This window comes from Pseudomonas thermotolerans DSM 14292, from assembly GCF_000364625.1.
GTDB classification, from domain to species: Bacteria; Pseudomonadota; Gammaproteobacteria; order Pseudomonadales; family Pseudomonadaceae; genus Aquipseudomonas; species Aquipseudomonas thermotolerans.
In genome coordinates this window covers 1-55036 of the sequence record NZ_KB822612.1, presented here as the reverse complement: position 1 = coordinate 55036, position 55036 = coordinate 1, and the positions used below count along the sequence as shown (strand labels likewise).

The 55036-nt window shown below is 67.2% G+C and carries 56 protein-coding genes and 2 riboswitches (1 of these 58 cut by a window edge); of the genes, 32 read left to right on the top strand and 24 right to left on the bottom strand.

Annotation, left to right across the window (positions count from 1 at the left end):
* The 3 genes in view from H165_RS0111745 to H165_RS0111735 are tightly spaced (at most 36 nt apart) and all read right to left on the bottom strand, a layout consistent with a single transcriptional unit that may run on beyond the window.
* A protein-coding gene (locus tag H165_RS0111745; RefSeq protein WP_017939133.1) for an ABC transporter permease crosses the window boundary here: on the bottom strand, positions 1–1193 show its 5' portion. The gene continues 73 nt to the left of window position 1, outside the view; 1193 of the gene's 1266 nt are visible here — the first part of the coding sequence; it begins with the start codon at positions 1191–1193; the stop codon falls past the left edge of the window.
* A gap of 2 nt (positions 1194–1195) precedes the next feature.
* Positions 1196–1903 carry an ABC transporter ATP-binding protein gene (locus H165_RS0111740; RefSeq protein WP_017939132.1) on the bottom strand — a complete coding sequence of 236 codons (708 nt, stop codon included), beginning with the start codon at positions 1901–1903 and terminating at the stop codon, positions 1196–1198.
* 36 nt (positions 1904–1939) lie between these two features.
* Entirely contained in the window at positions 1940–2467 is a 528-nt protein-coding gene (locus tag H165_RS0111735) for a DUF2796 domain-containing protein (RefSeq protein WP_017939131.1), read from the bottom strand.
* Between the two features lie 120 nt (positions 2468–2587).
* On the opposite strand from H165_RS0111735, the gene H165_RS0111730 reads away from it, so the two are divergent.
* On the top strand, positions 2588–2932 hold the full coding sequence (locus H165_RS0111730) for a hypothetical protein (protein ID WP_017939130.1): 345 nt from the start codon (positions 2588–2590) through the stop codon (positions 2930–2932).
* Between the two features lie 4 nt (positions 2933–2936).
* Here the strand turns inward: H165_RS0111730 and trxA are convergent, their stop codons facing one another.
* From trxA to H165_RS0111715, 3 genes are all read right to left on the bottom strand, one after another.
* Positions 2937–3809 carry a thioredoxin gene (trxA, locus tag H165_RS0111725; protein ID WP_017939129.1) on the bottom strand — a complete coding sequence of 291 codons (873 nt, stop codon included), beginning with the start codon at positions 3807–3809 and terminating at the stop codon, positions 2937–2939.
* A gap of 90 nt (positions 3810–3899) precedes the next feature.
* Entirely contained in the window at positions 3900–4556 is a 657-nt protein-coding gene (locus H165_RS0111720) for a class I SAM-dependent methyltransferase (protein ID WP_017939128.1), read from the bottom strand.
* A complete protein-coding gene (locus H165_RS0111715) occupies positions 4553–4987 on the bottom strand; it encodes a YbaY family lipoprotein (protein WP_017939127.1) in 435 nt (144 codons plus the stop codon). Before H165_RS0111715 ends, H165_RS0111720 begins: the two co-directional genes overlap by 4 nt.
* Positions 4988–5157: 170 nt before the next feature.
* Positions 5158–5309: riboswitch (FMN riboswitch) on the top strand.
* Positions 5310–5426: 117 nt separating this feature from the next.
* Between H165_RS0111715 and H165_RS0111710 the strand changes: the two genes are divergently transcribed.
* The 11 genes from H165_RS0111710 (at position 5427) to H165_RS0111660 (ending at position 13322) form a co-directional block, all read left to right on the top strand.
* The gene (locus H165_RS0111710) at positions 5427–6089 is read left to right on the top strand and encodes a riboflavin synthase (RefSeq protein ID WP_017939126.1); all 663 of its coding nucleotides are present in this window, start codon (positions 5427–5429) and stop codon (positions 6087–6089) included.
* A gap of 12 nt (positions 6090–6101) precedes the next feature.
* Positions 6102–7181, top strand: a complete 1080-nt coding sequence (gene ribBA / locus H165_RS0111705) for a bifunctional 3,4-dihydroxy-2-butanone-4-phosphate synthase/GTP cyclohydrolase II (protein ID WP_017939125.1) — start codon at positions 6102–6104, stop codon at positions 7179–7181.
* A gap of 157 nt (positions 7182–7338) precedes the next feature.
* The gene (gene ribH / locus H165_RS0111700; protein WP_017939124.1) at positions 7339–7815 is read left to right on the top strand and encodes a 6,7-dimethyl-8-ribityllumazine synthase; all 477 of its coding nucleotides are present in this window, start codon (positions 7339–7341) and stop codon (positions 7813–7815) included.
* A complete protein-coding gene (nusB, locus tag H165_RS0111695) occupies positions 7812–8306 on the top strand; it encodes a transcription antitermination factor NusB (protein WP_017939123.1) in 495 nt (164 codons plus the stop codon). The genes ribH and nusB overlap by 4 nt, the downstream gene beginning before the upstream one ends.
* Before the next feature lie 126 nt (positions 8307–8432).
* Positions 8433–9386 carry a thiamine-phosphate kinase gene (gene thiL / locus H165_RS0111690; RefSeq protein WP_017939122.1) on the top strand — a complete coding sequence of 318 codons (954 nt, stop codon included), beginning with the start codon at positions 8433–8435 and terminating at the stop codon, positions 9384–9386.
* Positions 9387–9395: 9 nt separating this feature from the next.
* Positions 9396–9914: a phosphatidylglycerophosphatase A family protein gene (locus H165_RS0111685; RefSeq protein WP_017939121.1), complete on the top strand. Its 519-nt coding sequence runs from the start codon at positions 9396–9398 to the stop codon at positions 9912–9914.
* A 28-nt stretch (positions 9915–9942) separates the two neighbouring features.
* Entirely contained in the window at positions 9943–10698 is a 756-nt protein-coding gene (locus H165_RS0111680; protein WP_017939120.1) for a substrate-binding periplasmic protein, read from the top strand.
* Positions 10682–11332, top strand: coding sequence for a retropepsin-like aspartic protease family protein (locus H165_RS0111675; RefSeq protein ID WP_017939119.1), 651 nt, complete (start codon positions 10682–10684; stop codon positions 11330–11332). Before H165_RS0111680 ends, H165_RS0111675 begins: the two co-directional genes overlap by 17 nt.
* Positions 11333–11494: 162 nt before the next feature.
* Positions 11495–12115, top strand: coding sequence for a GTP cyclohydrolase II (gene ribA, locus H165_RS0111670; RefSeq protein WP_017939118.1), 621 nt, complete (start codon positions 11495–11497; stop codon positions 12113–12115).
* The gene (locus H165_RS0111665) at positions 12112–12525 is read left to right on the top strand and encodes a hypothetical protein (protein WP_017939117.1); all 414 of its coding nucleotides are present in this window, start codon (positions 12112–12114) and stop codon (positions 12523–12525) included. The genes ribA and H165_RS0111665 overlap by 4 nt, the downstream gene beginning before the upstream one ends.
* Positions 12525–13322 carry a helical backbone metal receptor gene (locus tag H165_RS0111660; protein ID WP_017939116.1) on the top strand — a complete coding sequence of 266 codons (798 nt, stop codon included), beginning with the start codon at positions 12525–12527 and terminating at the stop codon, positions 13320–13322. Before H165_RS0111665 ends, H165_RS0111660 begins: the two co-directional genes overlap by 1 nt.
* Positions 13323–13373: 51 nt before the next feature.
* Here the strand turns inward: H165_RS0111660 and H165_RS0111655 are convergent, their stop codons facing one another.
* The 5 genes from H165_RS0111655 to H165_RS0111625 form a co-directional block, all read right to left on the bottom strand.
* Complete coding sequence (locus tag H165_RS0111655) at positions 13374–15239, bottom strand: TonB-dependent receptor domain-containing protein (RefSeq protein ID WP_017939115.1); 1866 nt, start codon at positions 15237–15239, stop codon at positions 13374–13376.
* A gap of 94 nt (positions 15240–15333) precedes the next feature.
* Positions 15334–15539, bottom strand: a riboswitch (cobalamin riboswitch).
* A 405-nt stretch (positions 15540–15944) separates the two neighbouring features.
* Positions 15945–17828: a 1-deoxy-D-xylulose-5-phosphate synthase gene (dxs, locus tag H165_RS0111645; protein ID WP_017939113.1), complete on the bottom strand. Its 1884-nt coding sequence runs from the start codon at positions 17826–17828 to the stop codon at positions 15945–15947.
* Positions 17829–18221: 393 nt separating this feature from the next.
* Positions 18222–19109 (bottom strand): (2E,6E)-farnesyl diphosphate synthase, encoded by an 888-nt coding sequence (gene ispA, locus H165_RS0111635; RefSeq protein WP_017939111.1) that lies wholly within the window; start codon positions 19107–19109, stop codon positions 18222–18224.
* Positions 19106–19348 carry an exodeoxyribonuclease VII small subunit gene (locus H165_RS0111630; protein WP_017939110.1) on the bottom strand — a complete coding sequence of 81 codons (243 nt, stop codon included), beginning with the start codon at positions 19346–19348 and terminating at the stop codon, positions 19106–19108. The genes ispA and H165_RS0111630 overlap by 4 nt, the downstream gene beginning before the upstream one ends.
* An 89-nt stretch (positions 19349–19437) precedes the next feature.
* Positions 19438–21294, bottom strand: a complete 1857-nt coding sequence (locus H165_RS0111625; RefSeq protein WP_017939109.1) for an Lnb N-terminal periplasmic domain-containing protein — start codon at positions 21292–21294, stop codon at positions 19438–19440.
* A gap of 154 nt (positions 21295–21448) precedes the next feature.
* Here H165_RS0111625 and H165_RS0111620 point away from each other — a divergent pair, with 154 nt between their 5' ends.
* The 5 genes from H165_RS0111620 to H165_RS0111600 all read left to right on the top strand — a co-directional run bounded on the left by H165_RS0111620 (position 21449) and on the right by H165_RS0111600 (position 26285).
* Positions 21449–21772, top strand: coding sequence for a TraR/DksA family transcriptional regulator (locus H165_RS0111620; RefSeq protein ID WP_017939108.1), 324 nt, complete (start codon positions 21449–21451; stop codon positions 21770–21772).
* 121 nt (positions 21773–21893) lie between these two features.
* Positions 21894–24344 carry a Lon protease family protein gene (locus tag H165_RS0111615; RefSeq protein ID WP_017939107.1) on the top strand — a complete coding sequence of 817 codons (2451 nt, stop codon included), beginning with the start codon at positions 21894–21896 and terminating at the stop codon, positions 24342–24344.
* A 197-nt stretch (positions 24345–24541) separates the two neighbouring features.
* On the top strand, positions 24542–24880 hold the full coding sequence (locus H165_RS0111610; protein WP_017939106.1) for a PA4575 family protein: 339 nt from the start codon (positions 24542–24544) through the stop codon (positions 24878–24880).
* Positions 24881–25060: 180 nt separating this feature from the next.
* Complete coding sequence (locus H165_RS0111605) at positions 25061–25549, top strand: TIGR00645 family protein (RefSeq protein ID WP_017939105.1); 489 nt, start codon at positions 25061–25063, stop codon at positions 25547–25549.
* Between the two features lie 118 nt (positions 25550–25667).
* Positions 25668–26285, top strand: a complete 618-nt coding sequence (locus H165_RS0111600; protein WP_017939104.1) for a BamJ family beta-barrel-assembly machinery protein — start codon at positions 25668–25670, stop codon at positions 26283–26285.
* A gap of 158 nt (positions 26286–26443) precedes the next feature.
* On the opposite strand, the gene H165_RS0111595 is transcribed toward H165_RS0111600, so the two are convergent.
* Both H165_RS0111595 and H165_RS0111590 read right to left on the bottom strand, forming a co-directional pair.
* The gene (locus tag H165_RS0111595) at positions 26444–26704 is read right to left on the bottom strand and encodes a PA4570 family protein (RefSeq protein WP_017939103.1); all 261 of its coding nucleotides are present in this window, start codon (positions 26702–26704) and stop codon (positions 26444–26446) included.
* A 188-nt stretch (positions 26705–26892) separates the two neighbouring features.
* On the bottom strand, positions 26893–27861 hold the full coding sequence (locus tag H165_RS0111590) for a polyprenyl synthetase family protein (protein WP_017939102.1): 969 nt from the start codon (positions 27859–27861) through the stop codon (positions 26893–26895).
* Positions 27862–28106: 245 nt separating this feature from the next.
* On the opposite strand from H165_RS0111590, the gene rplU reads away from it, so the two are divergent.
* The 5 genes from rplU (at position 28107) to H165_RS0111565 (ending at position 31738) form a co-directional block, all read left to right on the top strand.
* Positions 28107–28418, top strand: coding sequence for a 50S ribosomal protein L21 (rplU, locus tag H165_RS0111585; protein WP_017939101.1), 312 nt, complete (start codon positions 28107–28109; stop codon positions 28416–28418).
* 38 nt (positions 28419–28456) lie between these two features.
* A complete protein-coding gene (rpmA, locus tag H165_RS0111580; RefSeq protein WP_017939100.1) occupies positions 28457–28714 on the top strand; it encodes a 50S ribosomal protein L27 in 258 nt (85 codons plus the stop codon).
* Between the two features lie 150 nt (positions 28715–28864).
* Positions 28865–30079, top strand: coding sequence for an Obg family GTPase CgtA (cgtA, locus tag H165_RS0111575; protein WP_017939099.1), 1215 nt, complete (start codon positions 28865–28867; stop codon positions 30077–30079).
* Between the two features lie 61 nt (positions 30080–30140).
* Positions 30141–31259, top strand: coding sequence for a glutamate 5-kinase (gene proB / locus H165_RS0111570; RefSeq protein ID WP_017939098.1), 1119 nt, complete (start codon positions 30141–30143; stop codon positions 31257–31259).
* A 2-nt stretch (positions 31260–31261) separates the two neighbouring features.
* Positions 31262–31738: a CreA family protein gene (locus H165_RS0111565; RefSeq protein WP_026146575.1), complete on the top strand. Its 477-nt coding sequence runs from the start codon at positions 31262–31264 to the stop codon at positions 31736–31738.
* 92 nt (positions 31739–31830) lie between these two features.
* Here H165_RS0111565 and rpsT read toward each other — a convergent pair whose 3' ends face one another.
* On the bottom strand, positions 31831–32109 hold the full coding sequence (gene rpsT / locus H165_RS0111560; protein WP_026146574.1) for a 30S ribosomal protein S20: 279 nt from the start codon (positions 32107–32109) through the stop codon (positions 31831–31833).
* A 254-nt stretch (positions 32110–32363) separates the two neighbouring features.
* Here rpsT and murJ point away from each other — a divergent pair, with 254 nt between their 5' ends.
* From murJ to ispH, 6 genes are all read left to right on the top strand, one after another.
* Positions 32364–33902 (top strand): murein biosynthesis integral membrane protein MurJ, encoded by a 1539-nt coding sequence (gene murJ / locus H165_RS0111555; protein WP_017939095.1) that lies wholly within the window; start codon positions 32364–32366, stop codon positions 33900–33902.
* A 62-nt stretch (positions 33903–33964) separates the two neighbouring features.
* Positions 33965–34903, top strand: coding sequence for a bifunctional riboflavin kinase/FAD synthetase (gene ribF, locus H165_RS0111550; protein WP_017939094.1), 939 nt, complete (start codon positions 33965–33967; stop codon positions 34901–34903).
* Positions 34904–34913: 10 nt separating this feature from the next.
* Positions 34914–37745, top strand: coding sequence for an isoleucine--tRNA ligase (gene ileS, locus H165_RS0111545; protein WP_017939093.1), 2832 nt, complete (start codon positions 34914–34916; stop codon positions 37743–37745).
* 63 nt (positions 37746–37808) lie between these two features.
* Entirely contained in the window at positions 37809–38312 is a 504-nt protein-coding gene (lspA, locus tag H165_RS0111540) for a signal peptidase II (RefSeq protein ID WP_017939092.1), read from the top strand.
* Positions 38305–38745, top strand: coding sequence for an FKBP-type peptidyl-prolyl cis-trans isomerase (locus H165_RS0111535; RefSeq protein ID WP_017939091.1), 441 nt, complete (start codon positions 38305–38307; stop codon positions 38743–38745). The genes lspA and H165_RS0111535 overlap by 8 nt, the downstream gene beginning before the upstream one ends.
* Before the next feature lie 97 nt (positions 38746–38842).
* Complete coding sequence (gene ispH, locus H165_RS0111530; RefSeq protein ID WP_017939090.1) at positions 38843–39787, top strand: 4-hydroxy-3-methylbut-2-enyl diphosphate reductase; 945 nt, start codon at positions 38843–38845, stop codon at positions 39785–39787.
* Positions 39788–39830: 43 nt separating this feature from the next.
* On the opposite strand, the gene H165_RS0111525 is transcribed toward ispH, so the two are convergent.
* The 7 genes from H165_RS0111525 to H165_RS0111485 all read right to left on the bottom strand — a co-directional run bounded on the left by H165_RS0111525 (position 39831) and on the right by H165_RS0111485 (position 47386).
* A complete protein-coding gene (locus H165_RS0111525) occupies positions 39831–40292 on the bottom strand; it encodes a type IV pilin protein (RefSeq protein ID WP_017939089.1) in 462 nt (153 codons plus the stop codon).
* Positions 40289–44179 (bottom strand): pilus assembly protein, encoded by a 3891-nt coding sequence (locus H165_RS0111520; RefSeq protein WP_248681211.1) that lies wholly within the window; start codon positions 44177–44179, stop codon positions 40289–40291. The genes H165_RS0111525 and H165_RS0111520 overlap by 4 nt, the downstream gene beginning before the upstream one ends.
* A gap of 11 nt (positions 44180–44190) precedes the next feature.
* Positions 44191–44838 (bottom strand): PilX N-terminal domain-containing pilus assembly protein, encoded by a 648-nt coding sequence (locus H165_RS0111505; RefSeq protein WP_017939086.1) that lies wholly within the window; start codon positions 44836–44838, stop codon positions 44191–44193.
* Positions 44835–45680: a PilW family protein gene (locus tag H165_RS0111500; RefSeq protein ID WP_017939085.1), complete on the bottom strand. Its 846-nt coding sequence runs from the start codon at positions 45678–45680 to the stop codon at positions 44835–44837. Before H165_RS0111500 ends, H165_RS0111505 begins: the two co-directional genes overlap by 4 nt.
* Complete coding sequence (gene pilV, locus H165_RS0111495; RefSeq protein ID WP_017939084.1) at positions 45677–46234, bottom strand: type IV pilus modification protein PilV; 558 nt, start codon at positions 46232–46234, stop codon at positions 45677–45679. The genes H165_RS0111500 and pilV overlap by 4 nt, the downstream gene beginning before the upstream one ends.
* Before the next feature lie 8 nt (positions 46235–46242).
* Positions 46243–46713 (bottom strand): GspH/FimT family pseudopilin, encoded by a 471-nt coding sequence (locus tag H165_RS0111490; RefSeq protein ID WP_040640632.1) that lies wholly within the window; start codon positions 46711–46713, stop codon positions 46243–46245.
* A gap of 166 nt (positions 46714–46879) precedes the next feature.
* Positions 46880–47386, bottom strand: coding sequence for a GspH/FimT family pseudopilin (locus H165_RS0111485; RefSeq protein WP_017939082.1), 507 nt, complete (start codon positions 47384–47386; stop codon positions 46880–46882).
* A gap of 88 nt (positions 47387–47474) precedes the next feature.
* Between H165_RS0111485 and thiO the strand changes: the two genes are divergently transcribed.
* Positions 47475–48569, top strand: a complete 1095-nt coding sequence (gene thiO, locus H165_RS0111480; protein WP_420493623.1) for a glycine oxidase ThiO — start codon at positions 47475–47477, stop codon at positions 48567–48569.
* 49 nt (positions 48570–48618) lie between these two features.
* Here the strand turns inward: thiO and H165_RS0111475 are convergent, their stop codons facing one another.
* The 3 genes from H165_RS0111475 to H165_RS0111465 are packed head-to-tail and all read right to left on the bottom strand — an operon-like array spanning position 48619 to position 51782.
* Complete coding sequence (locus H165_RS0111475; protein WP_017939080.1) at positions 48619–49959, bottom strand: sigma-54-dependent transcriptional regulator; 1341 nt, start codon at positions 49957–49959, stop codon at positions 48619–48621.
* A gap of 4 nt (positions 49960–49963) precedes the next feature.
* Positions 49964–51556: a sensor histidine kinase gene (locus H165_RS0111470; protein ID WP_017939079.1), complete on the bottom strand. Its 1593-nt coding sequence runs from the start codon at positions 51554–51556 to the stop codon at positions 49964–49966.
* Complete coding sequence (locus H165_RS0111465; protein WP_017939078.1) at positions 51546–51782, bottom strand: PP0621 family protein; 237 nt, start codon at positions 51780–51782, stop codon at positions 51546–51548. The genes H165_RS0111470 and H165_RS0111465 overlap by 11 nt, the downstream gene beginning before the upstream one ends.
* 223 nt (positions 51783–52005) lie before the next feature.
* Between H165_RS0111465 and H165_RS0111460 the strand changes: the two genes are divergently transcribed.
* The 3 genes from H165_RS0111460 to H165_RS0111450 form a co-directional block, all read left to right on the top strand.
* A complete protein-coding gene (locus H165_RS0111460; protein ID WP_017939077.1) occupies positions 52006–53637 on the top strand; it encodes an NAD+ synthase in 1632 nt (543 codons plus the stop codon).
* Between the two features lie 99 nt (positions 53638–53736).
* Positions 53737–54597 carry a hypothetical protein gene (locus H165_RS18560; protein WP_017939076.1) on the top strand — a complete coding sequence of 287 codons (861 nt, stop codon included), beginning with the start codon at positions 53737–53739 and terminating at the stop codon, positions 54595–54597.
* Positions 54598–54835: 238 nt separating this feature from the next.
* The coding region (locus tag H165_RS0111450) for an IS5/IS1182 family transposase (protein ID WP_017937404.1) at positions 54836–55036 on the top strand (201 nt) is incomplete at its 3' end.

The following is a 55036-nucleotide window of genomic DNA, read 5'->3' as shown; positions in this document are numbered from 1 at the left end:
AGGGCGGCGCAGAGGATGGTGCCGAGCAGGGCCCACTCGTGGGCGCCGGGCAGGGCCAGCGGCAGGTATAGACCGTAGCGGCTCTGCACGTAGCCCTGGCTGGCAGCGATGGCCAGATAGAGCAGGGCGAGTCCCAGCAGCACCCCGGCCAGGGTCAGGGCGAAGGCTTCCAGGACCAGCAGGCTGGCGACGTGCCAGGGGCGCGCGCCCACCGAGCGAAGGATGGCCATCTCGCGGCGGCGTTCGTTGAGGCTGGTGAGGATCGCGGTGAGCATGCCGATCAGGCCGGTCAGCACTACGCACAGGGAGACCACGAACAGCGCCTGCTCGGCGGTGCCCATCAGGCTCCACAGTTCCTGCAGGGCGACACCGGGAAGGATCGCCAGCAGCGGCTCGCCGCGGTACTCGTTGATCTCCCGCTGCAGCGCGAAGGTGGCGGCCTTGCTGTGCAGGCCGAGCAGGAAGGCGGTGATCGCCTTCGGCTGCAGCTTCATCTGGCGGGCCTGCTCGGCGCTGATCCGCCCGGCGCCGCGGGCCGGCACGCCGTTATGCCAGTCGACGTGCAGCGCTTCCATGCCGGCCAGGCTGATGTGCAGGGTGCGGTCTACCGGGGTGCCGGTACGCGCCAGGATGCCCACCACGCTGAACGGCTTGTCGTCGTGCTGCACTAGGCTGACGCTGGCCACTCCGTGGGCCAGTACGATGCGCTCGCCGAGCTGGTAGCCCAGGGCCTCGGCCACCTCGGCGCCGAGCACCACCTCGAAGGGATCGGTGGCGAAGGCTCGCCCGGCACTGAAGCGCAGCGGCTGGCCACGGCCGTAGTGGTAGTGCGCGAAGTAGGCTGGGCTGGTGCCCATCACCCGGTAGCCGCGGTGCGAGTCGCCCAGGGAGATGGGGATTGCCCACTTGACCCGCGGGTGCTCGGCGAAATGCTGGAAGCTCTCCCATCGGATGTTGTTGGTGGCGTTGCCGATGCGGAACACCGAATAGAGCAGCAGGTTCAAGCTGCCCGATCGGGCGCCGACGATCAGGTCGGTGCCGCTGATGGTGCTGGCGAAGCTGGCCCGTGCCTCGCTGCGCACCCGTTCGACGGCCAGCAGCAGGCACACCGACAGGGCGATGGCGAGCACCGTGAGCAGGGCAGTGAAGCGGCGATTGGCGAGGCTCCCCAGGGCCAGGCGGAACAGGTACATGCTCAGATCTCGACGGGCTTGGTGGCGCGGTTGAGTTCGGTCAGGGACAGGCTGCGGTCGAACAGCCCGGCCAGGCTCTGGTCGTGGCTGACGAACAGCAGGCTGGCCCCGGCGGCGCGGCATTCGGCGAACAGTAGGTGCAGGAACGCCTCGCGGGCATCGGTGTCAAGGGCCGAGGTGGGCTCGTCGGCGATCACCAGCTCCGGTTGGCCGATCAGCGCGCGGGCGGCTGCCACCCGCTGCTGCTGCCCGATGGAAAGGGCGTCGGCGCGCCTGCCGAGCAACCCGGCCGGCAGGCCCAGGTGTTCGAGCAGCATAGTGGCGGCCTGGCCGACGCTGCCGTGACGCTGCCGGGCCCGATCGGCGCGCAGCCGCGAAAAGCGGCAGGGCAACTCGACGTTCTCGCGCACCGAGAGGAAGGGCAGCAGGTTGAACTGCTGGAAGATGTAGCCGATGTGGTCGACACGGAAGTGGTCGCGGCGCCCGGCGGACATCCGCTCGAGCTGCTCGCCGAGCAGGCGGATGCTGCCGCGTCCGGGCGTTTGCACGCCGCCGAGCAGGCCCAGCAGGGTGGTCTTGCCGCTACCCGAGGGGCCCTTGAGGAACAGGGTCTCGCCCCGCTCCAGGCGGAAGCGGGGAATGTCCAGCAGCTCCGCCTGGCCGGGCCAGGCGAAGCCGAGATCGGCAAGTTCGAGCAGTGGTTGGCTCATGGCGAGGTTCGGGAAGTCCAGAAGGGCGCCGTTCGGTCAGAACAGCAGGCGCGGGTTGTCCGGGGTCAGTTCCGCGCCGCGCTGGCCAGCGGGGCCGATCAACTGCGCGGCGAGCCTGTGGGTGGCCGGGAAGCGGGCGAAGAAGGCCGCCAGGTCCAGGGCCTCGAGTCGCTCGGGATGCGCGCAGGTCAGCCGGTAGCTGGCGCGGATATCGCTGTGCCCATGATCATGCTCGTGCTCGGCGAACAGCCGACCCTCCAGCTCCTGTGCGGCGAGGGTGCAGGCGGCCGCGGCGGGAAGCGCGACCAGTTCCAGGGGCTGCTCCAGCTGGGCGCGGAGCGCGGCGACCCTGGCGCGCTCTTCCTCGTTGTGTGGCGCATGTTCGAAACCGATGAGGTTCATGGCCGGACTTTCCAGGTTCAGCTCCAGTATCTGCCCATCCAGTGCCAGGTTGAGGATGGCAACGCCGTGCTCGTGCGTGCGGAGGCTGGCGTGTTCGTGCTCCTGGGCGGTCAGGATGGGAGACAGCAGGGCGAGGGGCAGGGCAAGCAGCAGGTGGCGCATGGCAAGCTCCGATCACGATGAATTTGTTATGTTATAACTCTAGATTCGGCGAGGCAAGCCGTCTTGGCGGCGTTCCTCCGGCGTGGGAGCATGTCCGTGAATAGCAAAGAGGAGAGCACGATGCTGCGGATTCGCGGAACCATCGGCGACTGGCCGGTGGACCTTGCGCTGGAGCTGGACGCGGAGGGCTGGCGGCAGCTGGCGGCGCATCTGCCGGGTGCTACCCAGGCCACCCACGTGTCGGAGGCAGCGCCTGCGGCCACGCGGGACGATGGGCTCTGGCGCAATGCCCTGGAGCTGCTGCGCCAGGCCGGCAGCATGGAGGGCACCGCCCTGCTGGACGCACTGGAGGGGCTGGCCGGCAGCCCGGCGGCGGGAAAGCGCCTGCTGGTGCGCCTGCGGCATCACCCCCGGGTGCAGGTGGACAGCGGCGAGGACACGCCGCTGTATCGCTGGCTCGACTGAAGGCTCAGTAAAGCGCCTGGTAGAGCTTGCGGCGGTAGGCAGTGACCAACGGATGGTCGCCGCCGAGCAGCTCGAAGACCTGCAGCAGGGTCTGGTGTGGCAGGCCGTTCTGGTAGCCGCGGTTGCGTACGAACAGCTTGAGCAGGGCCTCCAGCGCTGCCTCGTATTGCTGGCGTGCCAACTGGTGGATGGCCAACTGGTAGGCCGCCTCGTCGTCCTCGGGGTTCTGCGCCAGGCGGCTCTTCAGCAGGGCGGCCTCGGGCAGGTCGGCGACCTGGCGGAGGAAGGTCAGCTGGGCGCGGGCGGCGGCCAGCGCCTGCTTGTGTTCGTCGCCCTGGACCGCGTTCAGCACCGTCTCCGCCTCGCCCAGCTCGCCGCGTTCGGCCAGGCAACGGGCATAGAGGATCAGCGCCGCGCCGTTGCCATTGTCCTCGCTGAGCAGGGCCTTGAGCAGGTTTTCCGCCTCGGCGAAGCGGCCCTCGGCGAACAGCGTCTGGGCGTCTTCCAGGGGCGCGTTGACGGCCGGTGCCGGGGCCTGCACGTGGGGTTCGAGCATGGCGCGGATCGCCGATTCCGGCTGGGCGCCGGCGAAGCCGTCGATCGGCTGGCCGTTCTTGAACAGCACCACGGTGGGCAGGCTGCGGATGCCGAAGCGGGCCACTATGTCGTGCTCGACGTCGCAGTTGACCTTGGCCAGCAGCAGTTCGCCCTGGTAGCTCTCGGCGATCTGCGCGAGCAGGGGCATCAGGGCCTTGCAGGGGGCGCACCAGTCGGCCCAGAAGTCCACCAGCACCGGCTTGTGGAAGGAGTTCTCGATTACCAGTTGCTCGAAGCCGGCGGCTCCGGATACGTCGAAGATGTAGGGCGTGTCGCTCATGATCGGTCTCGGATGGCCAAGTGCGTTGAATATGGATAGATGCGGGCGGCGGGCCGCGGATACAAGTGGCGCGGCGGAGCGGCCGGCGCTTCAGCTGCGTTGCGCATGATACAGGCTGACCCGGCGGAACTCGGCCGGTTCGGCCAGATCCGGCCAGGTGCAGGCGTCGAGCACCTCGAGGCGGCGGTACAGCGGGTGCTGGAAGTCGCGTACCCGCGAGTCGGCCACCAGGGCTTCGCGGCCGCGGCTGAGGAACTGGTCGAGCAGCGGCAGGTTGGCCCGGTCGTAGAGTACATCGGCGACCAGGATCAGGTCGAAGCGGTCGGCCTCGGCGAAGAAGTCTGCTGAGTAGGCCAGCGTCACGCCGTTCAGCTCGGCATTGGCGCGGCAGGCGGCGAGGGCCAGCGGATCCAGGTCGCAGGCCACCACCTCGGCGGCGCCGGCCTGCGCGGCGGCGATGGCGGCCACCCCGGAGCCGGCGCCGAAGTCCAGCACGCGCTTGCCGCGCACCCACTGCGGGCGCTGTGCCAGCCAGCGTGCCAGAGCCAGGCCGCTGGCCCAGCAGAAGCACCAGTAGGGCGGCTCCTCGAGGATGCGCCGGGTCTCCTCGGGGCTGAAGGCGCGGTCCATGTTGGCCGGATCGATCAGCCACAGGCGCAGGTCGGTGCCCGGCAACTGCTCGGCGATCAGCCGGGCGTCGCCGAGCAGCTCGCCGAGGGCCTGCTGGAGGACGTCGGGGGCTTTCACGGTGCGCCCTCCAGCAGCAGGTCGCCGAGCGTCCGGTTCTGTGCCTGGAGGATGTGCTGCGGCGGCAGGCGGAGGATCAGCCGGCCTGCCTGGCTGACCCGGGCGCGCAGCTCGACCCGCCCCTGGGCCGGGAAGGTCTCGGGGTTGAAGGCCAGGCGGAAGGGCAGTGCCTGGCCGTTGCCGCGCAACTGCAGGCTGCCGAGCAACTGACGTGGGCGGTTGCGCTCGTCGACCACCAGCAGGGCCAGCTCTACCTCGCTGTCGGCCGGCGGGGTGAGCAGGCGACCGCGCAGCTCGCGCAGGTGGGCGGGCAGTTCCGGCTCGGCGACGGTGGTGGGCGGCGCCGACTGTGGCGGCGCGGGCTCCGGCGTGCTGGCGCAGGCGCCCAGCAGCAGGGCGAGGAGGCAGGTAATGAACGGTCGGATCGGCATGACGACTTCTTGTGGCAGCACGGACGGGCGCCTGTATACCGCAAAGCGCGGCGGATTGGCAGGGCGGTCGCGCAGGGCGTCGGCTCGCGGACGGATACGGCCCACCACGCCATCTGTGCCGTGCGCCGGCTTTGTGGTAAAAAGCGGGCTTGTCACGCCAGTGACAACGACTACGTTCTCAGGGCGGGGTGAAATTCCCCACCGGCGGTAATGGCGCGCAACGTGCCTAGCCCGCGAGCGCCTTTCCCGGCAGGGAAAGGGTCAGCAGACCCGGTGCGATTCCGGGGCCGACGGTCAGAGTCCGGATAAAGAGAGAGCGGGAGAGTCCCACGGTGCCAACCCCGTGTCCGATCCCTTTCGATCCCATGCCCTGTTTTGTCCCGAAACAGGAGTTTTCCATGTCGTTTCGCAATCGTTCGACTTCCGTGGGGGAGGTTCCATGTTCACCGGCATAATCGAAGCCATCGGCACCATCCGTGCGCTGACCCCGAAGGGCGGCGACGTGCGCGTGCAGGTTGCCACCGGCAAGCTCGACCTGTCCGACGTCAAGCTTGGTGACAGCATCGCCGTCAACGGTGTCTGCCTCACCGCCGTGGCACTGCCCGGCGACGGCTTCTGGGCAGACGTCAGCCGCGAGACCCTGGCGCGCACCGCCTTCGCCGACCTCAAGCCGGGCAGTCGGGTCAACCTGGAGAAGGCCCTGACCCCCACAAGCCGCCTCGGTGGTCACCTGGTCAGCGGTCACGTCGATGGGGTGGGCGAGATCGTCGCCCGCGAGGACAATGCCCGCGCCGTGCAGTTCCGCGTCCGCGCGCCGCGCGAACTGGCCAGGTACATTGCCCTGAAGGGCTCGATCACCGTGGACGGCACCAGCCTGACGGTCAACGCGGTAAACGGCGCCGAGTTCGAGCTGACCATCGTCCCGCACACCCTGGCCGAGACCATCATGGCCGACTACCGCCCCGGGCGCCGGGTCAACCTGGAGGTCGACCTGCTGGCCCGCTACCTCGAGCGCCTGCTCCTCGGCGAGAAGGCCGCCGAACCGCAGTCCGGCGGCATCACCGAAAGTTTCCTGGCCGAGCACGGCTACCTGAAGAATTGAAGGAAGGCCACGATGGCACTCAACACCCCCGAAGAACTCATCGAAGACATCCGCCAGGGCAAGATGGTCATCCTCATGGATGACGAGGACCGCGAGAACGAGGGCGACATCATCGTCGCCTCCGAATGCGTCACCGCCGAGCACATCAACTTCATGGCCAAGTACGCCCGCGGCCTGATCTGCATGCCGATGACCCGCGAGCGCTGCGAGCTGCTCAACCTACCGCTGATGGCACCGCGCAACGGCTCCGGCTTCGGCACCAAGTTCACCGTCTCCATCGAGGCCGCCGAGGGCGTCACCACCGGCATCTCCGCCGCCGACCGGGCGCGTACCGTGCAAGCCGCGGTGGCCAAGAACGCCAAGGCCGAGGACATCGTCAGCCCCGGCCACATCTTCCCGCTGATGGCCCAGCCCGGCGGCGTGCTGGCTCGCGCCGGACACACCGAGGCGGCCTGCGACCTGGCGCGCATGGCCGGCTTCGAGCCGTCCGGGGTGATCTGCGAGATCATGAACGACGACGGCACCATGGCCCGCCGTCCGGAGCTGGAGAAGTTCGCCGCCGAGCACAACCTGAAGATCGGCACCATCGCCGACCTGATCCACTACCGACTGATCCACGAGCGCACCGTGCAACGCATCGAGGAGCGCCCGCTGGACACCGAGCTGGGCCACTTCACCCTGGTCACCTACCGCGACGCGGTGGAGAACACCGTGCACATGGCGCTGATCATGGGTGAGATCCACCCCGAGGAGCCGACCCTGGTGCGAGTGCACAACATGGAGCCGCTGCGCGACCTGCTGATGGTCCGCCAGCCGGGGCGCTGGAGCCTGCGTGCGGCCATGGGCAAGGTGGCCGAGGCCGGCTGCGGCGTGGTGCTGCTGCTCGGCAACCCGCTCACCGGCCCCGAGTTGCTCGCCCAGCTGAACCGCCAGCAGCAGCCGGCGCCGGCCACCTACAGCACCGTGGGCGCCGGCTCGCAGATCCTCCGCGACCTCGGCGTGCGCAAGATGCGCCTGCTGAGCACGCCGATGAAGTTCAACGCGATATCCGGTTTCGACCTGGAGGTTGTAGAATACTTGCCTTCTGAATAAGGCGGCCCGCAGGGCCCGCCCCGGTGGGCGGATGTCCTGAGGGCGGGAGCGGGCAGCTAACCCTCTCCCCGGCCTCTCTCCCGCAGGCGGGAGAGGAGGCGATTGTCATCGGGGCCCGCGCCCCGTTTCCTGTTTCCCGACTAGACGAGAACCTTTCATGACCCTGAAGACCATCGAAGGTACCTTCATCGCCCCCAAAGGCCGTTACGCCCTCGTGGTCGGCCGTTTCAACAGCTTCGTGGTCGAGAGCCTGGTCAGCGGCGCGATCGACGCGCTGGTGCGCCATGGCGTGAGCGAGAGCGACATCACCCTGGTGCGTGCCCCGGGTGCCTTCGAGATCCCCCTGGTGGCCCAGAAGGTCGCTCAGCGCGGCGAGTTCGACGCCATCATCGCCCTCGGCGCGGTGATCCGTGGCGGCACTCCGCACTTCGAGTACGTCGCCGGTGAATGCACCAAGGGCCTGGCTCAGGTGTCCCTGGAGTTCGGCGTGCCGGTCGCCTTCGGCGTGCTGACCGTGGACTCCATCGAGCAGGCCATCGAACGTTCCGGCACCAAGGCCGGCAACAAGGGCGCCGAAGCCGCCCTGTCCGCCCTGGAAATGGTCAGCCTGCTGGCGCAGTTGGAGGCCAAGTGAGCAAGGACGATAGCGACCGCGCGACTCCGCCGGCGAAGAAACGCTCCGCCCCCACCGGCAAGCTCGCGGCGCGCCGACAGGCGCGCACCCTGGGCATGCAGGCGCTCTACCAGTGGGCGATGGCCGGCCAGTCGCTGAACGAGATCGAGGCCCAGTTCCACGTCGACAACGACTTCTCCAAGGTGGATGGCGCCTACTTCCGCGAGATCCTCTACGGCGTGGCCACCAACCGCGACGAGATCGACGGCCAGTTCGAGCCGCTGCTCGACCGGCCGCTGGCCGACCTGGATCCGGTGGAGCTGGCGATCCTGCGCCTGTCCACCTGGGAGCTGCTCAAGCGCCTCGACGTGCCCTACCGGGTGGTGATCAACGAGGGTATCGAGCTGGCCAAGGTGTTCGGCGCCACCGACGGGCACAAGTTCGTCAACGGCGTGTTGGACAAGCTGGCGCCCAGGCTGCGCGCCGCCGAAGTGAAAGCGGCCAAGCGCTGACGCACGGTGGCCGGCGGCGCATCCTTCCGCCGCGGCCTGCCGCGGCGGTCGTTCCGGGCGGCTCGCACGCCTGCCCGGCCATCCGCCTCCGCCGGCCTTCCAGCCCTGAACCGGTAGACAGTGTCCATGGGTGAGTTCGAGCTGATCCGCCGTTTCTTCGCTACCGCCTCCTGCTCCCGGGAGTCCGAGGGCGTGGCGCTCGGCATCGGCGACGACTGCGCCCTGCTGCAGCTGGCCGACGGCGAGCAACTGGCGGTGTCCACCGATACCCTGGTCGCCGGCGTGCACTTCCCGGAGACCTGCGATCCCTTCCTGCTCGGCCAGCGCGCGCTGGCGGTGGCGGCCAGCGACCTGGCGGCGATGGGCGCCGATCCTCTGGCCTTCACCCTGGCGCTGACCCTGCCGGACGCCGACGAGGCCTGGCTGGCGGCCTTCGCCCGCGGCCTCGAGCGGATGGCCAGGGGCTGCCGCTTGACCCTGGCCGGCGGCGACACTACTCGCGGCCCCCTATGCCTGACCCTGACGGTGTTCGGCCGGCTGCCCGCCGGTCAGGCATTGACCCGCAGCGGCGCGCGCCCCGGCGATCTGCTCTGCGTCGGCGGCTCCCTGGGTGACGGTGGCGGCGCCTTGGCCCTAGTGCTGGGCCAGCGCCAGGCCCCGCCTCGGGTGGCCGACTACCTGCTGGAGCGCTACTGGGCGCCGCAGCCGCAGTTCGCCCTGGGGCGCTGGCTGCGCGGCCGGGCCACTGCGGCGTTGGACATCTCCGACGGCCTGCTCGCCGACGTCGGGCACCTCGCCCGGGCCTCCGGGGTGGCCGTGCAGGTGGAGCGCGAGCGTCTGCCCCTGGCCCCGGCGCTGCTCGAACTGCACGGCCGCGAGGCAGCGTTCGGCCATGCGCTGTCCGGCGGCGACGACTACCGCCTGGCCTTCGCCCTGCCGGAAACTTACCGGGACGAGCTGCAGCGGCTCTGGCCGGAGGCCGCGGTGATCGGCCGGGTCAGCGCCGGTTCCGGGGTGCGGTTACTGGATGCCGCGGGGGACGAGTTGCCCCTGCCCGCGACCGGCTATCAACATTTCTAGGAGCGACGCGTGCCTGAACATCCCGACCAAGTGCCTGCCCAGCCTGCCTCGCCTTCGGTGTGGCGCAACCCTTGGCATTTCATCGCCTTCGGCTTCGGCGCCGGCATCCTGCCCAAGGCGCCGGGTACCTGGGGCTCGCTGGCAGCCCTGCCGTTCGTGCCGCTCTGGCAGATGCTGCCGGACTGGGGCTACTGGCTGCTGCTCGGCCTGGCCATGCTGTTTGGCGTCTGGCTGTGCGGCCGGGTGGCCGACGATCTGCGCGTGCACGACCACGAGGGTATCGTCTGGGACGAGATGGTCGGCATGTGGATCACCCTCTGGCTGGTCCCGGAAGGCTGGGGCTGGCTGCTGGCGGGATTTGTGGTATTCCGGATCCTGGATATTCTCAAGCCCTGGCCGATCCGCTGGGTCGACCGGCAGGTGAAGGGCGGCGTCGGCATCATGCTCGACGACATCCTCGCCGGGGTACTCGCCTGGCTGGTCATGCAACTGCTGGTGTGGGGCTGGAGCGTCCTGCACTTCGCCTGAGGACAGTCGTTTTTCGAGGGAAGAACCTATGCGTTGCGTCTGGCTGGGCATCCTCCTGGGCTTACTGATCCCTTCGCTGGCACCGGCCGGGGACGCGACCGTGCCAACCCGGATCCGCGTGGTCAGCGAGGTCTGGGCGCGCTATACCGAACCGGACGGCAGCGGCTTGGGCTGGGACCTGGTGCGTGCCGTGTTCGGCCCCGCCGGGGTGCGGGTGGAGGCGTACAGCGTGCCCTACACTCGCGCCGTCGGCCTAGTGCAGCGGGGTGAGATGGACGCTTGGGTCGGCTCCTACGCCGATGAGGTGCGCAGCGGGGTGCTCTATCCGCGCTGGGCCTACGACGCCGACCAGATCTGCGCGCTCGGCCTGGCCGAGCAGCCTGAGGTTCGTCTGGACAACCTGGGTAGCTTCCACCTGGCCTGGCTGCGCGGTTACGCCTACGAGCGCTATCTGCCGAATTTGAAGCATTACCGGGTAATCCAGCGCCGGGACGGTATCCTCTCGATGCTGACGCTCAGGCATGCCGATCTGTTCATCGATGCCCGCCCGGAGCTCGAGGATGTCCTGGTTCACGCCAGGGACCCGTCCGCCTTCCGGGTCAGCTGCCTGACCACGCTGCCTCTCTACCTGGGCTTCGCCGACACCGCGAAGGGCAAGGCGCTGGCCCACCTGTTCGACCGGCGCATGGAGGAGCTGGTGGCCAGTGGCGAACTGCGGCCGATCTTCGAGCGCTGGCACTACCCCTATCCGTTCCAAGAGGGTGCCCATGCGACCACGCCTTGAACTGCTGTGTGCCGGCCTGCTGCTGGCCTGTTCCTCCTTCGCTGCGGAAACCCGGGTGCAGGTTGTCGGCCTGTTCCCCGGCGCGGCGGTGCTCAACGTCGACGGCGAACGCAAGCTGGTACGGGTCGGTCAGACCGGTCCTGGCGGTGTCGAGGTGGTCAGCGCCGACAGTCGCGGCGCGGTGCTGCGGGTGGACGGCGTGGAGCGCAGCTACGGGCTCAGCCGCGAATACAGCGAGGGCGGCTACAGCGCCCCGGCCCGCCGCCAACTGAGCATCGCCAGGGGCGTCGGCGGCCACTACTGGGTGGCTGGCTCGATCAACGGCCGGTCGGTGCAGTTTCTGGTGGACACCGGCGCCACCTCGGTGGCCATGAACGAGGCCCAGGCCCGGCGCCTGGGCCTGGACTTCCGCGTCGACGGTCAGCCCATGGTGGTGAATACCGCCAGCGGCACGGCGAAGGCCTGGCGGCTCAAGGCCAACAGCGTCAAGGTCGGTCCGCTGGAGCTGCTCGGAGTGGAGACCGTGGTGCTGGAGGGCGAATCGCCCACCGAGGTGCTGCTGGGCATGAGCTTCCTCAACCGGGTCGGCTGGCGCGAGGAGCAGGGCGTGCTGGTGCTGGAGTCCAAGCACTAGGCCGACCGGTCCTCCCGACGGGCGGGCGTCGGCCCGCGCCATCGCTCGCCGGTTATGAGTATCTATCGATTCGATCTTTAAGCTCGATTATTCCGGCTGACCGCCGGCGGCGGCGGGCTGTTACAATGCGGCCCCTTTGTGATTGCGAGACAGGAGCATCCGGTGTCCGTTGTCTTTGTCGCCGCCTCCCAACTGCCGACTCCCTTCGCCGTGTTCACCATGCACGGTTTCCAGGAGGTGGCCACGGGGCGTGAACACGTGGCGCTGACCCTCGGCGATGTCGCTGATGGCGCGCCGGTCCTTGGCCGTCTGCATTCCGAATGCCTGACCGGCGATGCCCTGTTCAGCTTGCGCTGCGACTGCGGCTTCCAGCTCGAGGCGGCGCTGCGCGCCATCGCCAGCGAAGGCCGTGGCGTTCTCCTCTACCTGCGCCAGGAAGGCCGTGGGATCGGCCTGCTGAACAAGATCCGCGCCTACGAACTGCAGGACGCCGGTGCCGACACCGTGGAGGCCAACGAGCGCCTGGGCTTCGGTGCCGACCTGCGCGACTACGGGATCTGCAAGCCGATCCTCGAGCACCTGGGCATCCACTCGCTGCGGTTGATGACCAACAACCCGCGCAAGGTGCGCGCGCTCACCGAGTTGGGCATCGAGGTGGAGCAGCGGCTGCCCCTGCAGACCGGCCTCAACCCGCACAATCGCCGCTACCTGGCCACCAAGGCCGGCAAGCTCGGCCACCTGCTCGGCAATCTGCACCAGGGCGAGGAAGAGGAGTGCCTGTGAGCCGCACCGACTGGCGCCGCCGCCTGGGGCGCAGCTGGTGGTTGCTCCTGGGACTGATGCTGGGCCCACTGTTGCTCTGCGACCTGCTGGCCGGGAAGGCCGAGCACGGCGCCCTGGCCCTGCCGCTGTTCATCGCCGGCCTGCTGGCGATGTTCCCCAGCCTGCTGCTGTTCCGCCAGTACAAGCGCGCCCTGGTGGCCACCGAACGGGCCCTTGGCTCGGATGCCGAGCCGGACGCCTGGCAGCAGCTGGCCAGCCGGCACCGCAAGGCCCTAGTCGGTGCCGCACTGCCGGCCTGGATCGCCGCCCTGGCGGTGTTCGCCGGACTGGAGGCGGTGCCCCAGCTGCTGCTGCTCTCCGCCAGTCTGGTCCTCCTGCTGCTCTACCGCATTCCCCGCCAGCTCGCCTGATGCGTCGCCTGCTCGCCTGCCTGCTGCTGTCATTCGCCTGGCCGCTGGCGGCAGCCGAGCGGGTGGTCAGCCTGGCGCCCTCGCTCAGCGAAATCATGCTGGAGCTCGAGGCCGGCGACCTGCTGGTCGGCGTGCTCGACGGCGACGCCCGCCCGCCGGCACTGACCCACCTGCCCTCGGTGGGCCGCTTCGGCCAACTGGAGATGGAGCGCCTGCTGCTGCTCGAGCCCGACCTGCTGCTGCTCGTGGCGGGCAGCGTGCCGCCGGCGCAGCAGGAGCAGCTACGCCAGCTGGGCTTCGATCTGGAGGTGGTGGCGCCGAGCAGCCTGGAGGAACTGGGCCATGACTTCGAGCGCATCGGCCGGCGCATCGGCCGCGCCGAGCAGGGCCGCCGGCTCGCCGAGCGCTTCCGCGCCGGGGTCGCCGCGCTGCGCCAGCGCTACCGCCGCCAGGAGCCGCTATCGGTGCTCTACCAGGTCTGGCACCGGCCGCTGTACACCATCGGCGGCGGGCAGATCATCGATGACGCGCTGGAGGTGTGCGGGGCGCGCAACGTCTTCGCCGACCTGCAGCAGCCGGCGCCGCAGATCGGCATCGAGTCGGTGCTGGCCCGCGATCCGCGGGTGATCCTCGGCGGCTCCAGTGCCGAGCTGGACATCTGGCAGGCCTGGCCGCAGCTGGCCGCGGTGCGCCTGGGCCAGGTGTGGGAAGTGCCGGACAAGGGCGTGGAGCGGCCGAGCTTCCAGATGCTCGGTGCGCTGGAGCAGCTCTGCGAGCTGCTGAGCAGGGCCCGCTGAGCGGCGTTGCTCCGGTAGAGAGTCCCGGCGGCCGGAACCGCCGGGAGGCGCTCAGAGCTGCGGTGTCCAGGTGACCGAGAACAGCGCGGTGCGGCCTTCCTCGCGGTAGTCGTGGTAGGTCGATGGCCAGCCGACGCTGTACTGGGCGCGGGCGTAGTCCTTGTCCAGCAGATTGTCCAGCTTCAGCGCCAGCTGCACCTCGTCGCTGGCCTGCCAGCTGCCGCGCAGGCCGAGCAGGCCGTAGCCGGCCAGTTCGCGCTGGTTGTCCACGTCGTCGTAGGAGCTGCTGACCGCCTGCCAGCTGGCGCCGAGCGCGAAGGCGCCGAACTGGCGATCCAGGTCCAGGCTCAGGGTGCGGCGGGCACGGCGGTTGAGGGTATGCCCGGTATCGGCGTCGCGCGGATCGATCAGCGACAGGCCTAGGCTGGCCTGCCAGTCGCCCAGGCGCTGCTGCAGCGCGGCCTCGAAGCCGTTGATGCGGGCGCGGTCGAGGTTCTGCATGGTCCAGTTGCTGTCGGACACGATGGCGTTGTCGATCTTGGTGCGGTACAGCGACATTTCCAGGCGCGTATCGGCGGCCAGCTGGCTGCGCCATTGCAGCTCGATGCTCTTGGATTCCTCCGGTTCCAGGTCCGGGTTGGCGCCCCAGCCGGGCGGGGCGTAGATGTCCTGGAAGCTCGGCGCGCGGAAGCCGGTGGCGTAGGAGAGGACCAGGTCGTTGTCGCCATCGAGGTGCCAGGTCAGGGCGGCGTTGAAGGTGTCGTGGCTGCCGAACTGCTGGTTGCGGTCGTTGCGGGCGCCCAGCTCGGTGGAGAAGCGCTCGCCCTGGTAGCGGTGCTGCAGCAGCAGGCCACGGTTCCAGCGACTGTCTTTGCTGTAGTCGTTGTTGCTGTGCAGGCGGTCCTCCAGCCAGTCGGCGCCGACCAGCAGGAAGTGGCGTTCGTTCAGCTCCAGGGTGTTCAGCCAGGAAAGCGAGTCGCGATAGGTGTAGTTGTGGCGGCTGCTGTGATTGTCGTCGTAGCGGGTCTGGTAGCGGTTCTCGCTATGGCCCAGCTCCAGGCGGCTGTTCCAGCGCTCGTTCAACTGGGCGTCGGCGTACAGGGCCTGACTGCTGATCTGGAAGTCCTGGTAGGGGGTGGCGCCGCCGAAGTCGTTGTCGAACTCCGCCTCGCCGCGTTGCTCCAGAAGGCTCAGGCCCAGGTCCAGCCGCTCGTTGACGCGGTGGCTGAGGTTCAGGCTCAGGCCGTTGTTGCGAAAGGCGTCATGGTCCTGGTCGGCACCGGCGTTGGCATGGGTCGAGCGGTCGATGCCCTGGGTGTCCGAGCTGCTGGCACTGAGGTTGAGGCGGGTGTCGGCATCGGCCAGTGACAGGCCGATACTGCGCTCCCAGGTCTTGCGGCTGCCGTAGCCGAGGCGCACGTGGGCGCTGCGCTCTCCGGCCGCCGCGCGACGGGTGAAGATCTGGATCACCCCGCCGATGGCGTCGGCGCCGTAGAGGGTCGAGCGCGGGCCGCGAAGGATCTCCACGCGTTCGATCTGGTCGATGCTCAGCCATTCCACGAAGGGGGTGCCGGAAGAGGCGTCGGCGATGCGCTGGCCGTCGACCAGCACCACGTTCTGCGCGGTCTTGGTACCGCGGATGAACAGGCTGGTGAGGCTGCCGCGTCCGCCGCTCTGGATGACCTGAACGCCGGGGGCGCGTTGCAGCAGGTCGAGCACGCTGGTGGGTTGCAGGCGTTCGATGTCGGCACGGGTGAAGACGGTGCTGGCGACCGTGGTGGCAGTGCGTGATTCCACCTCGCGGTTGGCGGTGATCAGGGTGTCCGACAGTTTCAGGGCGTCGTCGCGAGACGGCGTATCGGCCAGGGACAGGCCGGGAGCTAGGGCGATCGCCAGGGCCAGGGGGGAGACTTTCATCAGAAGAATTCCTCAAAAGGGCTGCGCTTTTGAGGAGGGCAGGATCACAAGCGCGGACCCGGGGCCTGCGCTTGACGGTGCTGCCCTCCGCAACACCAGTCGCTTCCCGTCGGCCGGTCTCCGGACTCATGACCCTGACGACGCCGCCTTCCCAGGATGGTTCCCAGTGGCGGTTGGCGTCGCCTGCCCGAAAGGGCGGTCATTCACCGTTGCGGGGGCAGTGCCGGGATGGCTCCAAGGAGCGCCACCGGCTTCCCGTTTAACGCAAGGACATTGCGCACCGACAAGAAAAACGCGCGCACCATAGCTGGCTGTGCGCCTGGACGCAATCACCGGCTCCAGGTGCGGCCCGGGGCGGCCATGCTCCGATGGTTGGCGAAGCGCGGCTCCCGAGGCGGCTGGCGGCCTTGCGCAGGTGGGCCAGGGGCTGGGCTGTGTCGAGGGGCTCGTCGGCGCTGCGCCAGGTGGTCGTGGCGGCGTCGCTGGCAGATGCGTTCGAGCTGGCCGCGGTTGCAGTGGAACGAGCGCTACATACGCAGCTTGCCAGCCGGGCCGAAGCAGGACAGCCAGCGGCGTTCCTGCAGCTGCAGGCGCATGTCGTGGCTCCGTAATGCCATGTGATACCCCTCATGCGCACCGTCGGGGGCGGCGCGAAAGGTCCGGCGTTAGGTCAGTACCGGACCAGAGGGCGGGGCGCCCGCTCGGTCACCCGAGACGGGTACGGATGGCGGTCTCGATGCCGGCAGCGTCCAGGCCGCATTCGGCGAGCATCTGCGACGGCTTGGCGTGCTCCACGTAGCGATCGGGCAGGCCGAGCTGCAGGAGCGGCTTGAGGATCCCCTCGCGGGCCAGGAACTCGCCGACCGCGCTGCCGGCGCCGCCCATCACCACGTTTTCCTCGATGGTCACCAGCAGCTCGTGGCCGTCGGCCATCTCGCGCACCAGGGCCTCGTCCAGCGGCTTGACGAAGCGCATGTCGACCACCGTGGCGTCCAGCGTCTCGCCGACTTTGAGGGCCTCGGCCAGTTGCACGCCGAACACCAGCAGGGCGACCTGCCTACCGCGGCGTCGCACCACGCCCTTGCCGATCTCCAGCGGCACCAGCGCCGGGTCGATGGGGGCGTTGGGGCCTGTACCGCGCGGGTAGCGCACCGCCGCTGGGCCGTCGTACAGGTAGCCGGTGGTCAGCATGCGGCGCAGCTCGTTCTCGTCGCTGGGGGTCATCACCAGCATGCCAGGGATGCAGCGCAGGTAGGAGAGGTCGAAGCTGCCGGCGTGGGTCGGGCCGTCCTCGCCGACCAGACCGGCGCGGTCGATGGCGAACAGCACGTCGAGGTGCTGCACGGCGACGTCGTGGATCAACTGGTCGTAGGCGCGCTGCAGGAAGGTGGAGTAGATGGCCACCACCGGCTTGGCGCCCTCGCAGGCCATGCCGGCGGCCAGGGTGACCGCGTGCTGCTCGGCGATGGCCACGTCGAAGTAGCGGTCCGGGAAGCGCTCGCTGAAGGCAACCAGGTCGGAGCCTTCCTTCATCGCCGGGGTAATGCCCATCAGCCGCGGGTCGGCCGCTGCCATGTCGCACAGCCACTGGCCGAACACGTTGGAGTACCTGGGCCCGGAGGGCTTTTTCGGCTCGGCCGTGGCGTTGATCGGCTCCAGCTTGGTGATCGCGTGGTAGCCGATCGGGTCGGCCTCGGCGGGGGCGAAGCCCTTGCCCTTCTTGGTGATCACGTGGAGGAACTGCGGGCCTTCCAGGTCACGCATGTTGCGCAGGGTGGCGAGCAGGGTGGGCAGGTCGTGACCATCGATGGGGCCCACGTAGTTCCAGCCCAGCTCCTCGAACAGGGTGCCGGGCACCAGCATGCCCTTGGCGTGCTCCTCGGCCTTGCGGGCGATCTCCCAGGCGCCGGGCAGGCGCGACAGCACCTTCTTGCTGCCCTCGCGCATGATGGTGTAAGTGCGGCTGGAGAGGATCTTCGCCAGGTAGTTGGATAGCCCGCCGACGTTCTTGGAGATCGACATGTCGTTGTCGTTGAGGATCACCAGCATGTCGGCGCCGACCTCGGGCGCATGGTTGAGCGCCTCGAAGGCCATCCCAGCGGTCAGCGCGCCGTCGCCGATCACCGCCACCGTCTTGCGCTTGACGCCCTGGCGCCTGGCAGCGATGGCCATGCCCAGGGCGGCGCTGATGCTGGTGCTGGAGTGGCCAACGCCGAAGGTGTCGTACTCGCTCTCGCTGCGCCGCGGGAAGGCGGCGATGCCGTCCTTCTGGCGCAGGGTCAGCATGCGCTCGCGGCGCCCGGTGAGGATCTTGTGCGGGTAGGCCTGGTGGCCGACGTCCCAGACCAGGCGGTCCTCCGGGGTGTCGAACACGTAGTGCAGCGCGATGGTCAGCTCCACCACGCCGAGCCCGGCGCCGAAGTGTCCGCCGGTCTGGCCGACCGTGTAGAGCAGGTCCAGGCGCAGCTCGTCGGCCAGGGTTTCCAGCTCGGCCTCGGACAGCCGGCGCAGCTCGGCCGGCGTGCGGGCGCGGTCGAGCAGGGGCGTGACGGGACGTTGGCGGGGAATCTCGTGGAAGGTCGTCGGCATCAGGCGAGTCGTTGTCGGCATGCAAAAGATGCGGAAGTTTACCCGAAAAACTGCCTTCCGGACGCCGAACAAGCGTGGCAGGGGACGTCTGCCGCGGGACGGCCTCGCCAGGTATCGACGAACGGCGCTTGCGCCCCTCGCGGCGCGTCGGGTGCTACCTGGCGGCCGAGCCTGTGGCGGTGACCTCGCAGCGCCGCGGCATCTGCGCCGAGGCGCTGGCGCTGGAGCAACCGGAGCTGTCGTAGCGGGTCCGTCTGCCGGGGGCTGGCCCGCGGCACCGTGACTCGGGGGGCTGGAGCTGGCGCCGGTCACCCTGAGCCTGTACTGGTCACGCCAGCAGGAGGGCGATGGTGGCGGCCTCTGGCTGCGCGGGCAGGTGCTGGAGCGGGTGGCTCAGCTGCGCCGATCGACGATGTAGCGGGCGAGCTCGCGCAGCGGCTCGGCGCTGTCGCCGAACGGGCGCAGGGCGTGCAGGGCCTGGTCGCGCAGTTCCAGGGCGTAGGCCTTGGCCGCCTCCAGGCCGAGCAGGGCGGGGTAGGTGGGCTTGTGATGGGCCTCGTCCTTGCCCTGGGTCTTGCCCAGGGTGGCGGTGTCGCTCTCCACGTCGAGGATGTCGTCCTGCACCTGGAACGCCAGGCCAATGGCCCGGGCGTACTGCTGCAGGGCGCGCAGGCTGGCAGGGTCGGCCTTGCCGCTGGCCAGGGCGCCGAGCTGCACGCTGGCCTCGATCAGCGCACCGGTCTTGTGCCGGTGCATGGTCTCCAGGGCCTGCTGGTCCAGCCTGTGGCCCACTGAGTCGAGGTCGATGGCCTGGCCGCCGACCATCCCGGAGGGACCGGCGGCGCGGCTCAGGCTGCTGAGCATGGCCAGGCGGGTTTCGGCGTCATGGGGGTTGCGCTCGGGGTCGGCGAGCACCTCGAAGGCCAGGCTTTGCAGGCCGTCGCCGGCGAGGATCGCGCAGGCCTCGTCGAAGGCCCGGTGGGTGGTCGGTTGGCCTCGGCGCAGGTCGTCGTCGTCCATCGCCGGCAGGTCGTCGTGGACCAACGAGTAGGCGTGGATAAGCTCCACCGCGCAGGCGGCGCCGTCGGCCCGAGCATCCTGGCCGCCCAAGGCCTCGCAGGCGGCGTACACCAGCAGCGGGCGGACCCGCTTGCCGCCGTTCATCACGCTGTAGCGCATGGCCTGGTAGAGGCGCTCCAGTTCCGGGCGTGGGGGCTGGAGCAGGCGCTCCAGGGCGGCATCGACGCGCTGCTGGCAGCGTTTCTGGTAGCTGGCGATCATACCGGTTCGTCCGTGTCGAACGGCGCTTCCTGCAGTGCGCCGTCGCGTTCGAGGAGGATCTGGACCTTCTGCTCGGCCTGGGCCAGGGCATCCTGGCACTCGCGGGTCAGGCGGATGCCCTGCTCGAAGGTGGCCAGCGAGTCTTCTAGGGACAGCTCGCCGCTTTCCAGGCGTTCGACCAGGGTTTGCAGTTCGGCGAGCGACTGCTCGAAATCGGGGGCGCTTTTCTTGCGGGCCATGAGCGTTCTCGGCGGGAGGGGTGTTCAGCGGCGCGACACTAGCAGAGCGGCACCCGGTGGGCAAATCGCCCGGGCCGGCTGGCGTGCCTTCAATAGTGGTACCACTTGAGTTCCACGGCCAGCTCGTTGACCGGCGCGGCGAGCTGGCTGAACTGTCGGCTGGCCGACAGGCGCAGACCGAGGTTCCTGCCCAGCTCCCAGTGCTGGGTGAGGGCGAGGCTGCGGCGCACCTCGCCGTTGTGGAAGTAGTCGCCGCGCGCCTCCAGGCTCAGGCTGCCGAGGCCGTTGCGCCAGAGCAGACCGGTGTCGAAGCCGGCGGCCGGGGCGACGAAGGCGGCGAAGTCCCGGTTGTGCTCGACGCGCAGGGTGCCCAAGGCGAAGCCCAGCACCTCGTCGCTGAGCTGCCAGCTGCCGCCGGCACCGCCGCTCAGGTGGCTGACCAGGCGTTCCGCGCCGTCCTCGCCGGGGACCCGCTCCAGGCCGCCGCCAACCTGCCAGGACCAGGGCTTGAGCAGCTGGTCGCGGGGCGTCAGCGAGCGGATGGTGGCCAGGTCCAGGCGCTGCAGCTGCCAGTGGTTGTCTTCGTACTGGCGCAGCTTGAGCTGGAGGATCTCGATCTGCGCGCCGAGGGGGAAGCCGTAGGCGTTGTCGGTCAGGTCGTGGTAGGCCATGCGCAGGCCGTACTCGGCGAAGGCGCGATCCTCGCGGCTGCCGGCGCCGAGCTGCCAGGTACGCGACTGGTGGCCGTCCTCCGGCGGTTCCGGGCGCTGCACCTCCAGGGCCGGCGGCGGGTTGTGGTTGATCGCCTGAAGTAGCGCGTAGCTGCGTCGCACCGCCGCCGGGTCGCGGTTCTCCCCGGCGGAGCGGTAGCGGCCGAGACGGAAGGCGGCGTCCAGCACCAGTGCCTGGCGCTCGCGGGGCAGGGCGGCGAAGGCGGCGTCGTCCAGGCTGGCAGGGTTCTCGGCGAGGGCGAGTACCAGGGCCTTCTCGGCGCCGTCCAGGGCTTCGGCGCGGGCGAGCAGCTCGCGCTCGCGGGACGGCCGGTAGTCGATGCGCGCCACCAGCCCGGAGTCCTTCACCGCGCGCACTGTGTCGGTGGGAATGGCGGTGAGCGGGAAGCGGTCGGTCAGCTCGATGCCCGGGCGGGCGATCTCCAGCAGCTCGAGCAGGCGGAAGGAGCAGTTCTCGTCGAAGAAGTAGTAGTCGAAGCGGATCTGCTTGAGTTCCCAGACGTGCTCGACCATCCGCCCGGTTTCCTCGGGGGTGAGGTTCAGGCGGTATTCCCAGAGGTCGCGGTTCTCCAGGTGGCGGTACTCGGCGAGCTTCTCGTGGTAGGGGACCAGGGCGAACAGCCCGGGGTAGCCGCCCATCAGGCCCTTCCAGGCATAGAGGATGCTGTTGTCCATGCCCTCGATGAAGGCGCCGAAGTTCAGCGCGTAGCTGAGCAGCGCGGTGTTGTTCTCGTCGATGTCGGCCTGGTCGATGCGCAGCAGGGTGTGGCCGAACATCGACGAGGGGCTGTTCAGGTAGGCGGCGGGGAATACCAGCACGCTGCTGTGCGGGGCGACGTCGGCGAACCAGGCGTCGAACTCGGCGCAGTCGGGCTTCGGCAGGTCGGTCAGCTGCAGCTGCAGCTGCTCGCGCAGCCAGCGGGTGCGCGCCGGGTAGATGCACTGCGGGTGGCGGTCGCCGAGTTCGGCTGGGGCGTAGAGGCCCGCCAGGGTGGCGGCCAGTTCGGCGTGCGGGTCGCTGTCGCCCTGCGCGGAGAGGAAGAAGTCGGGATCGTCGACGTAGCTGCGCCAGCCGCCCAGCTTGCCGGTCTCGTAGTGGCCGAGGGCGATCCAGTAGGGATGCGCGGCGAGGGCGTCGAGGCGGGCCGCATCCGGCCCGGCGGCCTGGACGGCAGCGGCGAACGCCAGGGCCAGGGCGGGAAGAGTCCGTTTCAAGGGGGCGTCGTTCTGGTTCCGATGACTGGGGGCGGAGCTTTGGGGAAGGCGCCGGCGCTGTCAAGGGCGGCGATTTTTGTCGCAGCTCAATGCCGGCGCGGCATTCCCTGTCCACACTTGTGATATCCGACCACTTCGTTTGGGGAGCACCACCATGACCACCTTCGATCCCAGCGCGGCCCTCGATGCCCTAGCCGCGGAATACGGTGCGCGGGCGGCCGCCATCCGCCGCGACCTGGCACGCAGCCATTCCCCGGATTTCGCCGAGCAGGCCGTGCAGCGGCAGAACGACGAGGTGCTCGAGGCCCTGCTCGCCGAGGCCGAGGCGGCTCTGCTGCAGGTCGGCAAGGCCAAGCAGCGGCTTGCCGAAGGCACCTACGGCGACTGCCTGGGCTGCGGCGAGCCGATCGAGCCGGCGCGCCTGCAGGCTTTGCCGGCCGCCGAGTACTGCCTGGCCTGCGCCGACAAGGAGCGCTGAGCGCGGACGCGCGGGCAGGAGGGCGGAGTCCTTCCGCCCTGCGGCCCGCGCCCGCCTTGCCAGCGGCGCCGGGGCAGCGCCAGAATGCGGTCATCTCTCCCGCAGTTCCCAAGGACTCCCGATGCCCGATTCCATCGCCGCAGGTCTGCGGCTGGCGCCCGAGGCGCTGACCCGAACCTTCTCCCCCGAGCAGTTCGGCTTCACCACCACCGAGGACCTCGAACCCTTCCGCGGCATCCTCGGCCAGGAACGGGCGGTAGAGGCCCTGCAGTTCGGCGTGGCGATGCCGCGGCCCGGCTACAACGTCTACGTGATGGGCGAGCCCGGCACCGGCCGCTTCTCCTTCGTCAAGCGCTACCTCAAGGCCGAGGCCAAGCGCATGCGGACCCCCTCCGACTGGGTCTACGTCAACAACTTCGAGGAACCCCGCGAGCCCCGCGCCCTGGAGCTGCCGCCGGGCACCGCCAGCGAATTCATCGCCGACATCGGCGTGCTGATCGACAACCTGATGGCCACCTTCCCGGCGGCCTTCGAGCACCCGGCCTACCAGCAGAAGAAGAGCGCCATCGACCGCGCTTTCAACCAGCGCTACGACCGCGCCCTGGAACTGATCGAACGCCTCGCCCTGGAGCGCAACGTGGCGCTCTACCGCGACAGCAGCAATGTCGCCTTCACCCCCATGCGCGACGGCAAGGCACTCGACGAGGCGGAGTTCGCCCAGTTGCCGGAGGCCGAGCGCGAGCGCTTCCATGCCGACATCGCCGAGCTGGAGGACCGCCTCAACCAGGAGCTGGCCAGCCTGCCGCAGTGGAGGCGCGAGTCCAGCAACCAGCTGCGCCAGCTCAACGAGGAGACCATCACTCTGGCCCTGCAGCCACTGCTCGCGCCGCTGTCCGAAAAGTACGCGGAGAACGCCGGGGTCTGCGCCTACCTGCAGGCCATGCAGGTCAACCTGCTGAAGACCGTGGTTGACCAGCTGGCTGAGGTGGAAAAGGTCGACGTGCAGACCCGCAAGCTGCTCGAGGAGCAGTACAGCCCCTGTCTGGTGGTCGGCCACCACGCCAGCGGTGGTGCGCCCGTGGTGTTCGAGCCGCACCCCACCTACGACAACCTGTTCGGGCGTATCGAGTACAGCTCTGACCAGGGCGCCCTGTACACCAGCTACCGGCAGCTGCGCCCCGGCGCCCTGCACCGTGCCAACGGCGGCTATCTGGTGGTGGAGGCCGAGAAGCTGCTCGGCGAGCCCTTCGTCTGGGACGCCCTGAAGCGAGCCCTGCACGCCGGCAAGCTGAAGATGGAGTCGCCGCTCGGCGAGCTGGGGCGGATCGCCACCGTGACCCTCACCCCGCAGGTCATCCCGCTGCAGGTCAAGGTGGTGATCATCGGCTCGCGGCAGCTCTACTACGCGCTGCAGGACCACGACCCGGACTTCCAGGAAATGTTCCGCGTGCTGGTGGACTTCGACGAGGAGATCCCGCTTTCCGAGGACAGCCTCGAGCAGTTCGCCCAGCTGCTCAAGACCCGCACCAGCGAGGAAGGCATGGCGCCGCTGAGCGCCGGCGCTGTGGCCCGTCTGGCCACCTACAGCGCGCGCCTGGCCGAGCACCAGCAGCGCCTCTCGGCACGCATCGGCGACCTCTTCCAGCTGGTCAGCGAGGCCGACTTCATCCGCCAACTGGCCCATGACCAGGTCACCGACGCCGGGCACATCGAACGCGCCCTGAAGGCCAAGGCGACCCGCACCGGGCGCGTTTCGGCGCGGATCCTCGACGACATGCTGGCCGGCATCATCCTGATCGACACCGAGGGCGCCGCGGTCGGCAAGTGCAACGGGCTGACCGTGCTGGAGGTGGGCGACTCGGCGTTCGGCGTTCCGGCGCGCATCTCCGCCACCGTCTACCCGGGCAACAGCGGCATCGTCGACATCGAGCGCGAGGTCAGCCTCGGCCAGCCGATCCACTCCAAGGGGGTGATGATCCTCACCGGCTACCTGGGCAGCCGCTACGCCCAGGAGTTCCCTCTGGCGATCTCGGCAAGCATCGCCCTCGAGCAGTCCTACGGCTACGTGGACGGCGACAGTGCCTCGCTCGGCGAGGTCTGCACGCTGATTTCCGCACTGTCGCGCACGCCGCTCAAGCAATGCTTCGCGATCACCGGGTCGATCAACCAGTTCGGCGAGGTGCAGGCGGTCGGCGGGGTCAACGAGAAGATCGAGGGCTTCTTCCGCCTCTGCGAGGCGCGCGGCCTGACCGGCGAGCAGGGGGTGATCATCCCGCGCGCCAACGTCGCCAACCTGATGCTCGACGACCGCGTGGTGCAGGCGGTGCGCAAGGGGCAATTCAACGTCTACGCGGTGCGCCACGTGGACGAGGCGCTGAGTCTGCTGGTCGGCCGCGAGGTGGGCGTGGCGGATGCTAGGGGGCGCTTCCCGGCCGGCAGCGTCAACGCCCTGGTGGTCGAGCGCCTGCGCGAGATCGCCGAGCTGGACATGGACGAGGACGAGAAGGGCGCCGCCAAGGAGGTGAACATCAAGGGCGCCGCGGTGGCCGCCGGCGCGACCAAGGACGCCTAGACGGGGCAGGGCGGTCGCGGCGACGGCTGCCCAATCCTTGAGCAATGGCGTCCGGCCGGCATGACCTCTAGGCCGTGGCGCCTTGCCCACCCGCCCTCCACAGACTTATCCACAGAACGTGGGGATAACCGCGAGGCTTCCCTAGAGCGCCGCGCGGGGTGTAGGCTGGAGCCCGGACCCTGCCGAGGAGCGCCATCATGTCGCGTAGCCTCTGCCTCACCCGCCAGTGTCTAGGGCTGGTCACCCGCATCGAATGCGCGGTCCGGCCGCTGTCAGGCGAAAGCGGTCTGTGGATGCTGATCTGTGCCGCCGGCATCGCCGGCAATCAGCCCACCGCCGTCAAGGCGCAAGGCCCGTTTCCCGGGCCTTGCGTGGCCGAGTCGGTGCTCGATGCGATCGTCGAGAACCTGCTCGCGATGGGCTACGAGATCACCGCCGATTCCTCCATCTGGTGCCTGCACATCCAGGCCGAACTTCGCCGGGTGAGGGCCTCGCGGGGGCGCTGCCTGGACGACTGCCAGCCGCCACCCGGCTAGTGCTGGAACGGAGTCTGGGCGGCTGCGCGCAGGCCGCGAAATCCAGGCTTCGGCCGGCAGCCTTCCACAGAGTTATCCACAGATTCGTCCAGGGCCGGCATGGCACCGTCCGGCAGTAGTGTCCGTCCCGGGGCGCGGGGTATACTCGCCGCCGTTTTTCGCCATAGCCCGGGAGCCTCAATGGAACGCTTTCTCGAAAACACGATGTACGCCTCGCGCTGGCTGCTCGCGCCCATCTATCTGGGCCTGTCCCTGGCCCTGCTGGCGCTGACCCTGAAGTTCTTCCAGGAGCTCTACCACCTGGTGCCGCACATCTTCGAGCAGAGCGAGGCGGACCTGATCCTGGTCCTGCTGTCGATGATCGACATGGCGCTGGTCGGTGGCCTGTTGGTGATGGTGATGATTTCCGGCTACGAGAACTTCGTGTCCCAGCTGGACATCGACGAGGACAAGGAAAAGCTCGAGTGGCTCGGCAAGATGGATTCCGGCTCGCTGAAGCTGAAGGTGGCTGCCTCCATCGTGGCGATCTCCTCCATCCACCTGCTGCGCATGTTCATGGACGCCCAGCAGATCGCCAACGACAAGCTGCTCTGGTACGTGATCATCCACATGACCTTCGTGGTCTCGGCCTTCGCCATGGGCTACCTGGACAAGCTGACCCGGCACTGATCCCGCCGGACGCCCGCTTCCACGGGGCGGCAGGACTCGGCACGGGGCGGGCCTTGCCGGCGGCGGCCTCGGCTGTGCTAGTCTGGCCGCCCTTTTTGCCCTTTGTGGAACCCCTCCCATGTCCGAACTCGATCTCTCCACCGACGAAACCCGCGTCAGCTACGGCATCGGCCGCCAACTGGGCGACCAACTGCGCGACAACCCGCCGCCCGGCGTCAGCCTGGACGCGGTGGTCGCCGGTCTGCGCGACGCCTTCGCCAACCAGCCGAGCCGGGTCAGCCAGGAAGAGCTGCTGGCCAGCTACCGGGTGATCCGCGAACGCATGCAGGCCGAGGCCCAGGCCAAGGCCGAGGCGGCCGCCGCCGCCGGGGTCGAGTTCCTCGCCGAGAACGCCAAGCGCGAAGGCGTGGTGCAACTACCCTCGGGCCTGCAGTACGAAGTGCTGGTTGCCGGCGAAGGCGCCAAGCCGAGCCGTGAGGACACCGTGCGCACCCACTATCACGGCACCTTGATCGACGGCACCGTGTTCGACAGCTCCTACCAACGCGGTCAGCCGGCCGAGTTCCCGGTCGGCGGGGTGATCGCCGGCTGGGTGGAGGCCCTGCAGCTGATGAACACCGGCAGCAAGTGGCGCCTCTACGTGCCGAGCGAGCTGGCTTACGGCGCCCAGGCGGTCGGTAGCATTCCGCCGCACAGCGTGCTGATCTTCGACGTCGAGTTGCTGGCGATCCTCTGATCGCGTGCGCTGAAAAGGAAAAGGCCGGACATTCCGGCCTTTTTTGTATGAGTGGCTCTCGGACGGGCTTTCCATGGCCTGCCCGGAGAGCCGCCAAGGGGCGCTTGGCCCCTGCTAGGCGCCCTGTTGGGCGGGCGCTGATGCCGCATCCCGGCGGCCTAAAGCTCATGTCCGAAGTGTAGCTCGTTATGGCCGGGGCGTAGGGCCCGGGCGTAGCAGAACAGGAACAGGTTGCGGACCAGCTCCTTGAGCACCGAGGGCTCGGTGCAGTTCAGTCCGTGGAGGTCCAGGTCGCCCTGCTCGCGCAGCTCGTCTAGGGCATCTTCTTCCAGCACGGCACAGACTTCACCGGTTTCGCGATGGAGAATCCGCAGGTAGGGATGCGGGCGCTCCAGCCAGGCATCGATCAGGTAGGTCATGGCTCATCTCCGTGTTGGGTGTCCGAGATGAGAATAATTATTATTATCTAAATAGCAAGGACTAATTTGCGGTTTCCGTCGGGACGGACAAGGCGTCACGCCCCGCGGGGCTTGAACCGGAATTGCGCTGAAACCGAACGGGCCGGCGACCCGCCGTCAGGGCGGGCCGTGCAGGGCAGGTGCGGGGCTTAGTGAGTGCGGGCGACGGCGAACTCGCTGAGTTCGACCAGGGCGTCGCGGTAGCTGCTGGCCGGCAGGGCGTCCAGGCAGGCGATGGCCTGGGCTGCATAGTCGCGGGCCAGGCGGGCGGTGTAGTCCAGGGAGCCGGAGGCTTCCACGGCGGCGCGGATGCTCTCCAGATCGTCGCTGCCACCCTGCTGGATGGCCTTGCGCACCAATGCCGCCTGCTCGGGGGTGCCCTCGCGCATGGTGTAGATCAGTGGCAGGGTCGGCTTGCCTTCAGCAAGGTCGTCGCCGACGTTCTTGCCCAGGGTCTCGCTGTCGCCGCGGTAGTCGAGCAGGTCGTCCACCAGTTGGAAGGCGATGCCCAGACGGTCGCCGAAGCGGCGCAGGGCCTCGGCCTGCTCGGCCGGGGCGTTGGCCAGGGCGGCGGCGCTATGGGTGGAGGCCTCGAAGAGCATCGCGGTCTTGGCACGGATGACCTCCATGTAGACCTCCTCGGTGGTGCTGGCGTCGCGCACCTTGGAGAGCTGCAGTACCTCGCCCTCGGCGATCACCCGGGTAGCGTGGGAGAGGATGTGCATCACCGGCAGCGAGCCCAGCTCGACCATCATCTCGAAGGAGCGGGAATAGAGGAAGTCGCCGACCAGCACGCTGGGCGCGTTGCCCCACAGGGCGTTGGCGGTGGAGCGGCCGCGGCGCATGCCGGACATGTCGACCACGTCGTCGTGCAGTAGGGTGGCGGTGTGCAGGAACTCGATGGTGGCGGCGAGCAGGCGCAGATCGTTGCTCTGGCGGCCCAGGGCACGCCCGCAGAGCAGCACCAGCAGGGGGCGCAGGCGCTTGCCGCCGGCGGAGATGATGTAGTCACCGATCTTTTCCACCAGAGGCACTCGGGAGGTGAGCTGCTTCCTGATAATGCCGTCGACAGCGGTGAAATCGTCTGCCACCACCCGATAGAATGCCTGGGGTTGCATCAGTGCCAAGTGCTCCTCTGAGAATGCGCGGCATGCTAGGTGCCGGGGTAGGGCCTGTCAAGCAAGGCGCGCGGCGGTGATGCTTGCGGAGGCGCCGAGGCTTGCGTACAATCGCGGCCCCTAACTTCCCTGGGCATCGCCTGCCTTACGCAAATGCGCGGGAGTCCTTCCGGCCTCGTGCAGCCATGCCAGCCAACACCTACTCCTACAAAGCGCTGGGTGAGCAGGATCAACGGAGATATATCATGTACGCAGTAATTGTTACCGGTGGCAAACAGTACAAGGTCACCGAAGGCGAATTCCTCAAGGTCGAGAAGCTGGAAGTCGGCACCGGCGAAGCCGTGACCTTCGACCGCGTTCTGCTGGTCGGCAACGGCGACGACGTGAAGGTCGGTGCTCCGGTGGTCGAAGGCGCCAAGGTCACCGCTGAAGTGGTTGCCCAAGGCCGTCACGACAAGGTGCGCATCATCAAGTTCCGCCGCCGCAAGCACCACATGAAGCGTCAGGGCCACCGCCAGTGGTTCACTGAGATCAAAATTACCGGTATCCAGGCCTGATTCGTCCGGCCCCGATCCCTTATTTGGAGTATTGACTCATGGCACACAAAAAAGCTGGCGGTTCTACCCGCAACGGCCGCGATTCCGAAAGTAAACGCCTCGGCGTGAAAGTGTACGGTGGTCAGGTCGTCAAGGCCGGCAACATCATCGTGCGCCAGCGCGGCACCCAGTTCCACCCCGGCTACGGCGTGGGCATCGGCAAGGATCACACCCTGTTCGCCAAGATCGAGGGTGTGCTCAAGTTCGAAGTGAAAGGCCCGCAAAACCGTCGCTACGTGAGCATCGTCGCGGCCTGAGCGTAGCGCTGCTGGAAAAGCCCTGTCTCGCGACGGGGCTTTTTTGTTTCTGAGTCGTGAGGCTTTTGCAAAGTGAAGTGCGCGGGATTTTGCAAAAGCCTTATGTAGATAGGCTGATATCTGACCCGCTGAAGCGGCGGGAGGCAAGCAATGAAATTCGTCGATGAAGTATCGATATTCGTAAAGGCCGGTGACGGCGGCAATGGCATGATGAGCTTTCGCCGCGAGAAGTTCATCGAGAAGGGCGGTCCCAACGGTGGTGATGGTGGCGACGGCGGCTCGGTGTACATCGAGGCCGACGAGAACTTGAACACCCTGGTGGACTACCGCTACACCCGCAAGTTCTTCGCCCAGAATGGCGAGAAGGGCGGCAGCAGTGACTGTACCGGTCGCAAGGGCGAGGATCTGATCCTCCCGGTGCCGGTGGGTACCACGGTGATCGACGCCAACACCCAGGAGATCATCGGCGACCTGGTTCGCCACGGTCAGCGCCTGCTGGTCGCCCAGGGCGGCTGGCACGGGCTCGGCAACACCCGCTTCAAGTCCAGTACCAACCGCGCGCCGCGGCAGACCACTCCGGGCAAGCCGGGTGAGGCCCGGGATCTCAAGCTGGAGCTGAAGGTGCTGGCGGACGTCGGCCTGCTGGGGCTGCCCAACGCCGGCAAGAGCTCCTTCATCCGTTCGGTGTCGGCGGCCAAGCCCAAGGTGGCGGACTACCCCTTCACCACCCTGGTGCCGAACCTTGGGGTGGTCAGCGTCGGTCGCTACAAGAGCTTCGTGATCGCCGACATTCCCGGGCTGATCGAAGGCGCCTCGGAAGGCGCCGGCCTGGGCATCCGCTTCCTCAAGCACCTGGCCCGTACCCGCCTGCTGCTGCATCTGGTGGACATGGCGCCGCTGGATGGCAGCGATCCGGCGGATGCCGCCGAGTCCATCATCCGCGAGCTGGAGCGCTTCAGTCCGGCGCTGGCCGAGCGGGATCGCTGGCTGGTGCTGAACAAGGCCGACCAGTTGCTCGAGGACGAGCGCGAGGAGCGTCTCCGCGCGGTGGTCGAGCGTCTTGGCTGGAAGGGCCCGGTGTACGTGATCTCCGCCCTGGAGCGGGAAGGCACCGAGGAGCTCAGTCAGGCGATCATGCGCTACCTAGACGAGCGCGCCCAGCGCATCGCCGAGGATCCGGAATACGCCGAGGCCCTGGCCGAGCTGGACGAGCGCGTCGAAGCCGAGGCGCGGGCGCGCCTGCAGGAGCTGGACGACCGCCGGGCTCTGCGTCGGGCCGGCATGAAGAGCGCCGACGATGTCGACGACGATGATTTCGATGATGACGACGACGAGGGCGGCGCAGAAATCTTCTACGTCCGCTGATCGGACTCTTTCCCTGTGATCGTGAGACGGCGCAGGTGAGCGCCGATAAGGTTGGGTGGACATGCGGGACAAGGTGACCGGCGCTCAGCGCTGGGTGGTGAAGATCGGGAGTGCCCTGCTGACCGCCGATGGGCGTGGTCTGGACCGTTCGGCAATGGCTGTATGGGTCGAGCAGATGGTGGCGCTGTGCGAGGCTGGCGTGGAGCTGGTGCTGGTGTCCTCCGGGGCTGTGGCGGCGGGTATGAGCCGTCTCGGCTGGAGCAGCCGGCCGAGCGTGATGAGCGAGCTGCAGGCCGCCGCGGCGGTGGGGCAGATGGGGCTGGTGCAGGCCTGGGAGTCCAGTTTTGCCCAGCACGGTCGGCACACCGCGCAGATCCTTCTCACTCACGACGATCTGTCCGACCGCAAGCGCTACCTGAACGCGCGCAGCACCCTGCGCACCCTGGTCAATCTCGGGGTGATCCCGGTGATCAACGAGAACGACACCGTGGTCACCGACGAGATCCGCTTCGGCGACAACGACACCCTGGCCGCCCTGGTGGCCAACCTGGTGGAGGCCGACCTGCTGGTGATCCTCACCGACCGCGACGGCATGTACGACGCCGACCCGCGCTACAACCCCGATGCCCAGCTGATCCACGAGGCGCGCGCCGACGATCCGGCCCTGGATGCGGTGGCTGGCGGCACTGGCGGTGCGCTGGGGCGTGGCGGCATGCAGACCAAGCTGCGTGCGGCGCGTCTGGCGGCGCGTTCCGGTGCTCACACGGTGATCGTCGGCGGGCGCATCGAGCGGGTCCTGGCGCGCCTGAAGAGCGGCGAGCGCCTGGGTACCCTGCTAGCCCCCGAGCGTGGCCTGCTGGCCGCCCGCAAGCAGTGGCTGGCCGGCCATCTGCAGACCCGTGGCGTGCTGACCCTGGACGACGGCGCTGTGAAAGCCCTGGTGGATGGCCACAAGAGCCTGCTGCCGGTGGGCGTCAAGGCGGTGGAGGGAAACTTCCGACGCGGCGAGATGGTGCTCTGCGTGGCACCAGACGGACGCGAGATCGCTCGCGGGCTGGTCAACTACAGCGCCAGTGAGGCGCGCAAGATCGCCGGCAAGCCGTCCGACCTGATTGAGCAACTGCTCGGCTACGTCGACGGCCCCGAGCTGGTGCATCGCGACAACTTGGTGCTGGTCTGAGGATGCGGGGCAGGGAGGCAGGCGTGAAAGGAGCGTGGTTGGCCGGATTGGCGCTGCTGCCGCTGGCGGCGCTGGGCGAGCAGATCGGCGAGGTGTCCACCGTCTTCAAGTGGCTGGGGCCGAACGACAAGATCGTGGTGGAAGCCTTCGATGATCCCAGGGTGGAGGGCGTGACTTGCTACCTGTCGCGCGCCAAGACCGGCGGGGTGAAGGGTGGCTTGGGACTGGCCGAGGATCGCGCCGAGGCCTCCATCGCCTGCCGCCAGGTGGGGCCGATCCACTTCCGCGGCGAGCTGAAGGATGGCGAGGAGGTGTTCAAGGAGCGCACCTCGCTGATCTTCAAGACCCTGCAAGTGGTGCGCTTCTTCGATCGTAGGCGCAATGCGCTGGTCTATCTGGTCTACAGCGACCGGGTCATCGAGGGCAGTCCGCAGAACGCGGTGACCGCCATCCCCATCCAGCCTTGGCCTGAGCGCTGAGTCGGACTCGGGCCTCCTGTGAGGCGGGGAGGGCTTTTCCGCGGGCAAGAAAAAACCGGCCAGAAGGCCGGTTTTTTCAAGAACTTGGCGGCTTAGGCAGCAGCAGCTTCGCCGAGCGCCTTGATGCGGGCGTTCAGGCGGCTCTTGTGACGAGCGGCTTTGTTCTTGTGGATGATGCCCTTGTCGGCCATGCGGTCGATTACCGGGACAGCCAGGGTGTACGCATTCTTGGCCAGTTCGAGATCCTTGGCTTCGATAGCCTTGACCACGTTCTTGATGTAGGTGCGCACCATGGAGCGCAGGCTGGCGTTGTGGCTACGACGCTTCTCAGCCTGTTTGGCACGTTTCTTGGCAGAAGGTGTATTTGCCACCGTCGAGCTCCTCGAAAACTTTGGGGGGTTGCCTATCAAATTAAGGCCGCGAATGATGCCGTTGGCCGTGGGGGTTGTCAAGCGTGACGGCTACGCCCGACGAGCGGGCGGGCGTGCTTTCTTCGGGGCAGCACTCTACACTCGTCGGCTTCATTCCGGCGCGTGCTGGCACGCCGCTCGGGGACCGCGCAGGCGGGCGCCCTTGGACCTGCCCGCCGGGGCTTCGGCAACTCCTGGGATTTCCGTTCGGACCTATGAATCTGCTCAAGACGCTGGCCGCGGTCAGCTCCATGACCATGCTCTCCCGGGTGCTCGGCTTCGTCCGCGACACCATCATTGCCCGGGTGTTCGGCGCCGGCATGGCCACCGACGCCTTCTTCGTGGCCTTCAAGCTGCCCAACCTGCTGCGCCGGATCTTCGCCGAGGGCGCCTTCTCCCAGGCCTTCGTGCCGATCCTCGCCGAGTACAAGACCCAGCAGGGCGAGGAGGCGACCCGCACCTTCGTGGCCTACGTCGCCGGTTTGCTGACCCTGGCCCTGGCGCTGGTTACCGCCCTCGGCATCCTCGCCGCGCCGGTGGTGGTGTGGATCTCCGCACCGGGCTTCGTCGCCGAGCCGGAGAAGTTCGCGCTCACCGTCGAACTGCTGCGGGTGACCTTTCCTTATATTCTGCTGATCTCCCTGGCCTCCCTGGCCGGGGCGCTGCTGAACACCTGGAACCGCTTCTCGGTGCCGGCGTTCGTGCCGACCCTGCTGAACGTCAGCATGATCGTGTTCGCACTGTTCCTCGCGCCCTATTTCGATCCGCCGGTGATGGCCTTGGGCTGGGCAGTGCTGGCCGGCGGCCTGGCCCAACTGCTCTACCAGCTGCCGCACCTGAAGAAGATCGGCATGCTGGTGCTGCCGCGCCTCAATCTGCGCGACAGCGGGGTATGGCGGGTGTTGCGGCAGATGGGACCGGCGATCCTCGGCGTCTCGGTCAGCCAGATCTCGCTGATCATCAACACCATCTTCGCCTCCTTCCTGGTCGCTGGCTCGGTATCCTGGATGTACTACGCAGACCGCTTGATGGAGCTGCCCTCCGGGGTGCTCGGCGTGGCCCTGGGCACCATACTGTTGCCTTCGCTGGCCAAGACGTACGCCAACGCCGACCGCCAGGAGTACTCCCGGCTGCTCGACTGGGGCCTGCGCCTGTGCTTCCTGCTGGTGCTGCCCTGCGCCCTGGCTCTGGCCCTGCTGGCCGAGCCGCTGACCGTGTCGCTGTTCCAGTACGGCAGGTTCACCGCGTTCGACGCGCAGATGACCCAGCGCGCGCTGATCGCCTACGCGGTGGGCCTGCTCGGGATCATCCTGGTCAAGGTGCTGGCCCCCGGCTTCTATGCCCAGCAGAACATCCGCACGCCGGTGCGCATCGCCCTCTTCGTGCTGGTGCTCACTCAGCTGCTCAACCTGGCCTTCATCATTCCCCTCAAGCACGCCGGTCTGGCTCTGGCCATCAGCCTGGGCGCCTGCGTCAACGCCGCGCTGCTCTATCGCGGCCTGCGCCAGCGGGGGATGTACGTGCCACAGCCGGGCTGGGGGAAATTCCTCCTCAAGCTGCTGGTCGCCGTGGCGGTGATGTGCGTGGTGCTGTACGGGGTGATGCAGCTGCTGCCGGCCTGGAGTGAAGGTGGCATGGCCGAGCGCCTCTTGCGCCTGGGGCTGCTGGTGCTCGCCGGAGCGCTGGCCTATTTCGCCACTCTGGCGGCCTTGGGCTTCCGCCCGCGGGACTTCTCGCGCAAGGCGGTATCCTGAGTGCCTGTCGTACCGCGCGGGCTGTGCGTATAATCGGCCACTTTCTGAGCAAGTAGTGCGCTATGCAACTGGTTCGAGGTCTTCACAACCTACGGCCCCGCCATCGGGGCTGCGTTGCCACCATCGGCAATTTCGACGGCGTGCACCGCGGACACCAGGCCATCCTGGCCCGTCTACGCGAACGCGCGGCGGAGCTGGGACTGCCGAGCTGCGTGGTGATCTTCGAGCCGCAGCCGCGGGAGTTCTTCGCGGCGGACAGTGCGCCGCCGCGCCTCAGCCGTCTGCGCGAGAAACTGCAGCTGCTCGCCGCGGCGGGCATCGACCAGGTGTTGTGCCTGAGCTTCAACCGCCGCCTGCGCGAACTGAGTGCCGCCGAATTCGTCAGCGCCGTGCTGGTCGAAGGGCTGGGGGTCCGCCACCTGGAAGTGGGCGATGATTTTCGCTTCGGCTGCGACCGCACCGGCGATTTCGCCTTCCTCTGCAAGGTGGGGCCGGATGCCGGCTTCAGCGTGGAGGAGGCGGCGACCGTCGAACTGGACGGCGAACGGGTCAGCAGCACCCGGGTGCGGCAGGCCCTTGCGGCCGCCGACTTCGCTCTGGCCGAACGGCTGCTGGGGCGGCCCTTCTGCATCGAGGGGCGCGTCCTGCACGGCCAGAAGCTGGCCCGCCAGCTCGGCACGCCGACCGCCAACGTGCAGCTCAAGCGCCGTCGTGTGCCGCTGTCCGGGGTGTTCGTGGCCAGCGTCGAGCTGGACGGGCGGCGCTGGCCGGGGGTCGCCAACATAGGCGTGCGCCCGACGGTGCAGGGCGATGGCCGCCCGCACCTCGAGGTGCACCTTCTGGATTTCGCCGGCGAGCTGTACGGCCGGCATTTGACGGTGGCCTTCCACCACAAGCTGCGCGATGAGCAGCGTTTCGCCTCCCTGGAGGCGCTGAAGACGGCGATCGATGGGGATGTCGCCGCCGCCCGAGCCTACTGGCAGGGCCAACCGCCTAAGTGAAGAGCCTGAGATGACCGACTACAAAGCCACCTTGAACCTTCCGGACACCGCGTTCCCGATGAAAGCCGGCCTGCCGCAGCGCGAGCCGCAGATCCTGCAGCACTGGGCAAGCATCGGTCTGTACCAGAAGCTCCGCGAAATCGGCGCCGGACGTCCGAAGTTCATCCTCCACGACGGCCCGCCCTACGCCAACGGCAGCATCCACATCGGTCACGCGGTAAACAAGATCCTCAAGGATATGATCGTCCGCTCGAAAACCCTGGCTGGCTACGACGCCCCCTACGTACCGGGCTGGGACTGCCATGGCCTGCCCATCGAGCACAAGGTGGAAGTCACCCACGGCAAGCACCTGCCGGCGGACAAGACCCGCGAACTGTGCCGCGCCTATGCTGGCGAGCAGATCGAGGGCCAGAAGGCCGACTTCATCCGTCTTGGCGTGCTGGGTGACTGGGACAACCCCTACAAGACCATGAACTTCGCCAATGAGGCCGGCGAGATCCGCGCCCTGGCCAAGATGGTCGAGGGCGGCTTCGTGTTCAAGGGCCTGAAGCCGGTCAACTGGTGCTTCGACTGCGGCTCGGCGCTGGCCGAGGCTGAGGTGGAATACGCCGACAAGAAGTCCGATGCCATCGACGTGGCCTTTCCGGTGGTGGATGCCGCCAGGCTGGCTGCCGCCTTCGGCCTGGACGGCCTGACCAAGCCGGCCGCCATCGTGATCTGGACCACCACCCCCTGGACCATTCCGGCCAACCAGGCGCTCAATGTGCACCCCGAGTACAGCTACGCCCTGGTGGACGTCGGCGAACGCCTACTGGTTCTCGCCGAGGAACTGGTGGAGTCCTGCCTGCAGCGCTACGGTCTGGAAGGCCGGGTGCTGGCCAGCTGCCGCGGTCAGGCCCTGGAGCTGATCGAGTTCCGCCACCCCTTCTACGAGCGCGTTTCCCCGGTGTACCTGGCCGAGTACGTGGAGCTGGGCGCCGGTACCGGCATCGTCCACTCGGCGCCGGCCTACGGCGAGGACGACTTCCGCACCTGCAAGCAGTACGGGATGAGCAACGACGAGATCCTCAACCCGGTGCAGAGCAACGGCGTGTACGCCGAGTCGCTGCCGCTGTTCGGCGGCCAGTTCATCTGGAAGGCCAACCCGCTGATCGTCGAGAAGCTTCGTGAAGTGGGCGCCCTGCTCAAGCACGAGAGCATCAGCCACAGCTACATGCATTGCTGGCGGCACAAGACCCCGCTGATTTACCGCGCCACCGCCCAGTGGTTCGTCGGCATGGACCGCACCGCGGCGGACGGCACCACTCTGCGCCAGCGCTCCCTGGCGGCCATCGACCAGACCGGCTTCGTCCCGGCCTGGGGTCAGGCGCGCCTGCATGGCATGATCGCCGGCCGCCCGGACTGGTGCATCTCCCGCCAGCGCAACTGGGGCGTGCCCATCCCCTTCTTCCTGCACAAGGAAAGCGGCGAGCTGCACCCGCGCACCCTGGAGCTGATGGAAGAGGTGGCCAAGCGCGTCGAGCAGGAGGGTATCGAGGCCTGGTTCAAGCTGGATCCCGCCGAGCTGCTCGGCGAGGAAGCCGCCCAGTACGAGAAGATCAGCGACACCCTGGACGTCTGGTTCGACTCCGGAACCACCCACTGGCACGTGCTGCGTGGTTCCCACCGCCTGGCCCACGTCAGCGGCCCGGCCGCCGACCTCTACCTGGAAGGCTCCGACCAGCACCGTGGCTGGTTCCATTCCTCGCTGCTGACCGGCTGCGCCATCGACGGCCACGCGCCGTACCGCCAGCTGCTCACCCACGGCTTCACCGTGGACGAGAGCGGCCGCAAGATGTCCAAGTCGCTGGGCAACGTGATCGCCCCGCAGCAGGTCACCGACAGCCTGGGCGCCGACATCCTGCGTCTGTGGGTCGCCGCCACCGACTACTCCGGGGAGATGGCGGTGTCGCAGACCATCCTGCAGCGCAGCGCCGACGCCTACCGGCGCATCCGCAACACTGCGCGTTTCCTGCTCGCCAACCTCAACGGCTTCGACCCGGTCAAGGACGCCCTGGCCGCCGAGGACATGCTGGCCCTCGACCGCTGGGCGGTGGACCGCGCCCTGCTGCTCCAGCGCGAGATCGAGGAGGCCTACCGCGAGTACCGCTTCTGGAACGTCTACTCCAAGGTCCACAACTTCTGCGTGCAGGACCTGGGCGGCTTCTACCTCGACATCATCAAGGACCGCCAGTACACCACCCCGGCCGACAGCCGCGCGCGGCGCTCCTGCCAGACCGCGCTGTACCATATCGCCGAGGCGCTGGTGCGCTGGGTGGCGCCGATCCTGGTGTTCACCGCCGACGAGATCTGGCAGTACCTGCCCGGCGCGCGCAACGAGTCGGTGATGCTCAACACTTGGTACGAGGGCCTCAGCGAGCTGCCGGAAGGCTTCGAGCTGGGCCGCGAGTTCTGGGCCCAGGTGATGGCGGTCAAGGCCGCGGTCAACAAGGAGTTGGAGAACCAGCGCGCGGCCAAGACCATCGGCGGCAACCTGCAGGCCGAGGTCACCCTGTTCGTGGAAGAGAAGCTCGGCGCCGAACTGGCCAAGCTGGGCGACGAGCTGCGCTTCGTGCTGATTACCTCCACCGCCACCCTGGCGCCGCTGGCCGAGGCGCCGGCGGATGCCGTGGACACCGAGGTGACCGGGCTCAAGCTCAGGGTGATCAAGTCGGCCCATGCCAAGTGCGCCCGCTGCTGGCACCACCGCGCCGACGTCGGCATCAATCCGGCCCATCCGGAAATCTGCGGACGCTGCGTGGAGAACGTGGAAGGCGCCGGTGAGGTTCGTCAACATGCCTAAGGCCCGTATCCGCTCCGCCGCACCGTGCGCCCGGAGCGCGACCCGCCGCGCTGGTGGCCGCTCGTGAGCGCCCGTTTCGGCAAGCTGCCCTGGCTGTGGCTCAGCCTGCTGGTATTCGGCCTCGACCAGGCGAGCAAGCTGCACTTCGAGGGTTCGCTACGCCTGTACCAGCAGATCGTGGTGATCCCCGACCTGTTCAGTTGGACCCTGGCCTACAACACCGGCGCGGCCTTCAGCTTTCTCGCCGATGCCGACGGCTGGCAGCGCTGGTTCTTCGCTCTGATCGCGGTGGTGGTCAGCGCCGTGCTGGTGGTCTGGCTGAAGCGCCTGAAGCCGGGCGAGACCTGGCTGGCCGTGGCACTGGCGCTGGTTCTGGGCGGGGCTCTGGGCAACCTGTTCGACCGGGTGGTCTACGGCCACGTGATCGACTTCATCCTGGTGCATTGGCAAGACCGCTGGTACTTCCCGGCCTTCAACCTGGCCGACAGCGCCATCACCGTCGGCGCCCTGATGCTGGCGCTGGACATGTTCAAATCCAAGCAATCCGGAGAACCCGCTCATGACTGAGCTACGCATTGGCCCGGATAGGGAAGTCACCCTGCACTTCGCCCTCAAGCTGGAGTCCGGCGAGGTGGTGGACAGCACCTTCGACAAGCAGCCGGCCACCTTCAGGGTCGGCGACGGCAACCTGCTGCCGGGCTTCGAGGCCGCCCTGTTCGGTCTCAAGGCCGGCGACAAGCGCACCCTGCGGGTCGAGCCGGAGAACGGCTTCGGCCAGCCCAACCCGCAGAACGTGCAGATCATGCCGCGCAGCCAGTTCCAGGACATGGAGCTTTCCGAGGGCCTGCTGGTGATCTTCAATGACGCGGCCAACGCGGAGCTGCCGGGCATCGTCAAGGCGTTCGACGACGCGCAGGTCACCGTCGACTTCAACCACCCCCTGGCCGGCAAGACGCTGGCCTTCGAGGTGGAGATCATCGCGGTCCGGGAAGTCGCCTGAAGCCTTAGCCCGCTATCTGGCGCGGCGAACGGTCGCCATCCCCGGCGGATTTCCGCAGTACACTGCGCCTGATGCCGGGCGCCGAAGAGATCACCCTATGCACATCAAACTCGCCAATCCCCGTGGCTTCTGCGCGGGCGTCGACCGCGCCATCGAGATCGTCAACCGTGCCCTCGAGGTGTTCGGCCCGCCGATCTACGTGCGCCACGAAGTGGTCCACAACAAGTTCGTGGTCGAGGACCTGCGCGCCCGTGGTGCCATCTTCGTTGAGGAGCTGGACCAGGTGCCGGACAACGTCATCGTCATCTTCAGTGCCCACGGCGTCTCCCAGGCCGTGCGCAGGGAGGCCGAGCGGCGTGGCCTGAAGGTGTTCGACGCCACCTGCCCGCTGGTCACCAAGGTGCACATGGAGGTGATGCGCTACAGCCGCGACGGCCGTGAGTGCATCCTTATCGGCCACGAGGGACACCCCGAGGTGGAAGGCACCATGGGCCAGTACGACAGCGCCAACGGCGGGGCGATCTACCTGGTGGAGGACGAGGAGGACGTCGCCCGCCTCGAGGTGCGCAATCCGGACAGCCTGGCCTTCGTCACCCAGACTACCCTGTCCATGGACGACACCAGCCGGGTGATCGACGCCCTGCGCAGCAAGTTCCCCAGCATCAGCGGGCCGCGCAAGGACGACATCTGCTATGCCACCCAGAACCGCCAGGATGCGGTCAAGCAGCTGGCCAGCGAATGCGACCTGGTGCTGGTGGTGGGCAGCCCGAACAGCTCCAACTCCAACCGCTTGCGCGAGCTGGCCGAGCGCATGGGCACCCCGGCCTACCTGATCGATGGCGCCGAGGACCTGCAGCGCGAATGGTTTGTCGGCTGCCAGCAGATCGGCATCACCGCCGGTGCCTCGGCTCCCGAGGTTCTGGTGCGCGGGGTGGTAGACCGCCTGCGGGAATGGGGCGCCACCGGCGCGGAGGAGCTGGACGGGCGACCGGAAAACATCACCTTCTCGATGCCCAAGGAGTTGCGGGTCAAAGCCCTGTGACCATGAAAAAGCCCGCCGGATGGCGGGCTTTTCGCTGCCTGGCTTAGCGCCAGCATTCCTCGACCGTCTTGCCTGTGCCGGTGCGACCTTTCTTGCCCATGGCATTCAGGGTCAGGTTGCCACATTTGTTGTCGCCGAACTGCTGCAAAGCGGTCAGCAAGTAGCCGCCATCCCCCTTTGCGCCCTTGGCCACCTGGAGCTTGTACTTGCCCGTCTCGGAAACCACGTCACTGCCGCTGGTGCGCAAGCCCAGCTTGCTCAGCTCACCCGAACTGGTGATGTAGGCATTGTTCTGGGCAAAGTAGCGTTCCTGGCGTGCCGCAGCATCGTTCAGCAGCGCCTGGCCTTCCGAGCGGTTCGCGCGTTTGACGTACTCGTCGTAGCTCGGATAGGCGATGGCGGCCAGGATGCCGATGATCACTACCACGATCATGACTTCGATCAGGGTGAAGCCGCTCTGCACAGGTTTCATCGAATACTCCATCAGGGACGAGTGCTGGGTCATTTCTGCTCCTCGAGTCTGCGCCAGCTCTGGCGGCCCATGCTGGCCGGGTCGGGGTAGATGCCCACGCATTCCTGGCCGGTGCAGAACTCGAACGAGCTGTCCGAGTTCTGGGTAATGGTACCGCCACCTTCACCATCCTGGCGGATGGCGGAAACGGTTCCAGAACCGCTCGTGGGGACGTAATCGAAGGCGCGCTGCAGCGTCTTGCCACCGGTGAAGGGGTTGAGGGCATAGGTCCAGTTGGTGGCGCCATCGCCGCAGGGGTCGTCGTTGGGCACCAGCGACTGCATGAAGATGGTACGACCCAGTTGCGACATGTTTTCCACCACCATCTCACCGTCGTCCTTCAGGTCCAGATACCAGCCGTTCTGGGTGGTCCAGTCCACTGTGTTGTCGCTGATGGTGCGGCCCTGGCGGGTCGTGCCGTCTGCTTGCACGGTGATCTGGCTGAGGATTTCCTGCTTCTGCAGGCTGCCGCGGCTGATATTGGGATTGCTGGCATTCTCCCCCTTGGTCTGCTTGTCCCAGATGCCGTAGACGGTCTGGGCCATGCTCTTGTCGCCGTCCTTGTCTCCGGTCTCGAAGAACTTGCCGGTACCGAAGATCACCAGGTAGCCGATGCCATTCGGGTGGCGTACCAGGCTGGGCGCCGCGGTGATGGGCTGGCGCTTGTCGGCAGGTTTAGTCGCATGGGCGCTGAACAGCGGGTGGCCTCCGAAGGCCACCTCGAAGTCATCGAGGGCACTTTCGCCGTCGTCCTCGGTGGTGAAGGGCGCGGACTCGCTGCGGTCGTTGCGCAGCAGATCGAAGCGCCAGAGGTTGCCCTGCAGGTCGCCGGCATAGGCATAGTCGGCCACGCCATCGGCGTTGTAGTCGGCCAGCTTGGGCGTGGACAGGCCGTTGGCCACGCCGTTGGTGCCCTGGACTTCCAGACTTTTCAGCAGCGTGCCCTTGATGGCGTCGACGATGAACAGCGCAGCCTTGCCGTTGGTGTGGTTGGCGCTTTCGTAGCCATTGCCGAACACCACGGCCCATTTGCCGGTATGCAGGCGGGCAATGGTCGGCTGCGAGAAGCTGTAGCCCATCTTGACTGCGGCATTCTCGGGGAGGCTGCTGTCGTCGAACTCCCATAGCAGCTCCTCGCTGCCGGGGGTGGTGATGTCCAGCGCGAAGATGGACTTGCCGCCGGCCTTCAGGGTACCGACCAGGATGGTGCGCCACTGGGTTCCGTCGTAGACGTCGGCCACCACCGGGCTGCCGTCCACGTAGAACTCGTGGCTGTAGTTAGTGCCGGTCAACTTGTTGAGCTTGTGGAGAACGGCGCTGGGGATGAAGGCGAATTCCTCGACCCCCGTCACGGCATTGAAACCGTGCAGCATGCCGTCGTTGGCGCCCACATAGACGCGGGGAGTCCGGTTGGCAATGCTCTGGGCGAAGGTGGTATAGGCAGTGTTGCCTTCCAGCTGGTTGCTGATATTGATCAGGTAGCGCGGGCCGGAGACCACCGCCGGGCTGGAAGAGTAGAAGTCCCCCAGCACGCTGCTGCGCCTACGGAAGGTGGTACCTTCTCCAGTACGGTTGCCACGCAGGTACTCCAGGCGCTGCTGCCCGAGGCCATCGCTGACTCCGGTCTCCGGGTTGCGACTCAGCCAGTAGGCCAGGGTGCCTTCGGTTTCGGCCGAGCCTGCGTTGGCCCAACTGAAGTCCTGCAGGCCGCTGTTGTTATTACCGGCCATCTTGATGGTGCGGTTCGACCAGGCCGGTACCTTGCTCTTGGCACTCCAGATCTCGGTGGTTTCGAAGACATTGCTTTGGGCGTTCCAGGCTTTCTCGAAACGCTTCACGTCGCCTGCCCAGTTATCTGCACTGGAATAGGATGTCTGGTAGGAAACGGTCTTCACCGTGACATTTTCACCTTCGTCGGCGCTGACCTGGCCCGAGTTGATGGCTGGGCGGGCTGCCGTAGCGGTACGGTCCGCAATGCGCGAGAGAATATCGGCGAAAGCCTGGACCATGGCTTCCGGACTGTCGACGCTGAAGAACTCGCCGCGCGAGTTGATTGCCGCGTGCCACAGGTCATAGACGTTGTTGTCGCTGCCAGAGGACGCGGCCGGCCAGCTCTTGGTGCCGTTCTTGAGATTGTCGTAACCGGTGCCACCGAAAGTGCCTCTGGTCGGGTCCCACTCCACGCCGCTCTGCTTGAGGGATTGGGTCAGGCCCAGGCCAACCGTAAAGTTGACCATGTGCTGCCAGGTTGCCGGGTTGTTGCGGGGATCCCAATAGTCGGTGTTGCTATCGCCGCTCTTGAATGGCATGTAGGCTGGCAGTTTGTTGTCCAGAGATGGACGCAGGTCCGTAGCCCAGTAATGCATGGCGAGGTCAGCCAGGGTTCTATTGGTGGTGTCCGCATAGGGCTTTACGCTGTCGTTGTAGGCAGTTCCGTCGGGCAGAACAAAGCTGCTGTGGTCGGTTCGGAAGCTGGTAGGGTCCTCTACGGTTTCGTTCCACATGCCGTCTGTCATGAGGATGTGGTAGCTGGGACGGCAGGCGTAGGTGTTTTCGGTGGTGTTGCCGGTCCCGTTCGGGAATTTCTGCCAAGGGACATCCGATGTCTTGAGGAACTCACCGGCTCGCTTGAGCGCTTTCGGGAGAGGGGTCGAGGACGCGAAACCCATGTTCTGCATCCAGCTGAACAGTCGTCCGCGCTGGGTCAGGTCGTACTCCCTGAACAGGTTGTTGCCACTATTACAGTTGGAGGTGGAGTTCAGCGTCGTACAGGTACCCAGCCCCTGCCAGGTCAGTCGAGTGCTGTTGGGAAGTTCGGAAAAGGCGATGCTCGCGGCACTGATGGTGGCCAGCGCACGGTTCCGATAGAAGGAATACCAGTTGGCAAAATTCTGCTGTTCGGCTGCGCTGACGAAATGCAGCGTGTAGCAGTTGTCGTCGTTAAATCCGCAGTTTCCACCATTATGGGTGTAGTAATAAGCAGGCACGCCGGAATAAGTGGCTACATAGCGGTTGTTTGAAGGGCTGTGGCATTGAGCATCAACATTTTGGCTTCCACCCTTGGTGCTCACAGTGGCTGTGCAGCTTCGGGTGCCGGTCCGGGTGATCGTAAACTCCAATCCGTTGGTGCTGACGGTCTGGGAGCCGCTGCTGAGGTATCGCTCGCCAGTGCTGACGGCGGTGCTCAGGTCAACGGTGAACGTACCGCTGCTACCTGTGCAGTTAGCCGGAAGATTGCTCGACGAATTGGCGTAGCTAACGGTTGCCGTACAGCTGTTCGAGCCGGTTCGCACGATCGTGTAGGTAATAGGTCCCTTGGTAACCGTTTTGCTGTCGTTGTTGGTGCTGATACTGGCACTTGCCTGGAAGTCCGACGAGGGGTTTTCGGCGAATCTGTTGCTGGTGCTACTGGTGCTACTGTAACCGTAGGCGGTGTCGCCACTCATGGCTCCCGTGGGGTCGTAGCTCCAGGTTACCCGGTAGTCGGTTGCCAGGTTATAGGCACCATTGGCCGGCTTGAAACCGTTATTAAGTGCGTTGGTGAAGATAGGCGTTTCAGCCGTCGTCGGGGTATAGCGTTCGCCGTCCGCGCTATACCGCGGCGGAACTACGTAGCTCACCGCCGGGTTGTAATACATAGGGTTGAAAGTACTGGACTTAACTCGTCGACTGTCGCTGTTGCCACCGCCGTCGGGTACAAATGCCCAGCGCATACTGCCGGAGTCATCCAGCGTCAGAATCATGTTCGGCGGCACGCCGACGGTCAGGCTCAGCGGGCTCTGGGATACGGCCGCATAGGCGTTGGCAGCGCTGAGTAGCGTGATGCCGAGGACTGCGCACGAGATCGTCTTGATAGGGGCATGAAGGCGAGTACGGTGCATGGTGTCGGCTCTCAGTTGTTGATGCCCAGATAGATGTTGGCGTGGGTCGACTGCAGGTGCAGGGCGTCGCCCGCCTTGCCGTTGTTCAGGTAGAAGTAGGTACCTTGGCCTTCGAGGGCCATGCCGTATTCGGCATTGACCGAGGCGTTGCCGGTTTCCATGGCCAGGATGCTGTTCCAGTCTGCCGGATATCTGCTATCGGCTGTGGTGCTGGCCGAGGGATCCGTACCGCGGTAGGGCATCCAGAGCAAGGGCAGCCCAGCTTCGGACTCCTCTTCGAGAAAGTCCTTTTCGAGAAAGTCCTTAGTGGCGTCCCAGGGCTGGTCGACGAAGGTCAATAGCTTGTCTTTCTTGATAGCCAGCAGGCAGGGCTTGTTCAGGCCGTTGGTCTTCAGTGTGTTCGAGGGGCTGCAGTTGGCTGCCTTGGCTTCCAGCTTGTCGGTGAGGTTGCCAGGCCCGTAGAAGCGGAATTCGGCTTCGCGCAGGGCAGCGTCGGCGACGTTCTGCAGCTGGGTGTCGAGGGCGCGGTTGGCGGTGATGCGGGTTTCGAGGGTCACCCCACGCATGCTCCCGATGGCCAGCATGGTGAGCATCAGCAGCATGATGAGCGCGACGAGCAGCACCGCGCCGCGCTGGGACTGGCGGGATAGGGCAGTCATGGCATGAAGTTCCTGACGGTCTGGATACTGTTGGCTACCTGGTAGAGGCGTTTCTTGTCGGCGTTCTCCAGGCGGGTCTTGGTCGCTGCCGGGGCGTTGGCGAGCCAGTCCGTGAGAACCTTGGAGTCGTCGCTGTCGCGCTGGTTTTCCTTGCTGGCGAGCAGCAGTGAGTAGCGCAGGCTGCGGATGGCGCCACTGGCGGATGTCCAGTCCGCCTGCGGAACGAAGGTGGTGACTTCCTTTTCCAGCACGTCGGCGCTGCCCACCCCGAAGTCGAGGCGCAGGTCGGCAATGCCGGTGAGCAGTTCCCTGTATTGCGGGTTGGCGGCATTCAGGCTCTTGCACAGCAGGCGACCCTCGCTCAGATCGGTATCGTCCGGCTTGTACTTGAAGGCGAGGACGATGAGGTCGTCGCTGGACGGGCTCTTGAAGGCTTCGTCGTACTCGACGTCGCTGGCCGTGCCCTGGCAGTCCAGCTCCCCGCTGACCTGGGGCTGGTAGCGAATGCAGAATCCCGTGCCCTTGTCGGCGGCGAAGCCGGTGACCGCATGGCCAGCCTTGAAGTCCTGGCAATCGTCCTCGGCTGTCTTGGCGGGAAAGGCGAACTCCACCAGTTGCGATGGATCGCGGCGGTAGCCGGCCTTGCCCAGGTACTGGTTGAGCATCAGGGTGGCGAAGCGGCCGTTGTCCAGGTTGTTGGCCTGGCTCTGCTGGAAGGCGTAGCTGCGCTTGTTGTCGAGATAGACCTGGGTGATGCCGATGATCAGGAAGCTGCCGATGAGGAGTACCACCAGCAGTTCGACCATCGACAGGCCGCGTTGGCGTTTGATCATGTCGTTCATGGTTCCACCCGAATGGTGTAGGTGCAGACGGTGGCATCGGGCGCGCTGGCGTCCAGGCAGGCTCCCTGGCGGACTTCCCAGGCCAGGCGGATTTCCAGCATCGAGCCCTTGTCATCGCATTTGCCGGGTTCCGGGCTGCGGCAGATGTACATGTCGCTGGAGAAGAGGTCTTCGGCGCCGGGCAGCAGGGCCTCGACCCGGTCGGCCCAGCAGTCACGCTGTTGCCGGGCAGTCTTGGCGATTTGGCTGGGGCTGGTCACGCACTCTTGCCGTTCTGGAAGATCCGACCCTTTGGCCTTGTAGAAGATGGAGCCCTCCTTCATCCCGCTGTTCATCGGCTGCTTGGGAGCGGTCGAGCTGTACAGCTCCTGCGGATGGGCGCGGATGATCTCGATCAGGTCGTTGGCCAGCTCGACGGCTGCGTTGCGCTGCATGGCGTCCTGGGTGTACTGGATGCTGCGCCCCTGCAGGGCCACCATGCCGAGTATGCCGATGGTGGTCAGGAGCAGGGCCACGAGCACTTCGATCAGACTGAAGCCTTTGCTGGTCGTCATGGTGTTCCTCACAGGGTGCAGCTGGCGGGAGGGGTGTCGTCCTTGAGCTTGAGGATGGCGCCGCTGGCCTGGACCTCCAGCCGGACGCCGCTGCTGGCGTCGTCATCGTGGCATACCGTGAAGGTGGCCGCAGTCGCCGTGCCGTTGCTGTTGAAGCGGATTTCCTCGACGCTGGCGCGGATGGTGGTGGCGGGGGTGGCCTGAAGCCGGCGGAGTTCCACGTCCTCGCCCTTGTCGTGGCGGATAACCGTCCAGATGTCGTCTTCGACGGTCACGCTGGTGGGAACCTTGCGGCTGACGGCTTCGCCGCGGGCATAGCGCAGGAGGGCTTTGAGGTCTTCGGCCTGAGTCTGCACACGGTTGCGCTGGATGAGGTCGTTGAAGTTGGGGACTGCTATGGTGGCGATGATCCCGATCAGCACCAGGATGATCATCAGTTCCACCAGGGTGAAGCCGCGCATGTCCTTTCTGCCTGACATGATGAACTCCAAGATAAATGCCGAGCAGATACTGGCCGAAACGTTCGAGCCAGTCCCGTTCAGCTAGACAACTGGCTCAACCTGGGGGATGGCCGGTTGGTGCTCTGCCTCTAGACGTGCGCTGGTTCACGCCGGTCCTCCGCCTCGGATCGCAAGGAAGTGCCCTTTAGCCGCAGCGGTGTGCCTCCTTCCGGTTTTCTGCCTTGGTCGAGATGCGCACGCGCCCCTGCCGATTGAGCACCAGCTGCCAGGCGAGATCCCCGTCCTGACACAGGTAGAATCGGCCATTGCCGGTGGGACTCTGGCCGTTGGCGTGGAATACGATGCGTTGGGTGAAGCCCTGCCAGTGCAGACGATGAGTGGCAGGGGACAATTGCTCTGCTGCCAGTGTCTCTTCACGGCCGACAGCCTTTAGAATCCACCCCTTGTTCCAGTCGGCGCCACACTGCTCGCCGTCCTCCGAAGCGCATACCTCCACCGATCGTCCTTCGATGACCGCACGCGCCCGGGCCTGTTGCAGGCTGTGCAGCAGCCGGTCCTGGAGCGCTTGCTGGCGATTGCTTTCGATCAGGCGCCTGAAGTCGGGCGTTGCGATGGCCGCGAGCAGCGAGATCAGGCTCAGGGTGATGAGCAGTTCAGGCAGGGTCAGGCCCTGCTGCGATGAGTAGAGCATGAGGGTGTCCTGTCTTGTCGTAGTGCCTTCCTGGCGTAGACGGATTTAGCCCTTCACAACGAGGGTGGCAAGTGCGAGGCATAGAATTTTGAAAGACTTCATAGTGGTAGGCGGGGGTGCCATCGGCCTCCTGTCCAGTTTCCTGCTGGCGCGTTCCGGTGCTTCGGTACAGCTGGTCGAGGCGGGCGTGACCGGGCGTGAGGCGTCCTGGGCCGGGGGCGGCATCGTCTCGCCGCTCTATCCCTGGCGCTACAGCCCGGCGGTGACGGCGCTGGCGCACTGGTCGCAGGATTTCTATCCGCAGCTGGGCCAGGAGCTGCTGGCCGCGACCGGGGTGGATCCGGAGGTACACGTCACCGGCCTGTACTGGCTGGATCTGGACGACGAGGCCGAGGCGCTGGCCTGGGCGCGGCGGGAAGGGCGACCGCTGGCGGCGGTGGGCATGGACGCCGTCTACCGCGCCGTGCCGGTGCTCGGCCCCGGCTATTCGCGGGCGCTGTACATGGCCGAGGTGGCCAATGTGCGCAATCCGCGCCTGACCCGTTCGCTGCGCGAGGCCCTGCTGCGCATGCCCAACGTGACCCTGCGCGAGCAGTGCCCGGTTGAGGGCTTCCTGCGGGAGGGCGATCGGGTGGTCGGCGTGCGCACCGCCCAGGGCGAGCTGCGTGCCGAGCGGGTGGTGGTCAGCGCCGGGGCATGGAGCGGCGAGTTGCTGGCCGGGCTGGGCATCGAGCTGCCGGTCGAGCCGGTGAAGGGGCAGATGATCCTCTTCAAGTGCGCCGCGGACTTCCTGCCGAGCATGGTGATGGCCAAGGGACGCTACGCTATTCCGCGCCGGGACGGGCATATCCTGGTGGGCAGCACCCTGGAGTACGCCGGTTTCGACAAGACGCCGACCGGCGAGGCTCTGGCCAGCCTGCGCGCCTCGGCCATCGAGCTGCTGCCGGCGCTCGCCGAGGCGGAGGTGGTCAGGCACTGGGCCGGCCTGCGCCCGGGCTCGCCGGAGGGCATTCCCTACATCGGTCCGGTGCCGGGGTTCGAGGGGCTGTGGCTGAACTGCGGGCACTTCCGCAACGGTCTGGTACTGGCGCCGGCCTCCTGCCGGCTGTTGGCGGATCTGCTGCTGGGCCGCGCGCCGATCATCGATCCGGCGCCCTACGCGCCGGCCGGGCGGATCGGCTAGGGACTGGCCAGGTGCCGGAGCGGCAGTTCGCGTTCCGGCACCCGGGCCATCAGTCGATGCCCAGCTTCTTCAGCCGGTAGCGCATCGAGCGGAAGGTCAGCCCCAGGCGCTGGGCGGCCGCGGTGCGGTTCCAGCGGGTTTCCTCGAGGGCCTGCATGATCAGCTTGCGCTCCAGGTCCTCCAGATAGTCCTCCAGGTTGTCCACCTGCGCCAGGTTGGCCTCGCCGCTTTCCGGGCTGCTGCAGGCGTCGATCAGGCGCAGGTCGCGGGCCTGGATCAGGTCGTCCTCGCACAGGGTGTAGGCGCGCTCGAGCATGTTCTCCAGCTCGCGGACGTTGCCGGGGAAGCGGTAGCTCTTGAGCTTCTCCAGGGCCTCTGGGGTGAGCCGGGCCGGCGGCAGGCCGCTGCTCTCGGCGAGGCGCTTGAGCACCCGCTCGGCGATCAGCGGGATGTCCTCGCGGCGCTCGCGCAGCGGCGGCACGCGCAGTTCGATGACGTTGAGGCGGTAGTAGAGGTCCTGGCGGAAGCGCCCGGCGGCTACCTCGGCGGCCAGGTCCTTGTGGGTGGCGCACAGCACACGCACGTCTACCACCTGCTCCTGCTGGCCGCCGACGGCGCGTACCGCCTTTTCCTGGATGGCGCGCAGCAGCTTGACCTGCATCGGCAGCGGCAGATCGGCCACCTCGTCGAGGAACAGGGTGCCGCCATTGGCGGCCTGGAACAGGCCCTGCTTGTCCTCGATGGCGCCGGTGAAGCTTCCCTTCTTGTGGCCGAAGAACTCGCTTTCCATCAGCTCCGAGGGAATGGCGCCGCAGTTGACCGGCACGAATGGCTGCCCGGCACGCGGGCCCTGTTCGTGGATCAGTCGGGCCACCAGCTCCTTGCCGCTGCCCGATTCGCCGCTGATGTACACCGGCGCCTGGCTGCGGGCGAGCTTCTGGATCTGCTTGCGTAGCTCGCGCATCGGCGGCGAGTCGCCGAGCAGGCGGTTGTCCACCGGCGCCTCGGCATCCTCCGGGGCGCGCAGGCGCAGGGCGGTGCCGACCAGCTCGCGCAGGCGGGCGAGGTCCACCGGCTTGGTGAGAAAGTCGAAGGCGCCGGCTTTGAGGGCATTGATCGCGGTGTCCAGGCTGCCGTAGGCGGTGATCATCGCCACCGGCACCTGGGGATGGCGCTGCTGGATGTGCTGCACCAGCTCCAGGCCGGTGCCGTCGGGTAGGCGCATGTCGGTGAGGCACAGATCGAAGGGCTCGCGCAGCAGCCATTCGCGGGCTTCCTTGACGTTGCGGGCGCTGCGCGTATCCAGCTTCATCCGCCCGAGGGTGATTTCCAGTAGCTCGCGGATGTCGGGTTCGTCGTCGACGATCAGGGCGCGTTGTCGGAGGGCCATGTGGTCAGCTCAGCTTGCGGGGATGGGCGAAGGTGATGCGGAAGCAGCTGCCGCCACCTTCGCGCGGTTTGTAGTCGAGTCGAGCCTGGTTGCTCTCGCAGAGTTCGCGGGAAATATACAGGCCCAGGCCGGTGCCTTTGCTATCGGTGGTGTTGAAGGGCTCGAAGAGCTGTGGCACCTGCTCGGGCGGCACGCCTGGACCGTCGTCGAGCACCTCGAGCACCGGCAGTTCGCTGTCCGGGTCGCGGAACAGGCGCAGCCAGACCTGGCCGATCGGGTTGTGCCGGGCGCTGTAGCGCAGGCCGTTCTGCACCAGGTTGGTCAGCACCTGGGTGAGCTGGTTGGGATCCATGCGGGTCTGCAGGCTGCCGGTGCCGGTCTCCACGTGGATCTGCTGGTTGGGCGGCAGGCTGGCGCAGAACTCCCCGGCGAAGCGGTGCAGCCAGTACTTCAGGTCGAGCAGCTGCGGTTCGGCCGGGCGGCGGCGAGACAGCTGCAGGACGTTCTCGATCACCAGGTTCATGCGCCGCGAGTGGTCCTGGATGATCTGCAGCAGGCGCTGGTCGGCGGCGTCCAGGTGTTCCGATTCCTGGAGCAGCTGCGCGGCGTGGCTGATGGCGCCGAGCGGGTTGCGGATCTCGTGGGCGATGCCGGCGGTCAGCCGGCCGAGGGCGGCGAGCTTGAGCTGTTGGGCCTGCTGGGCGATCTGCGAGATGTCGTCGAGGAACACCAGGATGTTCTGCTGCCGGCCGCGCTGCAGTGGCACGAAGCTGGGCTGCAGGGTCGGGCCGCTGTCCTGGACCTTGAGGCTGTCCGGGCGCAGGGTGGGGTTGCTCTGCCACTGCTGCAGGCGATCCACCAGGGCGGGGCAGAAGGGATCGATGATCCGTCCGACCAGCTGGTCCCGGCCGAACAGGGTGAGGGCGCCCTGGTTGGCGAGCAGCACGCGGCGTTGGTCGTCGAGCACCAGGATGCCGGTGCGCATGCGCTGCAGGATCTGCTCGTTGAGCGCCTCCAGGTTGGCGACGTCGGCGGCGCGCTGCTCGGCGAGCTTTTCGCTGACCTGCAGGCGCCGCGACAGGCCCTGGACGAACAGCGCCGCGGCGAAGCACAGCGCGCCCAGGGCGCCGGCCTGCAGGTAGTGGGCGGCGGCCGCCGGGCGGCTGAGGCTCAGGTAGAAGGTCAGGTAGATCAGCGCGATGGCTGCCAGGGCGGCGATCAGCAGGCCGATACGCCCGCGCAGCAGGATGTTGGCAATGGCCACCGCGACGATCAGCAGGTTGCCGATCCCGCTGGGCGTGCCGCCGGCGGCGTAGAACAGGCTGGACAGCAGCAGCACGTCGATCAGCGCCAGGGTCAACACCTGCACCAGGTGCTGCGGGCGCGGGATCAGGGTGGCGAACAGCAGGTTGAGGATCAGGTACAGCCAGCTGCCGTAGCGGAACCAGTCGGCGTTCACCATCTCCAGCAACTGGTGGTCCAGTTCGCTGGAGATCAGCAGTACCAGGGCCAGACCGATGATCAGCCGGTACAGGTTGTACAGCCGCAGGATGCGCTGGCTCTGGAGAGTGTCGAGCGGCAGGGACTCAGCGCTCACCGCGTTGTGGCCCCTGGGTCAGATGGAGTTGCGAGCAGTACCAGTGCCCCTCGTGAGACAGGGCGCGCTCCTGCGGTACGTGCACGCCGCAGTGGGCGCAGCGGACCATCGGTTTGGCCTCCTGCTCGGGCCTCCCGCTGGCACGGGGGCGGGCAGGACGGGTGAAGTGACGCCACAGCCAGACGGCCAGGGCGATCAGCACGAGCAGGAACAGCAGACGACCCATGTTCTTTCCTTCGTAGACGGAAAGGGGAAGTGTATCCAAGAAGCGTCCGGTGATCTGCTATCCGTTGGGCATTTGCCGGGGGGCCGAGCTCCCCGGACAAGGACTGCCGCCGGTCGGCGGGCGGCAGGGCAGGCCGTGCGTTGTTTCCGTCCTAGGCTATGCGGGACAATGGGCTACTCTGTCGTCCGGCATGAGGCGGGCGCAATCTTGGATGGAGGCGGCGATGAGCCAAACCCTGCGGGTCGTGATGGCCCAGTTGAATCTGCGCGTCGGTGATGTGCACGGTAACGTCGAGCGCATCATCGAGGCGGCCGGCACTGCTCGCGACCAGTGGCAGGCCGACGTTATCGTGTTCCCCGAACTGGCGCTGTGTGGCTATCCGCCGGAGGATCTGCTGCTGCGCTCGAGCATGCAGCGGCGCATCGAGCAGGGCCTGCAGCGTCTGTGCGACGAGGTGCGCGGCATCTACCTGGTGGTCGGCTACCCCTGGCTGGACGGCGAGGTGCGCTACAACGCCTGCGGGGTGATCGCCGACGGCGAAGTGCTCGGCACCTACTATAAGCAGAAGCTGCCCAACTACCGGGTGTTCGACGAGAAGCGCTACTTCGAGCCCGGCAGCGAGCCTTGCGTGCTGGACATCAAGGGCGTGCCGGTGGCGCTGACCATCTGTGAGGACGTCTGGTTCCCCGAGCCCATGCAGCAGGCCCGCGACGCCGGCGCGCGGCTGATGCTCAGCCTCAACGCTTCGCCCTTCCACCTCGACAAGCAGCGCGAGCGCGAGGAAGTGCTCGCCGAGCGGGCCCGCGAAGGGGAGATGCCCATCGTCTACGTCAATCAGGTGGGCGGCCAGGACGAGCTGGTGTTCGACGGCGGCAGCTGCGTGGTCGGCGTCGACGGCCAGGTCAGCCAGCGCGCTCCGGCCTTCGCCGAGGGGCTCTATCCGGTCGACCTGGGCTGGGACGATGCGCAGGTCGACCCGCGGCCGGCCAGCTGCGCGCCGCTGCCCGAGCTGGAGGCCAGCGTCTACCAGGCGCTGGTGCTCGGCGTGCGCGACTACGTACAGAAGAACGGCTTCAAGGGTGTGGTCCTCGGCCTGTCCGGCGGCATCGACTCGGCGCTGACCCTGGCCGTGGCGGTGGATGCCCTGGGCGCAGAGCGTGTCGAGGCGGTGATGATGCCCTACCGCTACACCGCGCAGATCAGCCTGGAGGATGCCGAGGCCGAGGCCCGGGCCCTGGGCGTCACCTACCGGGTGCTGCCCATCGCGCCCATGGTCGAGGCCTTCATGCAGACCCTGGCGCCGGTGTTCGAGGGCCTTGGCCGCGACACCACCGAGGAGAACCTGCAGGCGCGCTGCCGCGGCACCCTGCTGATGGCGATCTCCAACAAGAAGGGCTACCTGGTGCTCACCACCGGCAACAAGAGCGAGATGGCGGTGGGCTACGCGACCCTCTATGGCGACATGGCCGGCGGCTTCGACGTGCTCAAGGACGTGCCCAAGACCTTGGTGTTCCGCCTCTGCGAATACCGCAACAGTCTGGGCATGGTGATTCCCCAGCGGGTCATCGACCGGCCGCCGTCAGCCGAGCTGGCGCCGGACCAGAAGGACGAGGACTCGCTGCCGCCGTACCCGGTGCTCGACGAGATCCTCAAGCTGTACGTCGAGTACGACCTGTCGGCCAACGCGATCATCGCCGAGGGCTTCGATGCCGACACCGTGCACCAGGTGCTGCGCATGGTCGACCGTAACGAGTACAAGCGTCGTCAGGCCGCGGTGGGCCCGCGCATCACCCAGCGTGGCTTTGGCCGTGACCGCCGCTACCCGATCACCTCGGGCTGGCGGATCGGCGACTGAGCGGACTTCCGCAGCGCCGGGGCCGTTCCGTGCAACGTCCACGGCGCTTGCGCGGACGGCCGGCACGGGCGGCGGGCAAGCCCCCAAGGACCAGGGCTCATGGACAAGATCTACTGCCACTACCACTCCGCCCAGCCGGCCACCTGGCGCTGCCTGCCCTGCGAGCGTCACTACGGCGACTGCTGCGTGCCGCTGAATGCCGATGCCCCGGAGGAGTGGCCACGCTGCGCGCTGTGCAACGAGCGGCTGACCTTCCTCGGTGCGGCCAACACCGCGCAGCCCTTCTGGGAACGCATCCCCGCGTTCTTCGCCTATGCCCTGCAGAGCGGGCCGTTGGCCATGAGCGCGATGCTGGCCCTGGCCAGCCTGTTCCTGCCGCCGGCGCTGCTGCTCTGGCTGGTGCTGTTCAGCGTGGCCACCAAGTACTTCTACAGTGTCATCGAGGCCTGCAGCCTGGGCGTGGGCGAGGCGCCAAGCCTGGCCAGTGCCTTCAGCGGCGAGGGCTTCTCGCTGTTCTTCAAGCAGCTGGCGGTGTTCTTCCTGGCCTTCGCCGCGCTCTGGCTGGCCGCCGATTTCGACAGCGAGGCAGTGTACTGGGCGGTGACCATCGGCCTGTTGCTGGTGCTGCCGGCGAGCATCATCCGCCTGGCCCTGGACAAGACCCTCGGTGCCGCGCTCAGCCCGGGCGAGGTCGGGCAGGTGATCCGAGCCATGGGCTGGCGCTACCTGATCCTCTGCGCCTTCCTGTTCATTCTCTGGCAGTCGCCGGCCTGGGTCACCCAGATGCTCGCCAGCGGTCTGCCCAAGGTGGTGCTGATGCCGGTGGCGATGTTCCTGTTCGGCTACTTCTCGGTGGCAATGTGCGCCATGATGGGGTACGCGGTGTACCAGTACCAGGGTGCCCTCGGCTATGCGGCGGATGACGGCGAGAACCCCGCCACCTCCACCAAATTTTTCTGAACACCAGACACCACGCGGCCTGTAGCGGATGCTAACCTCCCTACAGCGCATGTCTGGCAGAACTGTGCCCACTGATTGTGCCCCTGAGATCGATCAGAGGGTTTCAATGGCAACACTCATTCCCAACACCTACCGCCGCTCCGGCATGTACTATGCCCGCTTTCGGCTGCCTAAGGAAACTCTGAAAAAGACTTCCTGATTTGGCAAAATCCGCCGACTTCACCCGCAGAGCTTTCCGATGAAGCAGATGACCTTCGCCGACGCCGAGTACGCCGGCAAGCGCAAGCAGACCCGCAAGGAACTGTTCCTGATCGAAATGGAACAGGTGGTGCCGTGGCAGGGCCTGATCGCCCTGATCGAGCCGCACTACCCGAAGGGTGAAGGCGGTCGTCCCGCCTATCCGCTGATGGCGATGCTGCGTGTGCATCTGCTGCAGAAC

Bases quoted from the DNA above. Each gene is read 5' to 3' on its own strand.
- H165_RS0111740 (WP_017939132.1), bottom strand. From the start codon at position 1,903: ATGAGCCAACCACTGCTCGAACTTGCCGATCTCGGCTTCGCCTGGCCC.
- H165_RS0111735 (WP_017939131.1), bottom strand. From the start codon at position 2,467: ATGCGCCACCTGCTGCTTGCCCTGCCCCTCGCCCTGCTGTCTCCCATC.
- H165_RS0111730 (WP_017939130.1), top strand. From the start codon at position 2,588: ATGCTGCGGATTCGCGGAACCATCGGCGACTGGCCGGTGGACCTTGCG.
- trxA (WP_017939129.1), bottom strand. From the start codon at position 3,809: ATGAGCGACACGCCCTACATCTTCGACGTATCCGGAGCCGCCGGCTTC.
- H165_RS0111715 (WP_017939127.1), bottom strand. From the start codon at position 4,987: ATGCCGATCCGACCGTTCATTACCTGCCTCCTCGCCCTGCTGCTGGGC.
- H165_RS0111710 (WP_017939126.1), top strand. From the start codon at position 5,427: ATGTTCACCGGCATAATCGAAGCCATCGGCACCATCCGTGCGCTGACC.
- ribBA (WP_017939125.1), top strand. From the start codon at position 6,102: ATGGCACTCAACACCCCCGAAGAACTCATCGAAGACATCCGCCAGGGC.
- ribH (WP_017939124.1), top strand. From the start codon at position 7,339: ATGACCCTGAAGACCATCGAAGGTACCTTCATCGCCCCCAAAGGCCGT.
- thiL (WP_017939122.1), top strand. From the start codon at position 8,433: ATGGGTGAGTTCGAGCTGATCCGCCGTTTCTTCGCTACCGCCTCCTGC.
- H165_RS0111680 (WP_017939120.1), top strand. From the start codon at position 9,943: ATGCGTTGCGTCTGGCTGGGCATCCTCCTGGGCTTACTGATCCCTTCG.
- H165_RS0111675 (WP_017939119.1), top strand. From the start codon at position 10,682: ATGCGACCACGCCTTGAACTGCTGTGTGCCGGCCTGCTGCTGGCCTGT.
- H165_RS0111660 (WP_017939116.1), top strand. From the start codon at position 12,525: ATGCGTCGCCTGCTCGCCTGCCTGCTGCTGTCATTCGCCTGGCCGCTG.
- H165_RS0111655 (WP_017939115.1), bottom strand. From the start codon at position 15,239: ATGAAAGTCTCCCCCCTGGCCCTGGCGATCGCCCTAGCTCCCGGCCTG.
- dxs (WP_017939113.1), bottom strand. From the start codon at position 17,828: ATGCCGACGACCTTCCACGAGATTCCCCGCCAACGTCCCGTCACGCCC.
- ispA (WP_017939111.1), bottom strand. From the start codon at position 19,109: ATGATCGCCAGCTACCAGAAACGCTGCCAGCAGCGCGTCGATGCCGCC.
- H165_RS0111630 (WP_017939110.1), bottom strand. From the start codon at position 19,348: ATGGCCCGCAAGAAAAGCGCCCCCGATTTCGAGCAGTCGCTCGCCGAA.
- H165_RS0111620 (WP_017939108.1), top strand. From the start codon at position 21,449: ATGACCACCTTCGATCCCAGCGCGGCCCTCGATGCCCTAGCCGCGGAA.
- H165_RS0111615 (WP_017939107.1), top strand. From the start codon at position 21,894: ATGCCCGATTCCATCGCCGCAGGTCTGCGGCTGGCGCCCGAGGCGCTG.
- H165_RS0111610 (WP_017939106.1), top strand. From the start codon at position 24,542: ATGTCGCGTAGCCTCTGCCTCACCCGCCAGTGTCTAGGGCTGGTCACC.
- H165_RS0111605 (WP_017939105.1), top strand. From the start codon at position 25,061: ATGGAACGCTTTCTCGAAAACACGATGTACGCCTCGCGCTGGCTGCTC.
- H165_RS0111600 (WP_017939104.1), top strand. From the start codon at position 25,668: ATGTCCGAACTCGATCTCTCCACCGACGAAACCCGCGTCAGCTACGGC.
- H165_RS0111595 (WP_017939103.1), bottom strand. From the start codon at position 26,704: ATGACCTACCTGATCGATGCCTGGCTGGAGCGCCCGCATCCCTACCTG.
- H165_RS0111590 (WP_017939102.1), bottom strand. From the start codon at position 27,861: ATGCAACCCCAGGCATTCTATCGGGTGGTGGCAGACGATTTCACCGCT.
- rplU (WP_017939101.1), top strand. From the start codon at position 28,107: ATGTACGCAGTAATTGTTACCGGTGGCAAACAGTACAAGGTCACCGAA.
- rpmA (WP_017939100.1), top strand. From the start codon at position 28,457: ATGGCACACAAAAAAGCTGGCGGTTCTACCCGCAACGGCCGCGATTCC.
- cgtA (WP_017939099.1), top strand. From the start codon at position 28,865: ATGAAATTCGTCGATGAAGTATCGATATTCGTAAAGGCCGGTGACGGC.
- proB (WP_017939098.1), top strand. From the start codon at position 30,141: ATGCGGGACAAGGTGACCGGCGCTCAGCGCTGGGTGGTGAAGATCGGG.
- H165_RS0111565 (WP_026146575.1), top strand. From the start codon at position 31,262: ATGCGGGGCAGGGAGGCAGGCGTGAAAGGAGCGTGGTTGGCCGGATTG.
- murJ (WP_017939095.1), top strand. From the start codon at position 32,364: ATGAATCTGCTCAAGACGCTGGCCGCGGTCAGCTCCATGACCATGCTC.
- ribF (WP_017939094.1), top strand. From the start codon at position 33,965: ATGCAACTGGTTCGAGGTCTTCACAACCTACGGCCCCGCCATCGGGGC.
- ileS (WP_017939093.1), top strand. From the start codon at position 34,914: ATGACCGACTACAAAGCCACCTTGAACCTTCCGGACACCGCGTTCCCG.
- H165_RS0111535 (WP_017939091.1), top strand. From the start codon at position 38,305: ATGACTGAGCTACGCATTGGCCCGGATAGGGAAGTCACCCTGCACTTC.
- ispH (WP_017939090.1), top strand. From the start codon at position 38,843: ATGCACATCAAACTCGCCAATCCCCGTGGCTTCTGCGCGGGCGTCGAC.
- H165_RS0111525 (WP_017939089.1), bottom strand. From the start codon at position 40,292: ATGACCCAGCACTCGTCCCTGATGGAGTATTCGATGAAACCTGTGCAG.
- H165_RS0111520 (WP_248681211.1), bottom strand. From the start codon at position 44,179: ATGCACCGTACTCGCCTTCATGCCCCTATCAAGACGATCTCGTGCGCA.
- H165_RS0111505 (WP_017939086.1), bottom strand. From the start codon at position 44,838: ATGACTGCCCTATCCCGCCAGTCCCAGCGCGGCGCGGTGCTGCTCGTC.
- H165_RS0111500 (WP_017939085.1), bottom strand. From the start codon at position 45,680: ATGAACGACATGATCAAACGCCAACGCGGCCTGTCGATGGTCGAACTG.
- pilV (WP_017939084.1), bottom strand. From the start codon at position 46,234: ATGACGACCAGCAAAGGCTTCAGTCTGATCGAAGTGCTCGTGGCCCTG.
- H165_RS0111490 (WP_040640632.1), bottom strand. From the start codon at position 46,713: ATGTCAGGCAGAAAGGACATGCGCGGCTTCACCCTGGTGGAACTGATG.
- H165_RS0111485 (WP_017939082.1), bottom strand. From the start codon at position 47,386: ATGCTCTACTCATCGCAGCAGGGCCTGACCCTGCCTGAACTGCTCATC.
- H165_RS0111475 (WP_017939080.1), bottom strand. From the start codon at position 49,959: ATGGCCCTCCGACAACGCGCCCTGATCGTCGACGACGAACCCGACATC.
- H165_RS0111465 (WP_017939078.1), bottom strand. From the start codon at position 51,782: ATGGGTCGTCTGCTGTTCCTGCTCGTGCTGATCGCCCTGGCCGTCTGG.
- H165_RS0111460 (WP_017939077.1), top strand. From the start codon at position 52,006: ATGAGCCAAACCCTGCGGGTCGTGATGGCCCAGTTGAATCTGCGCGTC.
- H165_RS18560 (WP_017939076.1), top strand. From the start codon at position 53,737: ATGGACAAGATCTACTGCCACTACCACTCCGCCCAGCCGGCCACCTGG.